Source organism: Massilia frigida (assembly GCF_011682175.1).
Taxonomy (GTDB): Bacteria; Pseudomonadota; Gammaproteobacteria; order Burkholderiales; family Burkholderiaceae_D; genus Telluria_A; species Telluria_A frigida.
In genome coordinates this window covers 57,672-109,432 of sequence record NZ_WHJG01000026.1, presented here as the reverse complement: position 1 = coordinate 109,432, position 51,761 = coordinate 57,672, and the positions used below count along the sequence as shown (strand labels likewise).

Here is a 51,761-nt window from a genome sequence, read left to right as displayed (position 1 = left end):
CTGATCGCGAAAATTGGTGGATTCCTGGCTCGCAACAGCGATGGCGAACCTGGCGTCAAGACGATCTGGAAGGGGCTCGATCAAGTGCACGCCTCGGCGGAGACCTTACGTGCATTACGCGACGGGCTGGGGTGACTGACTTATGTATAAGGGCATGCGCTCAGGGGCACCAGGCGTTTCCTGTTCCGGTCGACTGTCCATAATCCTTCCTGAGCACCCAAATAAAGGCGCTGATTGAACCAGACCGAGTCAACCGGTTGATGTCCCCATGCGATGTCGGCTTCGGCGATGCGTTTCCATTGATCGGCGCGGCCTGCCCACACACTGCCATTCAATTCCGAGATGTACACCAAACCGTCGCCGGCACAGCACACGGTCGACAAAGGCGCATTGGTCGGAAGTGAACAGTCGTGCCAGCTGGTGCCATCAAAGCGCCATACATCCCCTTTGCCCCCAACCGCGTACATGTCGTTGGCGGAAAATGCACTCATGTCCACGAAACCCAAGCTGGTAGCATAGGTTTTTCCAGTCTCGACGTCCTTGGGTACGGGCACCCCTTTACCTTCCTTGCCCAGTTCTACCCATTGGTCGACGCCGATACGCCGGTAGATTTTTCGATAGTTGCCCAATGCGTAGATCTGGCCGGCCGCACGGACCACTTTGTTGATAATCCCCACTTCACCGCGATAGGTTTTCATATCGATGACCTGATCGATATTTTTCTCGCCGCCCATGCGCAGAGGGCTTGCTGAAAATACTTGGCTGCCAATATCCACAGCCACATATTCGGGCGGATTGACGCTGCAGGCTATCGTGCAAAAATCATAATTGGGACTCTCCACCACGCCGAATCTTTTATCCAGTGGCCGATTGATCGACATGGTAATAAAACGGATTTTCGGCAATACATTTCTATCATCTTTTTCTTCGACGGCGATAAAGCCAAATCCTTCTGCTCGATTGATGGAACAATCATATATGGTGTAGCCACGAAAAATATCGTTCCAAGACTTCCTATCAAGTAATTCTTCCATAAAATAATCCGTTTCGCTGATTAAGTTTTGCGTTAGAATTCTGGCAAGTTAGGCCGAATGATCACATTCAGTCCTCTACGGCTCTCGCCAGAGTGGGGGGCTTACTTGCGCGCCTTCAAGGGGCCGCAGCTATGTTCGTCTTTCATGGATTCATCCAGTTGCGCTTTGATAGCTGGCACGCATGTCGGTGACACTGGCGGCGAGCCAGATGCGCCTCCCCGCAGGAAGGCCGATCATGCACGCAAACTTTGGACGACTGTCTTGAGCAACGAGGCATTGACGTCGCCACGCACCCGCACCATCGCGTCGGCAATCACGATCTCGATCATGCCAGCCGGGATGGTGTCCCGTCGCGCGGGCGCCGCTTTGGACCTTGCACCGGCCGGCGCCCTAGCGAGGACTACCGGCAATAAGGTGGCCGGCGCTGGCGCCGCATCTTCCAACAATCCCGCGCGCAGATCGCGCCGCCATTTGAATACCATGTTCGCATTGACCTGATGAGCAAACGCCAGCTTGGAAACAGACACGCCGGACTCGCAAGCCGCAACGGTGAGTCGGCGCTTGAACTCGAGTAAGTAATTCGGTTTGCCCTTGCGGTTGCCCGGCTTTACTTCTGTGTCCATAGTAGTTTCCATCAAAAAGTAGTGGAACTACTTTGACGGGCCAGCCTGGTTACGTCCAGACGGTGCCGGCATGACGCTTACGACGCAAGTACAAACCGCTGGCGAGCAGGTATTGCGCCAGTGCGGAATGGCTCAGCAAGATGAGGCAGGTGTTCCCGCAGATGTTCAGCCACTGGGTTATGTGGGGTATAAGGTTGGATAACGGGAGCCGTATGACGCGAGAGTGTCACGTACGGTTCTGCGAGCGGCTCAAGGTGAAATTCCTTGGGCCTACTCATCCAACCCGCGGGACGTGAGTTCGTGCGTGCAGAGTGCATGGCAGTGTCGAACACGAGCAAGACCTGGCTCCCGAACGTTCTACATGCGCACATGCTCGTATGTGCGCATGCCGTTTATTCAGGCGCCCAGTCTTGCACCAGGAGGCGTGCGCGAATGCCGGGATCCGGTGCTGCATCGTGGCTGGGATCGCGCAGAACGCCTTGGGAGCGAATCCGATGAATCAGGTCGCCCAGCGATCCCGCTTTGCCCTCTACGGGGACGCAGCCGAGTAGATTAGTCCCGTGATACGCGATCAGCATTGGGAGAGTGTCCGGTAGATAGTCGCCAATAAATTCTGAATGATCTTCCAGATCTAGCCAAAGCCAAACTTCGTCGACGCTGGCCTGCGCGGCCAGAGCATCGTACTGAGGGCGTACATGTCGGCAGGTAGCGCACCATGCTTCTGCACCAATGAGGACATGCAGCCGCGCGTTTGGAGGCGACAGACGTTGCGCCACGAGGCTGGCATCATTCCATGGATCCAAATGTTGGTTCATAGCGTCGCCCCGGAATGAAACAGATCGTCATCGAGTTGGTCCAGCGCGGCGATTTGTTGGCGGGCACCGCCTCGCATCACGACGCGCGCCACTGGATGATGAAGTTGGAGATATTGAGCTGCAATACTCCGAACTGCGTGAGGCGCCACTTCCAACAAATGCATTGCTAGTTCTGGGTCGAGCGGTTGGCCGCGTAAATGCCGCTGACCCTCTTGCAAGGGAATGCGGACGAAGTGGCGGACTTTCTCAGCATCCGGCAGCTTTAGCCCATGATCCACATCTGTGCGGGCGTCGCCGGTGGTGTCGCTAGGTGTTTGCTCTGGTTCAGCCATGGTGAGCTCGGCGCTCGCCAAGTCCACGCCGGTGATGGTTTGCCACACCCAGCCGGCATAACGCGCCGTGTCGTTATCGCTTAGCCTTGCTTGCACGTGCGGTAAGTGCGCTGGATCGCCGTGGTAGGCGATAAATCGCAGTGCCAGTCGTGGCGGCATGAACTGCAAGAGCGCATCCAATTGCGGATGCCCGATTGGCACCATTCCTGCCAGGTGTTGTACCCATCGGTTAAGCCGGCGCAACGCCTGTTTGCGATACCACCCCTTGGTGTCGGTCAGTATATTCACTTGGCTAATGACACATTGCCAGAGGGTTTCCGCCGCCAGGAGCGAATTTTGGCTTCTGTCGTTCGGCACCGGCATGGCTCTATAGCGTCGTGCCACGGAAATCGCTGCCTGTGCCCGTACGGGCATGTCGGGGTCTGCCAGGCACTTGTGCAGCGCCACCTCAATTTCGCCCTCGCCTCCGCCCAACGCAGCCACCCTGCACGCGGCCGCACGAACATGCGCATCCTCGCTGCTAAGGAAATTGATCAGGGGTTGCGATATGGCCTCTTGCGCTTCATCGCCACAGAGCGCAGCGGCGCGCAGTGCCGCGACTTGGACGAGGGGAGCATTGTTTTCCTGAGTCCATTGCGCGATGCAGGTCAGCGCGGAGGTCGTTGGAAGCCATGCGATCGCACTGATCACGCCACGGAGTAATTTCTCAGGCTGCGCGCGGACGTGCAACAGGAGTTCTGCGAGCTCAGACGGATCATTCCGACCCAAGGCGGCATAGGCGGCAACAAAGGCTTCACCAGGCTGCTTCCAACGTTCCAAGGCGCTCAAAGTAGGCTGCCACCCGGGGGAACCTGCAAGGCTGATTCCTTCCAGATGCGCGTCCAGCAAATCGCTAAATCGTGCCAGTTCGCTCAAGCTGAGGCGTGGCGAATCGATGCTCGCCTCATGTTGCGCCCAGTAGAAAGCAGCGTCCTCGATATGTCTTTTAACCAGTGCAACGATGACCTTGTGATTGTTTCCTATTTGCATATGCGTCGTCGTAGGTTCACATGAAGTCGAAAGCGTTGAATAGCCGTTTCCAGCCGGTGCCATCGTTGAGGCAAGCTCCGTGTGGACCGGCGGTAAGCAAGTATTTACCGTCCGGGCTCAGATCGAGCCGCCCGCCATTCGTCGCGTTTGGAGCGTCACGTTCGACTTCGCTTAGGGGCACCAGGCGTTTCCTGTTCCGGTCGACTGTCCATAATCCTTCCTGAGCACCCAAATAAAGGCGCTGATTGAACCAGACCGAGTCAACCGGTTGATGTCCCCATGCGATGTCGGCTTCGGCGATGCGTTTCCATTGATCGGCGCGGCCTGCCCACACACTGCCATTCAATTCCGAGATGTACACCAAGCCGTCGCCGGCACAGCATACGGTCGACAAAGGCACATTGGTCGGAAGTGAACAGTCGTGCCAGCGGGTGCCATCAAAGCGCCATACATCCCCTTTGCCACCAACCGCGTACATGTCGTTGGCGGAAAATGCACTCATGTCCACGAAACCCAAGCTGGTAGCATAGGTTTTTCCAGCCTCGACGTCCCTCGGTACGGGCACCCCTTTACCTTCCTTGCCCAGTTCTACCCATTGGTCGACGCCGATACGCCGGTAGATTTTTCGATAGTTACCCAATGCGTAGATCTGGCCGGCCGCACGGACAAGTTTATTGATGATACCTACCTCGCCGCGGTAGGTTTTCATGTCGATGACCTGGTCGATATTCTTCTCGCCGCCCATGCGCAGGGCGCTTGCGGAAAATACCTGGCTGCCAATATCCACAGCCACATATTCGGGCGGATTGACGCTGCAGGCTATCGTGCAAAAATCATAGCGAGTACCTGTCACCACGCCGAATCTTTTATCCATTGGCCGATTGAGCGACATCGTAATAAAACGGGTTTTCGGCAATTCATCTCTATCGTCTTTTTCTTCGACGAAGACAAACCCAAATCCTTCTGATCGATATATGGTGCAATCATATATTGTGTAGCCACGCAAGTAATCGTTCCAGAACTTCTTATCAAGTACTTCTTCCATAAAATAATCCGTTTCGATGATTAAGTTTTGCTTTAGAGACTTGGCAAATTGGGCAAGTCTATCACATCCGGTCCGCCCCGGCTCTCGCCAGAGTGGGGGCTTACTTGCGCGCCTTTAAGGGGGCCGCAGCTATGTTCGTCTTTCATGGATTCATCCAGTTGCGCTTTGAGGCAATTTGGATCGCAACCGTAGGCTTGCGCCAGCATAGTTGAAATCTCATCGCGCGCTGTGGTATAGGGCATATCCGTCGATGTGCGGTGCCTTTGCATGAGGGCCGCTGTACCCGCGTGCGCCATGCCGTGGCTCCCGTTAGCCGCACGATTGGTTGTACCCTCCAGGCAGATGGTCAGCGCTTTTTTCTGATTATAGTCCTTCCAGCAGTCGCGCAATCCACCTTCCACCATTTTCGGCTTCCCGTCCACGGTTTCTTGCGTGTACTTGTTGAACATCGCTTTAGGTAAAACGTGGTGGCCGGTCTGGCCGGGACAGCAGCCCTTGCCCTTGTCTGTTTCTCCACTCTGATCATAGGGTACCAGCAAGCATTTACGCGCTTTAATACACGGATTCGCAAAGGCAATGCCGGCCATGGTGCTTGCCATCACATCCTCAAGTCCACCTGGTGCGAGTATGCGCTGGTATTCCGCAGCCTTTTCCACGGCGTCGAATGCGGCTTTGGAGACAGCCTGGAATTTTGTTTCGATGTCGTTGGTCATGATCGCGCCAGCGGCATTGCCAATTACATGCCCCAACGTTTCCCACATGGATAGGCGCGAAAACGCTTTGGCGACGACCGGCGACCCTTTGACAAACGCGGCTCTTTTTGCCGCTTTTTCAGCGGCACTTTCAAGGATATCATCGGCGTGGTCCTTGAAATAGTTTTTGGCAAAATTCTCCAATTTTCCCATGGCCGCGCCTTTTGCGTCGTCCGCTAACTTGCTGAGTTCGCCAACTTTATCCTTGATCTGTTGCTTAAACCCTTCAGTGTTGTTGACTTTTTCACCCTTCGGACCATATTGCCCCCCTGGCTTATTCCACAATCCGCCGCAGTGGTTTTCCATCCATTTATTCTTGTCGTTGCGAACGTAACCACTCCTGGTTTTACCAGCACCGTCTAGTGCCGTGGCCGCCTTCTTTAATTCGCGTGACAAGCTTCTGGTTGTACCATTAACGTTTGTTGGATTGAGCTTTGCCCCCTCGGCGGCTTTTTTGGAGTCCTCTTCGGCATTTGCTTTGTCATTGCACGCATCTTTGATGCGCGCCTTATCCTTCCGGCAGGATGGATGCATCGTCCTGCTGTCAAAATAATGAAAGTCGGCCGTGTTAGCCGGCGAGTAACGTGCCGGTCTGACAACGCGAGTGCGTCTGTTATCTTGTCGCGTTTCGGCCGAGGTGGCGCGCCGTCTTTTTTCCCGGGCTGCTTTCAGCCGTTCTGCCGGTGAGTCAGCCATGATTATGTGTCATAGGGTCATTGTGTCGGCAAACGTTGAGGCCCTCGAATTTCACATTCGGTGACCAGTCGGTGAAAAACGCTTTGCCTTTAATCACCGCTGTTTTCTGGCCCTTGGCAAAAGCCAGCGTGGCGGGTTCATTCCCGACGCTATTGGCCAAATAGGAGACATCTTTCAGCGCGACTGGCGTGCCGCAAATAAACACGGTGGTGCTGCCTTGTTGCAGTTGGTTGGCAAATGCAGTATTTGGATACGGGATTAATAATGGCCCAGCAGTTGGCGCAGGCGGGCTCCAGCACGGATCCGGGAAAGCGGCACTCGATTGCCCGTCAGCGGCCTTTGAGCAAATTTCGTTATCGTTCGCAAAAACGTTGGTATCCATAGGCGTGTCTTTCTAACTGGAATGATAGTTAAGTATAACTGCGCTGCGCATGCCATGATCGTCGGCCAGATGCAGCATGCCGCATTCCCCAGGACTGGCGCGGTGGGGCATCAGGCGCGACAAGTACGCGAGCATGGCCGGTCCGGTCGCGGCCCCCACTTCACCCAGGCAGTCAGCAATGGTCAATAATGGCAATTTGTGTCCGCCAACCGGTGCGACCCGGGTAATGGCGTTAGATGCCTCGCGCGCGAAAAAAGCCTCGCCGTTCTGATCGCTCATGCGGAATTCAAGATCGGCGTATTCAAGTGTGCTGGCTCCCAAGGCCGCGCGGAAGGCCTGCGCCAAGCCCTGCGCGCGACTGGGGACACTGCCATCCGGACGGCCGGGTTCGTTGCCGGCGCCAAAGCCCACGATGTGCACGCAGGCCTGCTCAGCGGCTTCGGCAGCGCCTGCCGTCGCGTTTGGTCCAGCTTTTTGTAGCAAGATTGCGGCTGCGGCCTCACCCGGAATGAAACCGTCGGAGTTGCCCGGAGTTTGCAACCGTTCGCTGTTCAAGTAGTAGTTGATGGTCGCCGCGTTGAGATAGGTGTCGGCACCGACCAACAACACAAATGGATAGTCCGGATGGTCGAGAAACTCAGTGGCCTGCTGCAATGCCGGCGCCAGGCCGGCGCGGCCCAGCCGCAGGACCCCGGAACTTGGGTGGAACTCCTGATCCAAACTCTCGATTGCTTGGGTAAAGACGCGATTGAACCATTCACCGTCGCATCCGGTACGCTCAGGCAGCGGTGCAAGCCAAATCAGCGGTACTTTCGTGGTGTCTAGCCACGGCACCTCACCAAGGCAATCATCGATTGCCAGCGTGATCCAGCGCGCTAGCCTGGTCGGGCCCCAGGTTTCCGTATCGTCCAAGCGAGCGACCGTAATATTGTCGTGTTGGTAGGTGCGAAAATCACTTTGCTGAAAATGATCCATGTTGGCGCGTATTGCACAGGTAGCCGCCGCCAGGTTATAGCCCACGGCACAGCAAAGCCCGGCAGACCGGATGGCCAAGGAAGTTGACGAAACCGATTCCGTGGCGGGGCGGCTGAAAATATTCCAGAAACGCGATGGTGGCGTGGAGGAGACTGTCATGCGTATACTTCCTCGGTGTCGTCCGTTTGATTATTGCAACCAACGCAGCCGTCCTTTCCGGTTCTCTTGCCTTCCCACCAGGCAGGATCGACTGCGCCGACCGCGATCAGTTTAAACTCTTGGATGCGACGCTGGATCGGTACGCTCACGCGCCAGATTGCCGAGAAGCGGGCCTGCTCCGTTTCAAAAAACAGCGTATCGACCACAGGCGTCGGTGTTACCACGCTGTAGTCGTGACGCAATATGCGGACCTGCAATTGGTCGAGCTTTGGCAGATTGAAACGAATGTCTTCGCGTCCTGCCACCATGTTTCGCAATATGACCTTTTCGCCACCGGTTGGATATTGAATCTGTTGGTCTTGCGGCGCACATTGGTGATACTGTTCATCAAAATCTTCGGGCAGGAAGGGCGCGATTTCCCGCTGCCAGTGTTCGTCATAGGTGCCGACATAGCGTGTTCGTGGCTGCCAGTGGCGCGCGACTGCCGAGAAAGCAATCGGGCTGTACTTCCCGGTCGGGCTGGTGATGTTTTCATCGAGGGCTTGCAAACAAGGGGCCGCGGCGCCATCAAGATCGCCACCGGTCTTGCTACCGCCCCAGCCGAGACCGGCTGGATTGTCCAGTAATGCTTCGCTCAGGATCTGGGCTCTGGCCCCTCTACCCTGGGGGTAGGTTCGGGTACCGCCAAACGCGACACCATAGTGTAAGGGCATACTGGTGAAGTGGGCTGGTTGGCTCAGCCCGTACATGCCCAGGCGCTTTTGCCAATGCCGGGAACCGATGGCTTTCAAGCCTTTTTTCAGTGTGCCAATTTGAAATGCCACAGTGAGCTCGCGCACTGCTTCTCCCTGCGGTGCGTGTGCACACGCGTCGAAGAGGACGTCGCAGCGCGGTTTGAACCGGGCGAAGTCTGAGCCGTAACGCATGGCGCTGGCACCTGGCTCGCCAAAAAATTCGTCCACCTGCGACAGCGCAGCAGGAGGTAGCGGCCGCGGCCGCTGACCATCATTTGGAATTTGCCAGCTGGCTTTGATGACAATGACGAGGTGTTCCCGCCCATGGATATCGAGCGCCGTGGCGATCTCAGCCAAGTAATGCTTGGAACCAACCATTATCTCCATGCTCGCCCCTAGTTAACGTTGACCGAGCCGCCAAGAATGCGATGCGTCGCGCTGGCCTGGCTGGTGATATAGGTGCCACGAAGCTGGATTCGGCCGTCGGCGCTGAGGATGAGTGCGGCCTCGCCACAGCGAAGTTCTATTTCATGCTGCGCGGTGAGTGTCACCCGTTCACCGTCGAGCAACAGCTCGTCGGGAGCACGGGCCGGAGCAGCGGGTGTGGCGAGCATCACCCCGAGTACGATAGGGCGCAAGGGATCGCCCGCTTCGAATCCCAACGCGAGCGCTTGACCGATCTGGCTTGGATCGAGGGGGCTGATACTACGCGCCGGTATCCGGCTCAGCCCAAACGTGGCAATGCTGACCAGGATGCTACCGTCTTCCCCCATACCCTCGAAAATGCCTATCGCGATGCCATCGGCACGCGCTGGCCGTGGCGGGGTCTGCGTTATTACGTCGCGCAAAAGCTGTTCGGCCGATGCAAGTTCGATCGTGGGCATACTAGCGCTGTCGGGCTTACCTTGGTTCATCAATTTTCCAGGATTTTTTGACCCTTCATGGTGATGTTGCCATCCGCCTTGAAGGTTTGTTCATCACTCGTGCCCACGCTAAAGGTGTGCCCGTTAAAAATAATTGTGCCGTCGGCTTTCATGACCAGACTGGCCTTGCCAACCGTGATCGACAATTCGGTACCGGCTGTAATGGAAATCGATTCGCCCACGGTGGTCGTCTGGCTTGTGCCCACCACGGTCGACATGAACATTCCAACGTTCAGGCTGTAACCCAAGCCCACGTTTTCCATCCGTCCCAAGCCCACGTTCTGCATGTACGCCATGCCAATGGTTTCGGTCTTGAACTTGGCCACATTAATCGACCAGCTCTTCCCGATGGAATCTTTTTCGTTCTTGGCGACCGACTTGGTACGATTGCCGCCGATATCAATCGTCTCGTTCTTCCCCACATCCTCGGTGCGGTTATCCCCAATGCTGATCTTCTCATCGTGATCCACCCGCTCGGTGCGGTTGTTGTGAATCGTGATCGTTTCGTTGTTGTCGACCGTCTCGGTACGGTCGTGATGCACCGTAATCGTTTCGTCACGGTCGACCGTCTCGGTGCGGTCGCGCTTGATGTGGTTGGTTTCGTCGCGGTCGATTGTTTTCCTGCGGTCGTTGCCGACCCATTTATCCTCATCGTGCTCGACTTCGGTCAGCTGGTCCTTTTCCGCATGCAGCCAGAGCTGTTCCTTGCCTTTCTTATCCTCGAAGCGGATCGCATTTGCATTGTCGTAACTGCCGCCCGGCGTGGAGCGCGACAAGATACCGCTCTGCGTCTTGTTCTCCGGCAGCGTCCACGGCGGCATCGTGTCGGTATTGGGCACCATGCCGGTGATGATCGGCCGGTCCGGATTGCCGTCCAGGAATTGCACAATGACTTCGGTCCCGATGCGCGGAATCGACGTCATGCCGAAATTCGCGCCCGCCCATGGCGTGGCCACCCGAATCCAGGCCGAACTCTTCTCGTCGCTGGCGCCGACCCGGTCCCAATGGAACTGCACGCGCACCCGGCCATACTTATCGGTATGAATTTCCTCGCCCGCCGGCCCGACCACGGTCGCGGTCTGGATGCCGTGAATCTTCGTCTCGACGCTGTTCAAGGCACGCGGCGCGCGCCACGGAATGATCCGGCGGATCGCCGTCAGCGTGTTCTCGTAGCGCGACGGCTCGGTCACCTTGACGTGATAGTTGTTGGTGGCGTGGTGCGTGACTTCGATGATGAGAAATTCGCGCGCCTGTGCATCGTCCCCGCGCGGATCGGCGTCGAAGTGCCCGATCAGGCGGAACCAGCGCCCCGGCATCACATAGCGGTTGTTGCCCGCGCCATCGAAGCGCTTGCCTCCCGCCTCGACCGATTCCATCTGGCGCTGCGCCACGTCGCGCGCGTCGCCGCTGTCCTTGAAGCCGAAGGCGCCCGAGTATTCGTACGATTCGATATTCGGCACGTCGCCTTGCTTCTGCACCGTCGGCAGCGAGGTTTGCGCCGGGCGGCCGGTCTTGAAGTCGTACGACGCCAGCGACACCGTGCCCTGCACGATCTGACGCCCCGGCGACCATTCGCCGATGCCATCCTCTTCATGCGCGCCGCCATGGCGCTGGAACGGCATCTCGGGCCGGCCGTCAATCGGATCGGCGGCGGTGGAGTCGTCCGACAGCACCAGTTTGTGGCCCGCTTCGGTATGCTCGAACCAGTAGAAGATGCCAGCCCGGGCCCAGCGCCGCTCCAGATAGTTGCTGTCGCTCTCGTCGAACTGGCAGGCGTCGGTCATTGCGCCAGTGGCGCCCTGGACGCGCCAGTCCCACTCGGCCAGGCTGCCATAGTCGCCGAAGATGCTCGACGTTTGCTGGTACAAAGTGGTGTTGTGGAACAGGTAGTTATCCTTGCGCATGCTCAGATACTGATACCACGGCCCCAGCTTCGCCTCGTAGTAAGACACGCCGCCGTCGACCGTCTTCAGGCCGAAGCTGAACACGCGTCCGGTGAAGTAGCGCATCGTGCCATCCCTGCGCACCAGCTGGACGCACATCATCTTGCCCTGCAAGTCCTTGAGCGCCACATTGGGGTCGTTGGACAGCAATTCGACAGTGAATTCGAATGGACGCGACAAGGCTTCAAACGCGTCCAGGCGGTTAACCAAAAGTTGCGAGGCGGGGCCGTCGCTGTTCGGAAAGGACAAGCGCAAAATGCGATCATGCTGCCGATCGCTGATCAGGTCCTGAAGACTAAAAGACGATTCGCTCATGCGATGTTCCTGTTCATTCAAAGTCAGTCAATTCGGGAGAATTGAGGCGGCAAGCTCGGTCACCCGACTGCCTGAGCGAGGGGTAAAACGCGACATCCGGGGTGGGGCAAGTGCAGGGAAACGGGGCCTGATGTTATTGATTGCACTCGTCTTTGCGACATTTGTTCATGATATTTTACCATTATTTTTGATGCAAAAGTGCAATTTTTGTTACCGCCGGTAGTGCGGAAACAACAGGCGGCGGGACCCGTGGCAGCCGTCGTCGGGCTGCAAAATGGGCGGGCCTGGGCACGTGGGAAGAAGGGAGGTTGATGCCTGGAAGCGGCATCATGCGGGGTGCGGGGGCGTCGATGGATTTGCCTGCCGGGCTCACTGTTAACACGGCGGGCGAGGCGGCGTGGGCAGGGCGCCCACGCGCTGCGGCACTACGCTGGCTGCTTGCCTACCACTTGAAAACCCGGGCGATTGCCAGGAACCAGGTGATGAAAGTATCGATAAATCCGGTCAACACCGGTACCACCTGAATCATCATATCGTCCATGCTTGTTCTCCACAGTGCGTTGATGCGGCCCGGACGGACCACCCAGCGAGTGTAGGGGTGTTGGCATTTCGTTATCTTGTGCGTGCCCAAGAAAGCAGGCGGCGTAAAAAAACCCGGGCGGACCCGGGTTCTGGATGAGGCAATACCTGCTTAGTGAAAATGCTCGTTGCCCGCGGGCGCGTCTTCCGGCATTTCCGCATGCACCAGTTCGCCAGTCGGATCGGCAAACAGGGGCGCGTCGCAATCGTCGCAATACTCGGTCACGAAACGCTCGTTGTGGCGCTTGATGTGGGTGACGCCCGCTTCGTTCAGGTGTCCGATGATCTCGTCGAGCGGCGCCTTCGGCTCGGCCATGCCGCCCAGCGCGGCGGCCGACAAGCCTTCCACCGGCGTGCCGTCTTCATCTTCCTGCCCGTACAGCGGCCACACGATACCGTAGATCACATCGGCGGTCTGGCGCATGGTGAAGCCGACCCGGTACTCGTCGATCTGGCCTTCGGCCGATTCATCGCCGAAGCCGGCAATAACGGCGCGCAGGTCGGACGCTTCCACGCCCAGGGTATTGGTCAGGTAATGCACGGCGGCACGCACCGATACCGGACGGATCAGCTTATCCGCTTCGCGGCACGCCACGTAATACGCTTCGGGCAGCAGCAGTTCGACGCCGCAGCCCGGCAGCAGGCGGGTGATGGTCGGGCCGGCCTGCGCGCGCCACTGTTCGAGCGCATTCGCGCGTTCGACCATGAAGCTCGACTGGAACTGCGGCTCCTGCCAGCGGAACAGCGGCGCGCCCAGCGGCGCCACGATGGCCACCATCAGGTAGCGCGTGTCGGCCAGGAACGGCGCGGTCTCGGCCGGCTTGGCGATCGGCTTGACCGCCGTGCCCTTGTGCGCGGCCTGGGCCAGCTTGTGCGTGGTGGTATAGGTTTCGGCGTGGGTGCGCGGCAGCTGGTCGATCGAGAACAGGGTCGGCGCCATGGCCATCTGCACGCCATCGGCCAGCAGGTGGGCCGAGAAGTGGGCGGACAGGGTCTGCAGCAGCTCGGCCGGAATGCTGCCGGAAGCGATCGAAAAACGCGTCCACGCCAGGATCGGCGCCGCCACCAGCAATGCCTGGAAGGTCTTTTCGGCGCCATCGTGCTGCTCGACCATGATCGACGATTCGCTGACCGCTTCGACGCCCTCCATCAGGGTGTCGTAGGCGTTCAGGTCTTCCTTGAACAGCACGTTGAGGGTGGTGTCGACGGTATCCTGGTGGCCGGTCTTGAGCAGGCGCTGGAGGTGGGTGTCGAGCTGGCGCTCCCAGGCCCGTTCTTCAATGCGGCTGGACGCCTGGACGATCGCCTGGCTGATGCTGACCAGGCGTTGGCTCTCGGCCGACAACTTATGGGATGTATCTTTGGTTGGACGACGCATGGCGTATAAGAGTCTTTGTAAGTGAATGAACGGATCAATAATGTCGTAACAATGATAAACCCTTATCAGCCGTATTGTAGTTCATTCGTCCCTTCCCCATGAAGACGGCGCAAGAAGTGTGAAGAAAAGTCGAGCGGGAGGGGGGATGGTGGGCGCTTGCCCGGCCTTGCCGCAACGCTGCGGGACGAAAAAAAACGCCGGACGAATCCGGCGTTTTTTTGATCCAGCCCCGCGCGGGCGCAGGGCGTCGGGAATTACGCGGCCAGCAGCTGGCGCAGCACGAATGGCAGGATACCGCCGTGCTTGTAGTAATCGACTTCGATCGGGGTATCGATACGCAGCAGCACCTTGACTTCCTGTACGTCGCCATTGGCGCGCGTGATGACCAGGGTCGCCAGTTGCTGCGGCTTGATCTCGCCTTCCAGGCCCTTCAGGTCGAACACTTCGTTACCCGTGATGTTCAGGGTCTGCACGCTGTCGTCGCCGATGAATTGCAGCGGCAGCACGCCCATGCCCACCAGGTTCGAGCGGTGAATACGCTCGAACGAGCGGGTGATGACCGCTTTCACGCCCAGCAGCTGGGTGCCCTTGGCCGCCCAGTCGCGCGAGGAACCCGTGCCGTACTCTTCGCCGCCGAACACCATGGTCGGCACGCCGTCGGCCACGTACTTCATGGCTGCGTCGTAGATCGACATCTGGGCGCCGCTCGGCTGGTGAATCGTGATGCCGCCTTCAACCGCGGAACCGTCGGCCTTGGCAGGAATCATGCGGTTCTTGATACGCACGTTGGCAAAGGTGCCGCGCATCATGATCTCGTGATTGCCGCGGCGCGAACCGTAGGAGTTGAAGTCCGCCTTCTGCACGCCATTGGCCAGCAGCCATTTGCCCGCGGGGCCGCTTTCCTGGATCGAACCGGCCGGCGAAATGTGGTCGGTGGTGATCGAGTCGCCGAACACGCCCAGTGCGCGCGCGCCGGTGATGCCGGTCGCTGCCGCTTTCGGAATCATCTCGAAGCCGTCGAAGAATGGCGGCTCGGCGATGTAGGTCGACTTCGGCCAGTCGTAGACCTGGCCGGTGGTGGTGGTGACGTTTTCCCACAGCTTGCCCGGTGCGCCCTTGACGTCGGCGTAGTTGGCCTTGAAGACCTTGGAGTTCATCGCGAACTTCATCAGCTTGCCGATTTCTTTCGAGGTCGGCCAGATGTCGCCCAGGTAGACGTCCTTGCCGTTGGTGCCCTTGCCGACTGGCTCGGTCATCAGGTCGCGCGTCATGTTGCCGGCGATGGCATAGGCCACCACCAGCGGCGGCGAGGCCAGGAAGTTGGAACGGATGTTCGGGTGGATCCGTGCTTCGAAGTTACGGTTGCCCGACAACACAGCCGAGGCCACGATATCGTTTTCGGCGATGGCCGCGTTCAGTTCCGGAGTCAGGTCGCCGGCATTGCCGATGCAGGTGGTGCAGCCGTAGGCGGTCACGCCGAAGCCGAGCTGCTCCAGGTACGGCAGCAGGCCGGCGGCGGTCAGGTACTCGGTGACCACGCGCGAGCCGGGGGCCAGCGAGGTCTTGATGTGGGGAGCGACCGTCAGGCCGGCTTCAACCGCCTTCTTGGCCAGCAGGCCCGCGGCCAGCAGCACGCTCGGGTTCGAGGTGTTGGTGCACGAGGTGATCGCCGCGATCAGCACGTCGCCGTTCTTGACGTGCACGCCGTTGGTGGTTTCGTAGTGGTTGGTCAGGTCGGCCGGGTTCTTGTTGAAACCATTTTCGGTGGTCGGCTTGGAGAACAGTTCGATGAAGTTGTTCTTGACGTTGCCGATTTCGATACGGTCCTGCGGACGCTTCGGGCCGGCCAGCGACGGGGTCACCGTGGCCAGGTCGAGCGAGACCACGCGGGTGTAGTCGATGTCGCCTTCTTGCGGCACGCCGTACAGGTTCTGCGCCTTGAAGTAGTTCTTGAACGCGGTGATTTCCTCGGTGGTGCGGCCGGTGCCTTCGAAGTATTCGATGGTGGCGTCGTCAACCGGGAAGAATCCCATCGTCGCGCCGTATTCCGGTGCCATGTTGGCGATCGTGGCGCGGTCGGTCAGCGACAGCGTTTCGGTGCCGGCGCCGAAGAATTCGACGAACTTGCCGACGACTTTTTCCTTGCGCAGCATTTCGGTGATGGTCAGCACCAGGTCGGTCGCGGTGCAGCCTTCGCGCAGGGCGCCGGTCAGGTTCACGCCGATCACGTCCGGGGTCAGGAAGTAGACCGGCTGGCCCAGCATGCCCGCTTCGGCTTCGATGCCGCCCACGCCCCAGCCGACCACGCCGATGCCGTTGATCATGGTGGTGTGCGAGTCGGTGCCGACCAGGGTGTCAGGGTAGTAGGTGTTGCCAGCCTTGTGCACGCCGCGCGCCAGGTACTCCAGGTTGACCTGGTGCACGATGCCGAAGCCCGGTGGGACCACGCCGAAGGTGTCGAAGGCTTGCATGCCCCACTTCATGAACTGGTAGCGCTCGTTGTTGCGCGAGAATTCCAGCTTCATGTTCAGGTCGAGCGCGCCCTTTTCGCGGTAGTGGTCGATGGTGACCGAGTGATCGACCACCAGGTCGACCGGTACCAGCGGCTCGATGTTTTTCGGGTTCATGCCCATCTTGTTGGCGACGTTGCGCATCGCGGCCAGGTCGGCCAGCAATGGCACGCCGGTGAAGTCTTGCAGCACGACGCGGGCCACGACGAAAGGAATCTCGTCGGTGCGTTCGCCGTTTGGCGCCCAGTTCGCCAATTGCTTGACGTGTTCTTCCGTGACCTTCTTGCCGTCGCAGTTACGCAGCACGGATTCGAGGACCAGGCGGATCGACACCGGCAGGCGCGAGACATTCACCCCAAGGCTTTTCTCGAGCGCCGGCAGCGAGTAGAACTTGCCTTTCTGGCCGGCCGACAGTTTGAAATCCTTGAGCGTGTTCAGAGTGTTGCGGGACATGACCTCTCCTTCAGTGGGGTATTTTATTAGGGACCCTCGACCAACCTACTGCGTGGCGCAATTTTCGTCCTGCGATGCTCACCGTACCTTCGTACGGCTGCGCTTCTCAAACGACACTTGCGCCGCTCGCTACGGCGGTTCGAGGCCCCTTGTTTCAGTTCGTTTTTTTTGCTTCAGGGGCGTCAAGCGCCGCCGGCGCTGCCACAGGCGGCACCGCTGGTACTGCAAGTTCGCCCGATGCCGGGGTTGCCGCCGGCATGGGCGCCGGGGCCGCGACGGGCGCCACCGGGGTCTCGACAACCGGCTTCATCTGCTCGGCGTTCTTGCATTCGTTGGCCAACTGGCGGTTCAGGCGCGAATCGAGCAGCATGCCCTTGGCCGGAATGCCGATCCAGACCAGGCCGAAGGTCGGGTTTTCGAAGCGCTTCGCGCCCGTGGTGGTACCCACGCGGGTGAGACGGTGCAGGCGTTTTTTCCAGCGCAGCGCGATATGGCCGTCGTCGCTGTCGTTGTGGTAGGTCGTGACCTTGTTGCCCAGTTCGCAGTCGAAGTCGGTGGTGGTGGTGCCGCTGATGTCCGGTTCCGGCTCGCTGCCGACCACGTCGACCGCCTTCGGATGGCTCTTCGACTTGGCCGAAGCCTTGGCCTTGACAGTCTTTTTCGGTTCGGCCGCGTGGGCCGACGGGGCCGCGCACAGCGTGGCCGCTGCCATCGCCAGCGAGCAGGCGAGCAGGGTGTTCTTGATCAGGGTGGGCATCGGGATGGATCCGTTCAGGTAGCGGGTTGTGGGTCGTTGACGAGCGCGGCGGCGGCGTCGGGCAGGGCCAGGCCCGCCAGCTTCGCGCGCTGCAGCACCGTCCAATAATAGCGATAGCTGGCGCGGTCGTGCAAGCGCCCGTTCTGGGAAATCGGGCCCCAGTTGGCGTTCTTGCCTTCGGTGAGGATGTTGGTCGCCTCGTTCACTTCCGACAGGCGCGGCGTGAAGGCCTTGAGGATCGGCTTGATCTGGTCGGGGTGGATGCTCCACATGCGCGTAAAGCCGAATTCGGCGGCGGCGCGCTGGGCATCGTTGGCCACCACGGCGCTGTCCTTGATGTCGGTGGTCACGTTATGCGAGGGCACCTTGCCGTGCGCGTGGCAGGCGGCCGCCATTTCGAGCTTGGCGCGCACCACCAGCGGGTGCGTGAACTGGCCCGGGGTGCGCATGGCCGCGCCGGGAATGGCGCCGTAGTGGCTCGACACAAAATCCATGATGCCGAACGACAGGCACTCGACCTGGGGCAGGGCGGCGATGGCATCGGCTTCGCGCAGGCCGCCATGGGTTTCGATCAGCACGTGCACCGGCAGCGGGGTGCTGCGGCCGGCCTTGGTGGCATGCTGGTTGATGGTCTTGATGGCGCGCGCGACTTCGGCCGCGCTGTGGATCTTGGGCAGCACGATGTAAGCGAGGCGCTGGGCGGCGCCGCCCACGATCAGCGACAGGTCGGCGTCGAAAAACGGGCTGGCCACGTCGTGCACGCGCACGCCGATGCGGTTGTGGCGGTTGCCGTCGTCATTGAGCAGGCGCACGATCATTTGGGCGTGTTCGGGCTCGGAGCCGGCGGTGGCGCCGTCCTCGCAGTCGAACGTGATGTCGAACAGGGGGCCAAGCTCTTGTTGCAGGGCCATCGACTTGAGCATCAGCTTTTCGGAGCCTGCATAGTGGTCGCAGGCGGGGAGCAGCAAAGGCTGGCGTTTGCCCTGGAATAAAACCTCGGAGGGATGCATGTTCATTTTCTCAGGTACAGCAGCGCTCGTGCCGCTCGGGGCGGCACGGCGCGTGCGGCGAATCGGTGGGGTTACGGGATCCACGAATCCGGCCGCGTTGAAACTCAGGCCAGCAGGTGGGCAACGCCTTCACGCTCTTCGGTCAGTTCCTTGAGCGTGAGGTTGATGCGTTCTTGCGAGAACTCGTCGATCGGCAAACCTTGCACGATCGTGTATTCGCCATTCTCGGTCGTGACCGGGAAGCCGAACATGGTGCCTTCAGGGATGCCGTACGAACCGTCCGACGGAATACCCATGGTGGTCCACTTGCCGTTGGTGCCGAGGTACCAGTCGTGCATGTGGTCGATGGCGGCGTTGGCGGCCGACGCTGCCGACGACAGGCCGCGCGCTTCGATGATCGCCGCGCCGCGCTTGCCGACGGTTGGCAGGAAGGTGTCGCGGTTCCAGGCGTCGTCGTTGATGGTTTCCTTGACCGATGCGCCATCGATCTGGGCGAAACGATAGTCGGCGTACATGGTTGGCGAGTGGTTGCCCCACACGCACAGTTTTTCGATCGAGGCGACCGGCTTGCCGGTTTTCGACGCGATTTGCGACAGGGCGCGGTTGTGGTCCAGGCGCAGCATGGCGGTGAAGTTCTTGGCCGGCAGCGACGGCGCCGATTTCATCGCGATGTAGGCGTTGGTGTTGGCAGGGTTGCCGACCACCAGCACTTTGACGTTGCGCGACGCGACGGCGTCGAGCGCCTTGCCTTGCACCGTGAAGATCTGGGCATTGGCTTCGAGCAGGTCTTTACGCTCCATGCCAGGACCGCGCGGACGGGCGCCGACCAGCAGGGCGAAATCGGCATCCTTGAAGGCGGTCATCGGGTCGGCGTGGGCGGTCATGCCGGCCAGCAGCGGGAAGGCGCAGTCGTCGATTTCCATCATGACGCCCTTGAGCGCTTTCTGGGCTTTCTCGTCGGCGATTTCCAGCAATTGCAGGATGACTGGCTGGTCTTTGCCGAGCATGTCACCGTTCGCGATGCGGAACAGCAGGGAATAGCCGATCTGGCCGGCAGCGCCGGTGACAGCAACGCGCAGTGGGGTTTTAGCCATGATGAATCTCCAAAGTGGGAAAGAAAACGGTCGAAGCTGAGGATACGCTTGTTCGGGAAAACCGTAATGATACCAAAATCGGATACCGACATCGGACACCACAGCCGGAACTTCCCGCCCCCGTCGCAAAACCGTGGGGCGATACGCGCGTATGCCGGATCGACCGCGAGTGTAGGCGCGTGACAGCGATCTGTCAATTCGTATCATATATCTTATATAAGACACCTTATATAAAACACCTGCCACCGGCGATTGCACTGGACTGGCGCGCCCGTTTGTGGTGAAATCCCGGTCTATGAATCCAGTCCCGACCCCTCCGATCTTGCATGGTACAACGGCCAGCGGGACCGGCGCTTCCGCCGGCGCGTCGGGCAATTCGCCGACCTTCAGCCCCCTTTACCAGCAAATCAAGGCGCTCATCACGCAGGGCTTGCAGGCGGGCGAGTGGAAACCCGGCGAAATGATCCCCAGCGAAGTCGAGCTGGCCGGCCGCTTCAAGGTCAGCCAGGGCACGGTGCGCAAGGCGATCGATGAACTGGCCGCCGAAAACCTGGTGCTGCGGCGCCAGGGCAAGGGCACCTTTGTCGCCACCCACCACGAGGCGCGCGCGCATTTCCGCTTCCTGCGCCTGATGCCCGATGAAGGCGTACCCCACCATCCCGACAACAAGATCATCGAAGTCAAGCGCATGCGCGCGCCGGCCGAAGTGGCGCGCCTGCTGGACTTGAAATCGGGCGACTCCGTAGTGTATATCAAGCGCGTGATGTCGTTCGACGGCACGCCGACAATTCTTGAAGAAATGTGGCTTCCCGGCCTCCTGTTCAAGGGCCTGACCGCGGAACGCCTGGTCGAGTACAAGGGTCCCATGTACGGGCTGTTCGAGTCCGAGTTCGGTACCCGCATGATCCGTGCCAGCGAGAAAATCCGCGCGCTCGGGGCCGACGCCGGCGCCGCCCAGTTCCTCGGAGTGCAGGAAGGCGCGCCGCTGCTGTGCGCCGAGCGCGTCTCGTTCACTTACGGCGACAAGGCGGTCGAGCTGCGCCGCGGGCTGTACCTGACCGCGCACCACCATTACCAGAATGACTTGTCGTAGTTTCAAGATAAGTGTTGCCGAACCGCGATTGAGCCTCGATTCACGGTGGCGCACTGCGACGGTGCGGTGCACAAAATGCCCGTTCCGTTTAAAATGCATTGATCATAAGAAAGTGGCGAGCATCTGCCCATATTGTTGCTGAACGTGCCAATCCCAAGAGGAATATTGGTGCATTTGGGCAAAATGGGCGAAAATTGCGGGTTCATTACAATTTAGTTAGTCTAAGGGGAGGTACTGCCATGTCCGAAGCCGTGAAGGAAGTTCCAAAAAAAGAACGGCCCGAGATCCGTAACATCCATATTACGGATCTGAAGAATTACAATATGACGCCTGGCGCCTACGTGTCGATCCTGCACCGCATCAGCGGCGCGGCGATCTTCCTGATGCTGCCGTTCCTGCTGTATCTGTTCCAGAACAGCGTCCAGTCCGAAATATCGTTCGCGTATTTCCAAGGCATCCTCTCGCATCCGCTGTGCAAACTGGTCTTGCTGGGCTTGATCTGGGCGTATATGCACCACTTCTGCGCCGGTTTCCGTCATCTGTTCATGGACATGCACATGGGCATCGAGAAGGATTCCTCGCGCCAGAGCGCTGTCAGCGTGCTCGTTGTCAGCCTGATCCTGACCGCACTGGCTGGTCTCAAACTGTTTGGAGTGTTTTGATGGCAAAGAATAATGTCGGACGTAACCGCCTAGTCGTCGGTGCCCACTACGGCCTGAAGGATTGGATGGCCCAGCGCCTCACCGCGGTCGTGATGGCCGTGTACACCTTCACCCTGCTGATCTCCTTCCTGACCGGCGACAACTTCTCTTACGAAGGCTGGGCCCAGCTGTTCTCGCAACAGTGGTTCAAGCTGTTCAGCCTGGTGACCTTCGCCGGCTTGTACTACCACGCCTGGGTCGGCATGCGCGACGTCTGGATGGATTACATCAAACCGGTCGGCGTGCGCCTGGCCCTGCAAGCGGTCACCATCCTGTGGCTGATTGGCTGCGCCGCATGGACTGTACAAATTCTCTGGAGCGTTTAATCGTGGCAGCAATCAAAAAAGCACTTCCTACCCGCCGTTTCGACGCGGTCATCATCGGCGCCGGCGGCTCGGGCATGCGCGCATCCCTGCAACTGGCTGAAGCCGGCCTGAACGTGGCCGTGCTGTCCAAAGTCTTCCCGACCCGTTCGCACACGGTCGCGGCCCAGGGCGGCATCGGCGCGTCCCTCGGCAATATGTCGGAAGATGACTGGTACTGGCATATGTTCGACACCGTCAAGGGTGGCGACTATCTGGGCGACCAGGATGCGATCGAATTCATGTGCCGCGAAGCACCGAAAGTCGTGTACGAGCTGGAACACTTCGGCATGCCCTTCGACCGCAATCCGGATGGCACGATTTACCAGCGTCCGTTCGGCGGGCACACCGCCAACTTCGGCGAAAAGCCGGTCCAGCGCGCCTGCGCGGCGGCCGACCGTACCGGCCACGCGCTGCTGCACACGCTGTACCAGCGTAATGTGCGCGCGCGCACCCACTTTTTTGTCGAGTGGATGGCGATCGATATCATCCGCGACGCCGATGGCGATTGCGTGGGCGTCGTGGCGCTCGAAATGGAAACCGGCGAATGCATGATCCTGGAAGCGAAGACCACCATCTTCGCCACCGGCGGGGCAGGGCGCATCTTCGCCGCTTCGACCAACGCCTTCATTAACACCGGCGACGGCATGGGCATGGCGGCGCGTGCCGGCCTGCCGCTGCAAGACATGGAATTCTGGCAGTTCCACCCGACCGGCGTGTCCGGCGCGGGCGTCCTGATTACCGAAGGGGTGCGCGGCGAAGGCGGCATCCTGATCAACAGCAATGGCGAACGCTTCATGGAGCGCTATGCGCCGACCCTGAAAGACCTGGCGCCGCGCGACTTCGTGTCGCGGTCGATGGACCAGGAAATCAAGGAAGGCCGCGGCTGCGGTCCGAACAAGGACCACGTGCTGCTGGACCTGCGCCACATCGGTGCCGACACCATCGCCAAGCGCCTGCCGTCGATTCTCGAAATCGGCCACAAGTTCGCCAACGTCGACGCCACCAAGGAACCGATCCCGGTGGTGCCGACGATTCACTACCAGATGGGCGGCATCCCGACCAACATCCACGGCCAGGTCGTCGCGCCAAAAGATGGCAATCCGGTCGCCGTGGTGAACGGCCTGTACGCGATCGGCGAATGCGCCTGCGTCTCGGTGCACGGCGCCAACCGCCTCGGCACCAACTCGCTGCTCGACCTGCTGGTGTTCGGCCGCGCGGCCGGCAACCACGTGGTGGCATCGAACCTGAAGCAAAAGGAAAACAAGCCTTTGCCGAAGGATGCGGCCGACTTTGCGCTGGATCGCATGAACCGCCTGGAAACCTCGACCGGTTCCGAAAAAGTGCAGGGCGTGGCCAACGATATCCGTTCCACGATGCAGAAATACTGCGGCGTGTTCCGCACCGACGAGCTGCTCAACCAGGGCTACAAAGAGATCATGGTGCTCGACGAGCGCCGCAAGCACGTCTCGTTCAAGGACAAGTCGATGGTGTTCAACACCGCGCGCGTCGAAGCGCTGGAACTGGATAATCTCATTGAAACGGCGAAAGCGACCATCACATCGGCAGTGGCACGCAAGGAATCGCGCGGCGCGCACGCGCACAGCGACTTCCCGAACCGCGACGACGAAGTCTGGATGAAGCACACCTTGTTCTACTCGGAGAACAACCGCCTCGAGTACAAGCCTGTGATCACCAAGCCGCTGACGGTCGATACCTTCAAGCCGAAACCACGTACTTTCTAAGGTCAGAACATGACACGCACCGTAAAACTGAAAATCTACCGCTACGATCCCGACCAGGATGCCAAGCCGTACATGCAAGACGTGACCGTCGAGCTGCAGGACACCGACAAGATGCTGCTCGACGCCCTGCAGCGCATCAAGTCGGACGTGGACGATACCCTGAGCCTGCGCCGCTCCTGCCGTGAAGGCGTGTGCGGTTCGGACGCGATGAATATCAACGGCAAGAACGGCCTGGCCTGCACCACCAACCTGAACGAGCTGACCCAGCCGATCGTCCTGCGTCCGCTGGCCGGCCTGCCGGTGATCCGCGACCTGATCGTCGACATGACGCAGTTTTTCAAGCAGTACGATTCGATCAAGCCATACCTGGTGAACGATTCGATCCCGCCTGAAAAAGAGCGCCTGCAGACCCCGACCGAGCGCGAAGAGCTCGACGGCCTGTACGAGTGCATCCTGTGCGCTTGCTGCTCGACGTCGTGCCCATCGTTCTGGTGGAATCCGGACAAGTTCGTCGGTCCTGCTGGCCTCTTGCAAGCCTACCGCTTCATCGCCGACAGCCGCGACGAAGATACCGGCGCGCGCCTGGACAACCTGGAAGACCCGTACCGCCTGTTCCGCTGCCACTCGATCATGAATTGCGTCGACGTTTGTCCGAAGGGGCTGAACCCGAACAAGGCGATCGGCAAGATCAAGGAATTGATGGTTCGCCGCGCCGTCTAAGGCTGCATGGCAAGCCGCCATGGCGGGCGCGACGCGGACACGCTTGTCCGCGTCGCGCCCGCTTGCCATCCGGGGCGGATTTGCATGCCGTCCGGTATGGTCGATTGTGGTGAATTGTTGCAAGCAATACAGTAAAAGTACCGTACTGCCGAAATCCGGCAGGCGGAGTATAGTGTTGACCCAACGACGGACTCTAGAGTGAATACGCACCAATCCGACCCGGCCAACCGCTCGCGACTGCGCTGGCGCAGCCGCCGGGGTTTGCTCGAAAACGACCTGATCCTCACGCGCTTCCTTGACGCGCATGAGGAAGGGATGACCGATGACGAAGTCGACGCGCTGACCCGGCTGCTCGATCTGGCGGACAATCCGCTGATGGACCTGCTGCTGGCGCGCAAAGAGCCCGAAGGTGAAGTCGACTTGCCGCATGTGCGCGCCTTGCTGTCGCGCCTGCGGCAAGCGTGAACGTGGCAATAGCCCGACGAGTTTCGTAATTTTTATTTTGTAGACCTCACCTCCCAAGAAGGAAGTGCCATGAACATCTCTGATACCAAAGCCACCCTGTCGTTTTCCGATGGCAGCACGCCCATCGACATGCCGATTTACAAGGGCACCGTTGGCCCGGACGTCATCGACATCCGCAAGCTGTACGCCCAGACCGGCAAATTCACGTACGACCCGGGCTTCATGTCGACCGCCGCCTGCAACTCGAGCATCACCTACATCGATGGCGACAAGGGCGAACTGCTGTACCGCGGTTACCCGATCGAGCAACTGGCCGTCAATTGCGACTTCCTGGAAACCTGCTACCTGCTGCTGAACGGCGAACTGCCGAACAAAGAAGAAAACCTGAAGTTCAGCGATACCGTCACCAAGCACACCATGGTGCACGAGCAGATGCAATTCTTCTTCCGCGGCTTCCGCCGTGACGCGCACCCGATGTCGGTGCTGGTTGGCACGGTCGGCGCGCTGGCCTCGTTCTACCACGACTCGCTCGACATCAACGACCCGCATCACCGCGAAGTGTCGGCCATCCGCCTGATCGCCAAGATGCCGACCCTGGTCGCGATGTCGTACAAATACTCGATCGGCCAGCCGTTCGTGTACCCGCGCAACGACCTGTCGTACAGCGCCAACTTCATGCGCATGATGTTCGGCAATCCGTGCGAAGAATACGTTGTCAACGAAGTGCTGGTGCGCGCACTCGACCGCATCCTGATCCTGCACGCGGACCACGAGCAAAACGCGTCGACCTCGACCGTTCGCCTGGCTGGTTCCTCGGGCGCCAACCCGTTCGCCTGTATCGCTGCCGGCATCGCCTGCCTGTGGGGCCCGGCGCACGGTGGTGCGAACGAAGCGGCACTGAACATGCTGAAAGAAATCGGCACCGTCGAGAATATTCCTGCTTTCATTGAAAAAGTGAAAGACAAGAATTCCGGCGTCAAGCTGATGGGCTTCGGTCACCGCGTGTACAAGAACTTCGACCCGCGCGCCAAGCTGATGCGCGAAACCTGCTACGAAGTGCTGGAAGAGCTGGGCCTGCAGGACGACCCGCTGTTCAAGCTGGCCATGGCGCTGGAAAAAATCGCGCTGGAAGACGACTACTTCGTGTCGCGCAAGCTGTACCCGAACGTCGACTTCTACTCGGGCATCGTGCAATCGGCGCTGGGTATTCCGGTATCGCTGTTCACCGGTATCTTCGCGATGGCGCGCACCATCGGCTGGATCGCGCAATGGAACGAAATGATTTCCGATCCGGAGCAAAAAATCGGCCGTCCACGCCAGCTGTTCGTCGGCTCGCCGACGCGCGACGTGAAGCCGATCGACAAACGCTGATCGGTTTGCGTTGTCATTGAAAAAAGCGAGCCTTGGGCTCGCTTTTTTATTGCCCTGCCGGCGTGATTACTCGCCTGCCGACAGCTCGACCAGGCGCGCTTTCAGGCTCGCCGGTCCGCCCACCGGTTTCTTGGCGGTGAAGAAGGCAGTGGCTTTATCGGGCCAGACCACCGTCTCGCTCTGGCCATTGCCCAGTTGCGCGGTCGTGGTTTTGACGGTGCCTACCTGCATCGTCATGCTCATGGTGGTGCCACCGGTCGACTCGACCGACAGCTTGTAGCGCTTGGGCGCGCTTGGGTACTTGTTCGCGACCCGGCCCAGGCCCCAGTTCGAGTAGTTGATCTGGGTCATAGGCCGCGTGGTGGTCGTGCCCCACACCACGGACTGGCTGAAGGTGTCGTACACGCCTTGCGCGCCGACGCCATCGATCAGGAGCCAGGCGCCACGCAGCGAGAGCAGGTTGACGTGCGTCTCGGGCACGCGCGGCTTGCCGTTGCCGTCGATGTGGCCAGTCTGGCCGAGCACCCGGCGCAGGCTCTTGCGCACCAGGTTGAGCTGGTCGGGCGGCGAAGCACCCCACGGCGCGCCGATTTCCACGTAGATCGCGAACGGCGTATTGTAGTTGCGGTCGACGACGTAGGCGCCGTACTTCATCAACGTCCTGGCGACCTTCAGCAGGCGCGCATCGGTAATTTTGCTCAGGTCGAAATTGGGCGGCAGCATGACGCGCGCGCCTTCGGGAATCCGGCCGGTATTCGGCTTGTTCGGTATGGGGGTGTCGGCCGCTGTCGCCGGATAGGTATAGCGGTCGGGCCCGGCGAGCAATCCCGTGAAATCGAGCGACATGGACAGGGCGTGCTCGAACAGGGGTTTGGTATCGCCGGCTTCGGCAATGCGGATCATGCCGCCCGTCGGCGCCGGACCGGCCGCGCGCGCACCTTGATAGTAATGGGCCGGGTCGCCCCAGCCGGTGCCGTTCAAGGGCGTCCACGACACCCTGGTCGCGGTCCACTTGCCTTCGGTATTTTTCTTCAGGTTGGAAAACGAATAGATCCGGTTCAGGCTCGCATCGATGATATCGGCATGGCCATCTTCGCCCGTCGCGGGGAGGGTGTTCGCCGGCCAATGGGGGATCGTATAGGTCGGGGCCGACATCTCGGTGTCGGTATCGACCACGCCGGTCTTGCCGGCGACCGGGTAAATCAGCATCTTCGGGTCCGACGCTTTCGCCTCGAAAATGCCGGACGAGTAAGCGCCGGCCTGAATCGCCGGATTCCATGTGGTGGCCGGGATTTCCCAGGTGTCGAATGCCGGATTGACCGGATAGGAATTCCAGAGCGAATCGGCGGCAAAGGGTTTTTGGTAAGTGCCAAAAGTCACCGTGGGAACGGTTTGTGCATACGCCTGCGTCACGGACGCCAGCGCCAGTGTTCCAACAGCTACAAGTAATTTCATCTGCAAAGTCCTCGGAATGGATATGCCCCTGGGTGCGGGCGGCATGTGGGAGCGTTGATAATGCAAAAAGGAAGATCGTCTGTTTCGGCTGATTTTCATATCAGCTGATTTAACGATACCACATTATTTCCGCGATGAAATCGATTGCGGCGTTCATTTTGGCGATAAAAAATGAGTATCGGGGAATTTATCCGCTGTTCATATGCCGGTAATAATCGGGCGTTTGTTTTAGCCAGAGTAAAAACATATACGATGATGCTGGTGGTGGAATATTAGATTGCCTGCGTTAATAAAAGATAATATCCATGCATGCTCGCGCCCGCTGTGCCGGCGGCGCCGGCGCCACGCCGGTGCGTGTACAATCGCGTCTCGTCCCGCTCATTGCCCCTGGAAAGTCAGAATGAAGAAAACACTGCTGGCCTGCATCCTGTTCATGTTCAGCCTGGGTGCGTTCGCACAAGCGTCCGACCCCGCTGCGCCCTATACCAAACAGATCAATGCCTTTATCGATGAATGGCACGATGACGCCGCGCATGCCCGTCCGGCCTATTTCGACAAGATGGCAGCGAACGGCGTGTATATCGGCACCGACAAGACCGAGCTGTGGAACCGGGACCAGTTCAAGGCCTGGGCCAAGCGCTTCTTCGACAAGGGCAAGGCATGGTCTTTCAAATCCACGAAACGGAATGTGTATATGTCGGCGGACAAGAACTTCATCTGGTTCGATGAACTGCTCGATACCCAGATGGGCGTGTGCCAGGCCAGCGGCGTGCTGCGCAAGACCGACAAGGGATTCGAGATCGAGCATTATCAGCTCTCGATCGCCGTTCCCAATCCGGTGGCGGACAAGGTGACTAAAACGATCAAGGATTTTGAGGCGGCTCCGTCCGTGAAATAAGGCCCAGCGCAAAGCCAGCACGTGCAAAACCGAACTCACTATATTGGCCGCTTCGCGCCATCGCCCAGCGGTCCGCTGCACCAGGGATCGCTGGTGGCGGCCATGGCGAGCTACCTGGACGCCAAAGCCCATCATGGCCAGTGGCTGGTGCGGATCGAAGACGTGGATGAAGGCCGCAGCGTGCCGGGCGCAGGCGAAGCCATGCTGGCCTTGCTGCGCACCTTGCGCATGGACTGGGATGGCGATGTGGTCTGGCAGAGCCAGCGCAAACTGCTATACCAGGAAGCCGCCGGCAAACTTGGCGCGCATGTCTATCCCTGCGGCTGCAACCGCCGCGAAATCGCCGATTCCCGCCTCGGCACCGCACCCGATGGCTCGGCCATCTATCCCGGAACCTGCCGTCATGGCCTGGCGCCAGGCAAGACCATGCGCAGCCTGCGCGTACGGGTGCCCGACATGCGGGTGCCCGATGCGGCCGGCTGCACTGCTAGTCCCGCCACCACGGCAAATACCGACCTGATCACGTTTACCGACCGCGCCGCCGGACGGGTGGCGCAGCATCTGGCGACTGAGTCGGGCGACTTCGTGCTCAAGCGCGCCGATGGCTTCTGGGCCTACCAGCTTGCCGTGGTGGTCGATGACGCGCAGCAGGGCGTTACCGACATCGTGCGCGGCGCTGACCTGATCGATTCGACGCCGCGCCAGATCTATCTGCAGCAACTGCTGGGCGTGCCTACCCCGCGTTATCTGCACGTGCCGGTCGTGCGCAATGCGGATGGCGAAAAGCTGTCCAAGCAAACCGGCGCGCTGGCGGTCGCTCCCGACAGTGAAGCGCAAGCCCTGGGCGCACTACAAGCGGCGGCCGCCTTCCTGCAACTGCCGCTTGCGCCGCCAGGCTCGATCAGCGCGTTCTGGCAAGCGGCAATCCCCGCATGGGCGAAGCGCTTCACATAGTCTTCCGCCGCGGCACGACGGCCCCGGCGGCAACAGTGCTATTTCTTCTGGATGGTGATTTGTCCATCGGCTTCAAGAAACGCGCAGCGCATGTCCTTGATGTCGCAATCAGCGCAGCGCAGGGCCTGGTCGACCTCTTCGCGGGAAATGCGGCAGCGTTTCATGACCTTGTCGTACAGTTCGCCATCGCGTCCCAGCAGCACGGCGCTGCCGTCGAGAATGTCGGACATTTGCTTGCTGTGCGATGAGAGGAACGACATCGTCATGTTCAGCCCCACCAGCACCGCCGCCACGATGAAGCCGCCAATGAGCGATTGATCGCCGCCGGTCAGGGAGTTGGACACGGCCTCGCTCAGCAGCATCACCACCAGCAGGTCGAAGGGCGTGAACTGGCCCACCGTGCGGCGGCCGGACACGCGCACCATGACCAGCAGGATCAGATACACGGCCGCGCCGCGCACGACGAATTCCCACCAGGGATGGTCCATCTCGAACATGTGCAATTCCTTTCAGTGTTCAGCGTGCTGCGCTGTGGATTTTTATCATATTGTAAAGAAACGCAAGGACACGTGGATTTCCGTACGGTGCGTTGTGGGCTCGCGCGGCAACAACAAAGTTGTACATACAAGCTGCTTTATGTTAATTTCGCGTTGCAGGAAAATTATGAAAATAACTATAAGGAGACAGGAATGAAGTTGTTGTCAGTATTGTTGGGACTGGTTCTGATTGCGGATGCGCGCGCCGATGCATCCTTGCTGGGAGATACGGTCGACGCCGGCATGTACCGGACCATCGACACCGGTAAAGGTGTCGGCCGGATCACGGGATTCGGCCTGGACAGCCCGTTTGTCGTCGAGAACGGCGCGGCAGATCAGAAAAGCTACAGCGTCGCCTATACGCTCGATGTCGATGCCGACCGCTTCACCATGGATTACCGCAATCCTTTCGCCTGGGGCAACGGGATTGTGTTTCGCCTGACCGATCTCGACTTCAGCAATGGCGCATCCTTGCAATCGTTGATCGTCGACACCAATCTGGTCGGTTACGGCTTGACGGTCGGCGCCGATTACGTCGAAATCAATCTGAGCGGCGTGCACGGTACGCGCGATGCCTACTTCAGTGGCCAGTTCATCACCACGGCCGTGCCGGAACCGGCCACGTACGCGATGCTCTCGCTGGGCCTGGCGGTGGTGGGCTTCGGCGCCCGTCGCGCCCGCAAGGCCCGCCAGGGCTGAGACGAGCGGCGTCGCTGCCGACGCTGACCGTGTGGCCGCTCGCGCAAGGCGCTCCGGCCTGCACTGGCGCCGGCTTTAGCGCTGGCGCATAATGCGGCATGTTCAAACTGACCTTTCTCGGCACGTCCTCGGGCGTGCCAACCAAAAACCGCAACGTCACCGCGCTGGCGCTGCAGACCTCCCTGAACCGCGACTGGTGGCTGATCGACTGCGGCGAGGGCACCCAGCATCGCCTGCAGCACATTCCCCTCACAGTGCATGACCTGGCCGGCATTTGCATCACCCACATTCATGGCGACCACAGTTACGGCTTGCCCGGCTTTCTGGCCAGCGCGGCCATGGGCGGACGCAAGCGCCCGCTGATCCTGGTCGCGCCGCTGGGCGTTAAAGCGTGGCTGGAAGCGACCATGCTGCATACCGAACTGTTCCTGCCGTTTGCGCTGATCCATGTGGATGTCGCCGGCGAGCAGCAGGTTCATCAGGAGCCGGGCCTGACGATCGAGCGCCATCACTTGTCGCACCGGGCGCCGAGCGTCGGTTTTCGCTTCGCCGTGGAGACCTGCAAATGGAGGCTCGACAGCGCGGCCTTGCGCGCGCGCGGCGTGCCATCCGGTCCGCTGTGGGGGCAATTGCAGGCCGGTCACGATGTGACGCTGGACGACGGGACGAACTTGGCGGCCGCCGATGTCCGCGTGGCCGATGTGCAGCGCGCGGTGGCGGTGATCGGCGGCGACAACGATACCCCGGCGCTGCTCGGCGAGGCCTGTGCCGATGCCCAGGTGCTGGTGCACGAGGCGACTTATACCGAAGCGATCCTGCAAAAGGTTGGCCCCGGGCCGACCCACAGTTCCGTGCAGCGTGTGGCGCAGTTCGCCACCGAATGCGGCTTGCCGAACCTGATCCTGACCCATTTCAGTGCGCGTTACGACAATCCGGAAGGCATGGCGGAACTGGAAGCGGAGGCGCGCCAGCATTACGCGGGCAAGCTGTTCCTGGCGCAGGATTTTGCCAGCTATGAACTGGACAGTGTGGGAATTGTACGGAAAGTGCCAGCGCCCGCTTAAGCCGGTCTACTCAACTAAATCTGATGGCAATTCCGTATTGACAATCGTTTTCTTGAGGGCGTTTTGGCTGCGCGATGCGTAACTCTCACCGGTCCGATAGAGGAGAACTTTTGGCCGCGCAATTTCACGTCCAGAAACTGAGCGGACAACACTTGCTGCTGGCTGCGTTGCCTGAGTTTTTCCAACGCCAGCGGGAGCGCTATTCCGCAGTGTCACACGTTCTTCGCTGAGCATCTTGGAAGCGCCGGCCGGTGACCCGCTGTTCTGTTCTTTTTTTTGCGGCTTCAGACGCGCAATGTGGAAAGGTTTCGTCATTTCACACCTCGAATTTCAAATAGCTGGACAATGCAGGAAGCGATTTTCCGCCAGGATCCAGGTTGAACGTCATATCCCACCCATCACCCACGGTCTTCCAGAATTCTGCCCCAGACTTGCCTAAGGCTAGCACCTCGGAGACATACACGCAAGCGGCCAGCTTAGGTGGTTCATACTTGAAAAATGGATACATTGACGTGGTTAGTTGATGTACCGGCATGTCAAAACCATACTTTGGCCACGCGGCGTATCCATACCAGCGGCCGCCCTCCGTCCGGTCATTCCATGAGCGGCCGCCCGCAGCCTGCAAACGAATTTCAAGGATGTCTGGGTTAGGCCGGGCAGCCCGTGCGATCGCCGCAACCATGTACCCGCCAATCCCCGTAAAACTTTTCTTGTCAGCAGCTTTCGGTAAGAAATCCACAAGCTTGATGTAGATACCAACGGCAATGCGATCATTGTCAGCCTCAATGGGGTAGAGAATGACTTGATTGTATGTTCCGATGTAGTCGGGATTCAGGACTTTTAAGTACAGGCCCGGCGGCACCTCTTCAACCTTGTTGCCGTCATTAATTTTACTGGCATCGATTGCTGGTTCGGGCTCGAAATAGGCCGTCACAACAGACCCAGTCGGCGCACCGCTCAGCCCGATAATTTCCTCATCAGTGAGAGTGAAGCCAATCGCGTCGATATCGCAAGTGGGCGTGACTCTGCAAACTGTCCCCGAAGAGAGATTGAAATGAACATGCAGCGCAGTTTCAGCAGTATTTGGCGAGACGTTAGTCATTTCGGAGGATGTTTTCGCTGTGGATATCGACATTGTCCGCGCCAACAAATGTCCACTAAGACATACAGCGGCGCGACGTTAGCGTACATCCTACCGGAAAATCGCCGGAGACTACCTAAGGAACTCATGCAATCATGAGGCCTTCTTCGTCCATCCCAGAATACATTGACGCAAGCACCCTGAACCTGAATTTTCCCGATTACACGGCAGAGCGATGGAGCGCACCAGATCGTGCTCAGGCTTTTCCGGCGGGAGGCTTTTCCTGATCCAGAATCGCCTGGATCTCCGCCCGTTCGCGCGCGCTCACATGCCCGCGCAGCGCCGCCAGCACCAGTTCCTTGCCTGAACCCGAAAACGCCTTGTGAATCAATTCCCTGATCAGGCTGGTCTGCAGCGAATCCTGCGGCTGGGCCGGCGCGTACACATGCGCGCGCGCGCTTTCGTCGCGCGTGAGCAAGCCCTTGGTGTGCATCAGCTGGAGCAGGCGCAGCACGGTCGCGTACGCCATGTCGGGCCGGCTGGCGATGGCCGCCTGGTGCACCTGTTTGGCGCTGGCCGGACCGAGTTGCCACAGCAGGCGCAGCATCTCCAGTTCCGATGCGGTGGGCTTGGGCGTGGCGGACGGCTCGGACATGGGGAAAGAGACTGGTGGGAATGCATCTAGAATAAATTATCTAGATGCGAAAGTCCAGTTCAGATCTCCGACCACATCCGCAGCAGGTTGTGATAATGCCCGGTCAGGCCGACCGTTTCCTCGGTATCGCCAAGGCGTGCGCGCAGGCGCTGGATGGTCTGGTCGAGTTCGAGCAGCATGGCGCGGCGGCCATCGTCGCGCACCATGCTTTGCACCCAGAAAAAGGAGCAGACGCGGCTGCCGCGCGTGACCGGCTCGACCTTGTGCACACTGGACGAGGGGTAGACGATCATGTCGCCCGCCGGCAGCTTGACTTCATGCACGCCGTAGGTATCGTTGATGATCAGTTCGCCGCCATCGTAGTCCTCCGGTTCGCACAGGAACAGGGTGCACGACAGGTCGGTACGCAGCGGCAAGGCGCTGCCGGCCACATTGCGTACGGCACCGTCCACGTGGGCGCCGTAGTGTTCGCCGCCGGTGTAGCGGTTGAACAGCGGCGGCACCGTGCGCAGGGGCAGGGCGGCGGCGAAATAGAGGGGATTGGCGGCCAGGGCGGCCAGGATGATGCGGCCCAGTTCGGCGGCGAGGGGCTCTTCGGCGGGCAGTTGCTGGTTGTGCTTGACCTGTGCGCCTTGTGCGCCGACCGTGGCGCGGCCGTCGGTCCAGTCGGCGCTGTCGAGCGCGCGCCGCATGGCGGCAAGCTGGTCGGGACTGAGCACGTGGGGAATATGGAGCATCATGGCAATGAAATGGTGGCGAAGGAAGTGGAAAGCCAAACACCGTCATGCCTGCCAGTGGCGGACATGACGGTGTCTGGCGATGCCGGTAAGGCGTTTAGAAGCGGAAGTTGGCCATCAGGCTGGCCGAGCGTGGCGCGCCCGGGGTGTAGCGGTAACCGCTCTTGTTAATCTGCGCAATGTACTGCTTGTCCGCCAGGTTGTACACGTTCAGCTGCACATCCAGGTTCTTGCTCACGGTGTACGACGCCATCGCGTCGACCACCCAGTAGGCATCGGCAAACGCCGGCGTGCCCACCGCGCCATCGGTGCCGCGCAGCAGCTTGCCGACATAGCGCGCGCCGCCGCCCACTTTCAGGCCCATCGGCAGGGTGTACGAGGTCCACGAGGTGAATGCATCTTTCGGCGTGTAGTTCAGGTTATTGATCCCGCTGGCGGTCACGACCTTGCCGTTGCTCACTTCGGTATCCATGCGGGCATAGCCGGCGCTCACCAGCCAGTTGCGCGCCACTTCACCCGTCACGCCCAGCTCGATGCCTTTGACCTGCTTGCGGCCGGTCTGGTAGTACACCAGGTCCACCGGATCCTGCTCCAGCTCGTTCTTGACCGTGGTGCGGTACAGCGCCGCCGTGATCGACAGCTTTTGCTTGAGGAAATCCCACTTGGTGCCGATTTCGGTCGTGGTCGATTGCTGCGGATTGTATTTCGGGTTGGACGCGCTATTGGCCGACGCCGACAGCGCCAGGTTGGTCCCCGGCGGCTGCTTGGACGTTGCCACCAGCGCATACACGCTGCTGTCGGCGGTCGGCTTGTACAGCGCCGATACCTTGCCGTTGCCCACCGTATCGCTCAGCTTGAGCGTGGTCGGCAGCAGGGTACCGACCGGCAGCGCCGGATTGGCGGCGGCGGTCGACAGGCTGGTCGCGTTGTAGTTCACGTTGAAGTGGTCCATGCGCCCGCCCACGTTGAAGATCCACTTCTCGCCCAGCTTGATGGTGTCGAACAGGTACAGGCTCTGGGTATCGACCTTGGAATTGGTGCTCACGCCATTGCGCACCAGGTTCAGGCCGGTGATCGGCGAGGATGGATTCGGCGCGTACAGCGAATCGACCGCCATCGTGCCGGCGCCAAGGTAGCCGAAGGTGGTCTGCTCTTCGCTGGTCAGTTCCAGTCCGCCCACGAAGGTGTGCTTCATGCCGCCCAGGTCCATGCCTACCGTCGCCACGCTCTGGTTGGTGAGGATCGAGTTGCTCTGGTCCTTGACCGTGCGGTTGCCGCGCGTGATGGTCCAGCTGGCCGGGTCGTTGGGGTTCGGCGTTTTCAGGTTGGCGCTATTGCCCATGAACGCGGTCAGCAGGTAATCCTGCGACGTCTTGCCGTAGCGCGTGGTGTTTTGCAGCTTCACGTTCGGTGCAAAGTCATGCTCGACCTTGACCGTGAACATGTCGGCCTTGACGTTGTCGTAGTCGGTCACGGAACCGTAGAAGTTGCGCGGATCGACGCGCGGCGCGCTGGTCAGGAAGGCGCGCGCGTCCGGGCTCGTATAGCCCGGCAAGCCGACGGTCGGCACGCCGCCGTTGGGCACGTTGTCCTGGTTGAGGTGCAGGTAGTTCAGGTAGATGCGGGTCGGGCCGTTCAGGCCGAAGGCGAGCGAGGGCGCCAGCGCCCAGCGTTTGTCCTTGACGATATCGCGTCCGGGAACGCCGCTATCCTGGGCCAGCGCGTTCAGGCGCAGGGCGATGCCTTTTTCGGCGCTCAGCACCTGGGCGTAGTCGACCGTGGCGCGCTTTTGCTTGCCGCTGCCGGCAATCAGCGAGCCGGTCGTGCCGGATTCCATCACGGCTTGCTTGCTCACCATGTTGACCGAACCGGTCGGCGAGGAGCGCCCGGTGTCGGTGCCGGCCGGTCCCTTGAGCACGTCGAGCTGCTCGACGTTGAACACATCGCGCGAGATCGAGCCGATGTCGCGCACGCCATCGACAAAAATGCTGGTCGACGAATCGAAGCCGCGCATGTAGATGCTGTCGCCGGTGGTGGTGTTGCCGTTTTCGCCGAGGAAGAAGGTGCCCACGCCGGGCGTGTTGCGCAGCGCTTCAGTCAGGGTGACCGCGCCTTGCTGCTGGATCAGTTCTTTCTTGATGACGGTGATCGTTTGCGCGGTGTTGATCAGCAGTTCCGTGTATTTCGGCGACGCGGCGCGCTCGGCCTTGAAGTCGTTGACGGTTTCTTCACCGGTCTTGCTCACCACCTGGACTTCCGGCAGGGTGCGGGTCTGAGGTGCCTCGGCGGCATGGGCGGCCACCGGCACCAGCAGCGCGGCCAGCGCGACGCTCATGTGTTGATTGAAACGGGATTGCGCGTGCTTGCGGCTTTTGATCGGTGCCATCTGCTTCTCTTCTTTGACGGTGGGTGGGCGCCGGCGGGCCTGGAAACGCGCGCCGGATGGCATAAATTGCCAACAACTTAGTCATTGTAGGAGAAACGTAAATTTCTGTAAATGATAATCGTTATCAATGCGATTTAGATTCGCATCTGGTAAAATTGCCCGAACTATGCTTTATGCATATTTTTCGGCATGAAAAATGGCCTCATCAGTACACGTCGCGCCGGTAGCGGCCAGTCTCGTCCAGCAGCGCCAGGGCATCGCTGCCGAGCACCCTGGCCAGGGTGTCGTGCACCGCGCCGGCCATGCCTTGCAGGCTGCCGCAGACATAGATGGCCGCGCCCGCGTCGACCCAGGCGCGCAGTTGCGCGGCCTGCGCATCGAGCGCGTGCTGGACGTAGCGCACGCTGCCGCCATCGCGCGAAAAGGTCAGGCTGAGCGTATCGAGCATGCCGGCCTGGCGCCACCCGGCGATGTCGCCGGCGCAGAAGTGGTCATGCGCTTCATTGCGCTCGCCGAACACCAGCCAGTTGCGCGCCTCGCCGGCGTCGGCGCGGCTTTTCAGGTGCGCGCGCAGGCCGGCGATGCCGGTACCGTTGCCGATCAAGACCAGCGGCCGCCCGGCGTTGTCACCGATCCGGAAGCGGCTGTGCTGGCGCACGCGCAGCAGCACCGGATCGCCTTCGCGCGCCTCGCGGCACAGCCAGCCGGACGCCATGCCAACGCCGCCGTCGTCGCGCAGGTGCAAGCGCACCAGCAGCGACAGGCAGCCTTCGCCCATGGTCGAGGCAATCGAATACTCGCGCGGATAATCCGGCTCGCCCGGCGCGCTTACCTGCACCAGGTCGCCCGCCTCCCAGCCGGGCAAATCCCCGGTGGCCGGCAGCAGGTCGATGCGGTACACCGGCGCGCCCGCGCTGCCCGGATTGAGCAGGCGGCGCGCGCCGATGCGCCAGTCGCCGTAGCTTGGTGCGCTCCAGTCGGGCGCATCGCTGGTGCCGGCCAGATGGCTCAGGCGATGCTGCCAGGTGTCGATGGCGGCGGCGCGCCCGCGGTCCACGTCGACCCGCTCGAACAGCGCCTGCGCCCCGCGTGCCTGCAAGGCGGCATCGAGACGGCGCCCGAAGCCGCAGTAATTGGCGTAGCTGCTGTCGCCCAGGGCCAGCACCGCGTAATGCAGCTGGCCGAGCGCCAGATCCGGCTGGTCGAGCAGGCGCGCCAGGCGCACCGCGCTGTCGGGCGCGTCGCCCTCGCCGTAGGTGCTGGCGATGAACAGGATGCGCGCGGCGCCGCGCAGGGTGGCGTCATCCAAGTGCTCGACGCTGACCGCGCGCGCCGACAGGCCGCCGGTGCGCAGGGTCGCCACGGTGTGTTCGGCCAGCGCTTCGCCGGTGCCGGTCTGGCTGGCGTAGGCCACCAGCCAGTCGGCATTGTCAGCGCCGCCATCCTTGCGCAGGCTGCTGCGCGCGCGCAGCAGCGCCAGGCACATGCCCGCGTAGGCTGCCACGGCGGCAGCGGCGCCGCCCCAGCGCACCGGATCGACACTGATCATCATTGCAGCAGTTCCTGGTAAGCGCTGGAGACGACTTCGCGCAGGCCGCCGCCCTCGCGCAGCAGGAAGCGCGCGGCCAGGTGGTGGCGTTCGGCGAAGGCCAGGCCATCGTCCGGGCCGAGCACCGACAGCGCGGTCGACAGCGCATCGGCCGCCATGCATTCGGCATGCAGCACCGTGACCGAGGCCACGTCGTTGCGGATCGGCGCGCCGGTGCGCGGGTCGAGCGTGTGCGAGGCGCGCCGGCCGCCATGCTCGAAGTAGCGCCGGTAGTCGCCCGAGGTGGCAATGGCCAGCCCGTGCAGCGCCACCGTGGTCTGGCCCGCGCCGCCGCCGGCATCGGGCACGCCTTCCAGCGCGACCCACCACGGCTGGCCGTCGGCCTTGGTGCCGGCGCCGCGCAGTTCGCCGCCGATTTCAACCAGGTAGTGATGCAGGCCTTGCGCTTCCAGGCAGCGCGCCAGCAGGTCGACCGCGTAGCCCTTGGCTACCGACGACAGGTCGATCTGCACGCCGCCTGCTTGCAGCGCGCGCCGGCTGCCCGCATCGAGGCGCAGGCGCCGGCGGTCGGCGCGCGCCACGATGGCCGCGCTGGCGCCCGGCAAGGGCGCGTAAAAATTGGCTTCGTTATAGCGCTGGCGCGCGCCGAAGCCCCAGGCGTTGACCAGCGCGCCGGCGCACGGATCGTACGCGCCGCCGCTGGCCTCGGCCACTTCCAGCGCGTAGCTCAGTACCGTGAAAAATTCATCCGGCAGGCGATGCCAGTTGCCCGCCGGGGCACTGTTAAAGCGGCTCAGGTTCGAGTCGCGTTCCCAGTGGCTCATTTGCGCCACCACCAGGTCGAGCTGGCGCTGCAAGCCCTCCAGCAGGGCCGGTCCGGCATCGCTTGGTGCCATCACGCGCGCCGACCAGCTGGTGCCCATGGTGCTGCCACCGAGGTCGTGCAGCATGCTTGCGCGCGGCGGCAAGGCCGGCGCGATCGCGAGGGGGACGAGAACGCGGCGCTCCATATTTACTCTGGCAGCACTTCGAGCGTGGCGGCGTAGCTGTAGCGGCGCGTGACTGCCGGTGCGTCGGCCGGGGCCGGGCCTTTCGGCTGGGCTTGCGGGAAGCCGGCGTTGAGCCAGTACATGCCGGGCGCCGGCAAGGTCACCGCCACTTCGCCCTTGGCATCGGTTTCCAGGCGCACTTCACCGAGCACGCCGCGATAGCGCACGCCGCCCGGAATCAGGCTGAAGGCGAATTTCGGCAGCGGCTTGCCATCGAGCTGGAAGCGCCACCTGGCCGTTTCGCCCGCGCGCAGGTCGGTCGGATTGGTCAGCGGGATCATCTCCAGCCCCACGCCGCTCGCTTTCAAGGCGCCGTCGCTGGTCTTGTTCGCGCTCACGAACGTCTCCAGGCGCTGGTGGGCGTAGGTGGTTTTCAGTTCCGCTGCTTCGGCCGGCACTTCCTTGGCGAAGGCTTCCTCGCTGCCGCGGAAGCGCTTGGTTTCGCCAGCCTTGTCTTTATAACTGGCCATGACGTTGCGGCTGACGATGCTGATCTTGTAGGTGCCGTTCTTGGTCATCTTCAGGTCGAAGGTGCTGCGCTGCTTGCCCATGTGGCCGGCCGGCGCAGGCGTAGCAACGCCATCCGGGTCGGTGACGGTGGCGCCATCGAGCTTGAGGGCGACATGGTCGACGTCGAACAAGCCTTCCGAAATGGCGCCGTCGATGGTCACCCACGGCTCCTTCGATTCGACCATCGTCGACTGCGGGTATAGCCAGCCACGGTGCGCCGAGGCGCTCAGGGAAACGGCGGCCAGGGCCAGCGCGAGCAGGGTTTTTTTCATCGTCGTGTTGTTCATGGTCGCTTCAATCAAGGGGTGATCTGGAGGGAAACCGCGCCAAGTTCTTCCTTGCCGCGCGCACTGTAGGTTTGCTTGCCCTTGAGCGGCAAGGTGAAAGGAACGCGTACCAGTTCGCGTCCGCCCGATTCACGCGCCGCTTCGATCACCAGCTTGTAGTCGCCGGCCGGGAGCTTGTCGATGCCGGTACGGGCCGGGCCGAAGCTGATGGTCTGTTCGCCGGCCGAGCGGGTGGCGCCGCTCACGCCATCCATCGGCAGTTCCACGTCGCGTCCGGCCTTGCGCCACCACGTGCGCAAGTCCTTGACCCACTTGGTGCCGGCGTTGTCCTTCTTCTTGACGTCGTACAGCACCGACAGGTTGGCGGCCACGCTCTGGTCGGCGCGCTCCAGCCACATCGCCACGTAAGGACGGTGGTATTCGGCCACGTTCAGTTGCGGGATCTCGAACTTGACGGCCAGGTCGGCGCCGACGGCCCAGCTGCTCAGCATGGGGAGGGTAAGGGCAAGCGTGTGCTGTAGTTTCATAGGTGGTGGACTTAGTGGGTAAACAAAAGGGCGAGCAGCAGCGGCAGCAGGATGCCGGCGCCGATCACCGGCCAGGTGGACGGACGGTTGGCCGCGTGCAGTTTCATGATCAGGAAACCGGTGAGCGAAAACACCACGCACGCGAGCGCGAAAATATCGATGAACCAGCCCCACACGGGACCGGCGTTGCGGCCCTTGTGCAGGTCGTTGAGCCAGGAAACCATGCCACGGTCGGTTTTCTCGAATTCGGCGCCGCCGTCGACGGCGATGCGCAGCCAGGCGTCGCCGCCGGGCCGGGGCAGGGCGACGTACGCGTCTTCCTCGGTCCATTCGGCATCGATGGCGCCCAGGTCCAGGCCGAACTCGCGGTCGGCCCAGCTGGCCACGCGCGGCGGCAGCGGCGCGCGGGCGTCGGCATGCTTGGTGGCGAACTGCTCCAGGTCGCGCCGCAGCGGCGCCGGCAAGCTGGCCTTGCGCTTGGTGACGGCCGGCTTGGCTTCGATCTGGGTGGCGTGGTTGAGCGTGATGCCGGTGATGCTGAATAAAAGCATGCCCATCAGGCACAAAGCCGAGCTGATCCAGTGCCAGCGGTGCAAATTCTTGAGCCAGGCGGCGCGGCTGGCGCTGGGGAGCGTGGCAGGGGAGGGCATCGGGTGCTTCCGTGAATGAACCAAACGCAAATGATAACTATTATCATTTGTGCGGTCAATGGAGGGGGCCGGGATTTACAATACGCAACAATCGCTTGTTTCAGGTCACTACGGCCACATATGCGCCTTGAGATAGCACAAGAAAATCTCATGATATCTAACTATAAACTTGTTCGATGTCAATTTCTTTGCGGCCAAGCCGTGGTTTTGTAATCGCCCAATACAAAAAGATGATCGGCAACTTTTTTCGTAAGATGGAATGTTACGCTACAATACGCGTGCTATTCTTCCGACCTCGTTAGAATGCTGCGAGCTTTACAAGTCCTTCCCCACAACTTGATGTGCAATCCGCTAACCGGTCAGGCCGTGTCGCGGAAGGTTAGATTAACCCGCCAAACTCGCGAAGCGCGAAGAAAGGTGAGCAAGATGATGCAAGAACAAACCGCGAACTCCTATTTGTTCGGTGGTAACGCGCCGTACGTTGAAGAGCTGTATGAGGCCTACCTCGACAATCCAGGCTCGGTGCCAGACAACTGGCGCGCCTATTTCGACTCCATGCAGAACGTCCCTGCAGTCGACGGCTCCAACAAACCCGACGTAGCCCACGCTTCCGTCATCGCCTCGTTCGCCGAGCGCGCCAAGGCCGGTCCGATCCGTGTCGTGACCGCCTCGCACGATCCTGAAATGGGCCGCAAGCGCGTCGCCGTCACCCAGCTGATCGCCGCTTACCGCTATCTGGGCTCCCAGTGGGCCAACCTGGACCCGTTGCAGCGCCAGGAACGTCCGATGATCCCGGAACTCGATCCGGCGTTCTACGGCTTTACCGATGCCGACATGGACATCGTGTTCAACATCAGCAATACCTACTTCGGCCCTGAAACCGCATCCCTGCGCGACCTGCTGAACTTCCTGCGCGATACCTACTGCCGTTCGATCGGCGCCGAATTCATGTACATCGGCGATCCGGCGGAAAAGCGCTGGCTGCAGGAAAAGCTCGAAGCGATCCGCTCGACCCCGAGTTTCACGGCCGAGAAAAAAGCCCACATCCTCGAACGCCTCACGGCCGCCGAAGGCCTGGAGCGCTATCTGCACACCAAGTACGTCGGCGCCAAGCGCTTCTCGCTGGAAGGCTCCGAGTCCTTCATCGCATCGATCGACGAAACCATCCAGCGCGCCGGTGAAAAAGGCGTGCAGGAGATCGTTATCGGCATGGCCCACCGCGGCCGCCTGAACGTGCTGGTCAACACCCTGGGCAAGTCGCCCCAGGAACTGTTCGAAGAATTCGAAGGCAAGCATGGCGACGACCTGCCATCGGGCGACGTCAAGTACCACCAGGGCTTTTCGAGCGATATCTCGACCGCCGGCGGTCCGGTGCATCTGTCGCTGGCCTTCAACCCGTCCCACCTCGAAATCGTCAACCCGGTCGTCGAAGGCTCGGTCAAGGCGCGCATGGAGCGTCGCGGCGACAAGGATGGCGCGCAAGTGCTGCCGATCCTGGTGCACGGCGATGCCGCTTTCGCCGGCCAGGGCGTGGTCATGGAAACGCTGAACCTCGCGCAAACGCGCGGCTACGGCACCGGCGGCACGATGCACATCGTGATCAACAACCAGATCGGCTTCACCACGTCCGACCCGCGCGACGCGCGTTCGACCCTGTACTGCTCGGACGTCGTCAAGATGATCGAAGCACCGGTGCTGCACGTGAACGGCGACGATCCTGAAGCGGTCGTGCTGGCGACGCAAATCGCGCTCGACTACCGCGTCCAGTTCAAGAAAGACGTCGTGGTCGACATCATCTGCTACCGCAAGCTTGGCCACAATGAGCAGGACACGCCAGCGCTGACCCAGCCGCTGATGTACAAGAAAATCGGCCAGCATCCGGGCACCCGCAAGCTGTACGCGGACAAGCTGATCGCCCAGGGTTCCCTGGCGGCCGACGGCGGCGACAAGATGGTCTCGGCCTACCGCGACGCCATGGACGCCGGCAAGCACACGATCGATCCGGTCATCTCGAACTTCAAGAACAAGTATGCGGTCGACTGGCTGCCGTTCCTGAACCGCAAATGGACCGACAGTGCCGACACCGCCGTGCCGATGACGGAACTGAAACGCCTGGCCACCCGCATCACCACCTTGCCGGAAAACTTCAAGGTCCACTCGCTGGTCGAAAAAGTGCTGGCCGACCGCGCCACCATGGGCCGCGGTGAACTGAACCTGGACTGGGGCATGGGCGAGCATCTCGCCTACGCCTCGCTGGTGTCGTCCGGCTACGCGATCCGCCTGTCGGGCCAGGATGCCGGCCGCGGTACCTTCACCCACCGCCACGCCGTGCTGCACGACCAGAACCGCGAGCGCTGGGATGCGGGCACCTATGTCCCGCTGTGCAATGTGTCGGAAAGCCAGGCGCCGTTCGTCGTGATCGACTCGGTGCTGTCGGAAGAAGCGGTACTCGCCTTCGAATACGGTTACTCGACCGCCGAACCGAACACCCTGACCATCTGGGAAGCCCAGTTCGGCGACTTCGCCAACGGCGCCCAGGTCGTGATCGACCAGTTTATCGCCTCCGGCGAAGTCAAATGGGGCCGCGCGTCGGGTCTCGTCATGATGCTGCCGCACGGTTACGAAGGCCAGGGTCCGGAGCACTCGTCGGCGCGTCCTGAACGCTTCCTGCAGCTGTGCGCGGACAACAATATGCAAGTGGTGCAGCCAACCACCGGCGCCCAGATTTTCCACCTGCTGCGCCGCCAGATGGTGCGCCAGTTCCGCAAGCCGCTGGTGATCCTGACGCCGAAGTCGCTGCTGCGTAACAAGGATGCCAGCTCGCCGCTGACCGATTTGGCCAAGGGCGCCTTCCACACCGTCATCGGTGAAGTCGACGAGAAAATCGACGCCAAGAAGGTCAAGCGCGTGATCGCCTGCTCGGGCAAGGTGTACTACGACCTGGTGAACGCCCGCAAAACACGCGGCCAGAGCGACACCGCCATCATCCGTGTCGAACAGCTGTATCCGTTCCCGCACAAGTCGTTCGCGGCTGAACTGAAAAAGTTCCCGAACGCGACCGAAGTGGTGTGGACCCAGGATGAGCCGCAGAATCAGGGACCATGGTTCCAGATCCAGCACAACATCTTTGAAAGCCTCGAATCGGGCCAGCGCCTGGCGTATGCGGGCCGTCCGGCTTCGGCCTCGCCTGCGGTCGGTTACGCCGACAAGCATAACGCGCAGCAGAAGGAATTGCTGGAAACGGCGTTCGCGAAGCTCAAGGGTTTCATCCTGACCAAATAATGACGGTGCGCCCCGGCTGCTGAGGGGCGCCGCAACAAACAATACACGGAGTTTTACATGGCACAAATTGAAGTCAAAGTCCCAGTTCTGTCGGAATCGGTAGCGGAAGCGACCCTGCTGTCGTGGCACAAGAAAGTCGGCGAGCCAGTCGCGCGCGACGAAAACATGATCGATATCGAAACCGACAAGGTCGTGCTCGAACTGCCTGCGCCGAACGCCGGCATCATCACCCAGATCCTCAAGGGTGACGGCAGCACCGTCGTCGCCGGCGAAGTCATCGCCATCATCGATACCGAAGCGTCGGCCCAAGTGAGCCCGCTGCAAGTGTCGTCCGCGCCGGTGCAGACCGCGCCGGCGGCCGCCGATCCGGTCGCCGCCGCCATCAGCGCGATCGCCTCGAAAGCGAATGTCGCCATGCCCGCCGCCGCCAAGCTGCTGGCCGATAACAACCTGACCACGTCGGACGTTGCCGGCAGCGGCCGCGATGGCCGTGTCACCAAGGGCGACGTGCTCGGCGCGGTTGCCGGCGGCGTCAAGCCTGCGGGCCAGGCGCATGCGCCTGGCGCACCCGTGGCGCCCGCCGCGCCAGCCAAGGCCCCGCTGCAGCACGTGGCCGCACCCGCCGCCGCCAACCTGGGCGACCGTCCGGAAGAGCGCGTGCCGATGAGCCGCCTGCGCGCCCGTATCGCCGAGCGCCTGGTGATGTCGCAGTCGACCAACGCCATCCTGACCACGTTCAATGAAGTGAACATGCAGCCGGTAATCGACCTGCGCAACAAGTACAAGGACAAGTTCGAGAAAGAGCACGGCGTCAAGCTGGGCTTCATGTCCTTCTTCGTCAAGGCCGCTGTCGCCGCGCTGAAAAAATACCCGATCATCAACGCCTCGGTCGACGGTAACGATATCGTCTACCACGGCTACTTCGACATCGGCATCGCGGTCGGTTCGCCGCGCGGCCTGGTGGTGCCTATCCTGCGCAACGCCGACCAGATGACGATCGCCGAAATCGAGAAGAAGATTGGTGAATTCGGCCAGAAAGCCAAGGAAGGCAAGCTGACCCTGGACGACCTGACCGGCGGTACCTTCTCGATCTCGAACGGCGGCACCTTCGGCTCGATGCTGTCGACCCCGATCATCAACCCGCCGCAGTCGGCCATCCTGGGCGTGCACGCGACCAAGGACCGCGCCGTCGTCGAAAACGGGCTCGTCGTGGTGCGTCCGATGAACTACCTGGCGATGTCGTACGATCACCGCATCATCGATGGCCGCGAAGCCGTCCTGGGCCTGGTCACGATGAAGGAAACGCTGGAAGATCCTGCGCGCCTGCTGCTGGACCTGTAAGCACGCAGCGCGCCTCGCCGCCGCATGCTCCCCAGCGTGCGGCGGCCGGTGTGGATATTCGTACCAGTAGAATAAGACAAGGGAATCAATAATGAGTGATGCAAAACAATTTGACGTGGTCGTCATCGGCGCTGGCCCTGGCGGCTACATCGCCGCCATCCGCGCGGCGCAACTGGGTTTCAAGGTTGCCTGTATCGATGAATGGGCCAACGCCAAGGGCGGTCCCGCTCCCGGCGGCACCTGCACCAACGTCGGCTGCATTCCATCGAAAGCGCTGCTGCAGTCGTCCGAGCACTACGAGCACGCCGGCCATGCGTTCGCCGAGCACGGCATCGATTTCGCCGGCCTGTCGCTGAACCTGCCGCAGATGTTGAAGCGCAAGGAAACCGTCGTCAAACAAAACAATGACGGCATCCTGTTCCTGTTAAAGAAAAACAAGATTGCCTTCTTCCACGGACGGGGTGCGTTTTCCGGCGCCGCCGGAGGTGCTTACCAGGTCAGCGTCACCGGCGCCAATGCCGAGACGCTCGCCGCCAAGCACGTCATCATCGCGACCGGTTCCAACGCGCGTGAACTGCCGGGCGCACCGTTCGACGAAAAACTGATCCTGTCGAACACCGGCGCACTGGCGATCGGCTCCGTGCCGGCCACCCTGGGCGTGATCGGCGCCGGCGTGATCGGCCTGGAAATGGGCAGCGTCTGGCGCCGCCTGGGTGCCAAGGTGACGGTGCTGGAAGGCTTGCCGACTTTCCTGGGCGCGGTCGACGAGCAGATCGCCAAGGAAGCGCACAAGCTGTTCACCAAGCAGGGCCTGGAGATCAACCTTGGCGTGAAGATCAGCAAAGTGACGGCGGGCGAGAACAACGTCACGGTCGATTACGCCAACGCCGCCGGCGAAGCGCAGAGCGCCGTGTTCGACAAATTGATCATCTCGATCGGGCGCGTGCCGAACACCATCGGCCTGGGTGGCGAGACGGTTGGCCTGAAGCTCGACGAGCGCGGCTTCATCGCCGTCGACGACGACTGCAAGACCAACCTGCCGAACGTATGGGCGGTTGGTGACGTGGTGCGCGGCCCGATGCTGGCGCACAAGGCCGAGGAAGAGGGCGTGGCGGTTGCCGAGCGTATCGCCGGCCAGCATGGCCACACCAACTTCAACACGATTCCGTGGGTGATCTACACCTCGCCGGAAATCGCGTGGGTCGGCCAGAACGAGCAGCAGTTGAAAGCGGCCGGCGTGGCCTACAAGGCAGGCACCTTCCCGTTCATGGCCAATGGCCGTGCGCGCGCGCTGGGCGACACGTCCGGCATGGTCAAGTTCCTGGCCGATGCGACCACCGATGAAATCCTGGGTGTCCACATCGTCGGCCCGATGGCGTCCGAACTGATTTCGGAAGCGGTCGTCGCGATGGAATTCCGCGCCTCGTCGGAAGACATCGCACGCATTTGCCACGCCCACCCATCGCTGTCCGAAGCGACCAAGGAAGCCGCGCTCGCCGTCGACAAGCGGTCGCTGAACTTCTAAATCCGTACCCCGCCGGGCGTGCCAGTGGTTCTGGCCCGCCCGGCTTTCTGCATTGCCTCCCCTGATGAATGTCCAAGAGTTCTACCAGCACGCCTTATCCCAACGCGGCTTTACCTCGGACGCGCAACAGCAGCGCGCGGTCGACCGCCTGCAGCGCGCCTATGAAGAATGGGTGGATTTTCGCGCGCAGCGCTCGTCCACCTTCAAGCGCCTGATCAACCGCCCGGACGTGCCGCGCGGGGTCTACCTGTGGGGCGGGGTAGGGCGCGGCAAGTCGTTTTTGATGGACAGTTTTTACTCGGTGGTGCCGGTGGTGCGCAAGACGCGCCTGCACTTCCACGAATTCATGCGCGGCGTGCACCGCGAGCTCGATGAGCTCAAGGGCGTGGCCGATCCGCTCGACGACGTGGCGCGCCGCATCGCCAAGAAATACCGCCTGATCTGCTTCGATGAATTCCACGTGTCGGATATCGCCGACGCCATGATTTTGTATAATTTGCTCACTGCCCTGTTCAACAACGGGGTGTCGTTCATCATGACCTCGAACTACGATCCCGACCTGCTGTATCCGGACGGCCTGCACCGCGACCGCATGCTGCCGACCATCGCCCTGCTCAAGGACAAGCTCGACGTGCTCAACGTCGATGCCGGCATCGATTACCGCAAGCGCGCGCTGGAACAGGTCGAGAGCTATTACACGCCACTCAATGCCGCTTCCGACCAGGCGCTGCGCACGGCATACGCGCGCATCGCCGAGACGGCCGACGAAGACCCGCGCATCCGCATCGAGGAGCGCGAAATCCGCGCGCTGCGCCACGCGGGCGGCATCATCTGGTTCGATTTCGCCACCCTGTGCGGCGGGCCGCGTTCGCAGAACGATTACCTGGAGATCGCCAGCCGCTTCCACACCGTGGTGCTGTCGGGGATTGCGGCCATGTCGGCGGCGCAGTCGTCCGAGGCGCGCCGGTTTACGTGGCTGATTGACGTCTTCTACGACCACAAGGTTAAACTGCTGATGTCGGCCGCCGTGCCGCCGGAAGAGCTGTACACGCAAGGGACGCTGTCGAACGAGTTTCACCGCACCGTCTCGCGTATTATTGAAATGCAGTCGCGCGAATATATGGATGCGGAGCGCCGCGGCGTCGCCGACTCCCTCTCGTGACCAGCCACAGGACAAAGACCATGAAAAAACTCGCACACCCCCTGATCCGCGCTTGCGCGCTGGCGCTGCTGGCGGCCGGCCTGGGGGCCTGTTCCAACAGCTTGCTGCCGACCTCCGTGGTGCCGGTGGTGCCGGCCACGGTGTCGGTGGAGCAGGCCGAACTCAAACTGGAGCAGGTGCGCAGCCAGCGCGCCGCCGCCGAAGCGCGCTATGCCAACAGCGAGGTCACCTGCTATGAGCGTTTCTTCGTCAACGACTGCCTGGACGAAGCGCGCGAATACCGGCGCGTGACGCTGTCCTACCTGAACGCGGTCGAGGACGAGGCCAAGCATTTCCAGCGCAAGGCATCGGCCGATGCGCGCGACGTGGCGGTGGCCGAATCGGTGCGCGCGGCGGAAGCGGAAGAAGCGCGCCTGGCGGCCAATCCGACGCCGCTGCCGGTGGCGGCGCCGCCCAAGGTGAAGGGGCCGTCGACCAAGCCGACGCTGGAAGCGCGCAAGGCGGCGCAGGCGGCCAAGCTGGCGCGCATTGCGCAGGAAGAGAAGGCGGCCGTGCCGGAGCGCGCGGCCAATGCCGAAGCGTTCGCGCAGAAGCGCATCGATTCGGAGAAGCGCCAGCGCAAGGTCGAAGAGAAGAAAGCGGCCAGCGCGAAGAAGGCGGAGAAGGCGGCGAAAGATGCCGCGGCGGCGGCGCAGCCGAAGGAAGTCAAGATCTCGAAATAAGCCCTCAGCGGCGTTTTACCCACTACCACACGTCGTTCCCGCCTGCGCGGGAAGTCGTTTCTGCCAATGGCAGGAACGACGAGCTAGCGGGAACGACGTAGCAGCCTCAGACCGCCCGGCGCATCCGTTCCACCGTGTAGTTCGGCACTTCCTTGGGCGGCTTGACCAGTTTCACGATCGCCATGGTGCAATTGCCGCCCTTGCCGTGGGCCCGTTCCACCGCCTTGTTGATCAGCAGTTCGGACGCCTGGCGCGGGGTGTTCTTGTTCGTCACGGCGCCCAGTTCGTTGTCCGTGAAGAAGTGCCACAGCCCGTCCGAGGCCAGCAAAAAGGTGTCGCCCGCCGCCAGGTTATCGTGGTGGCCCACCGCCACGAACGGCTCCTTGCGGCCGTTGCCCAGCACATTGACCAGCAGCTTGGAATGGCGGTGATTCTTGGCCGCTTCCAGCGGCAGCTTGTCGGTGCCGACCAGATGCTCGATGTAGGGCAGGTCGCTGGTGCGCACCGCGCACTCGGCCCGGGTGAAGCGGTACAGGCGCGAGTCGCCCACGTGCGCCCACACCGCCGTGCCCTTGGGCGTGATCACCAGCCCGACGAAGGTGGTATGCGGCTCGGTCTTGCTGGTCAGCGCATTGAGCTTGAGAACTGTGTGGGTTTCGAGCACGATGTCGCGCAGCAATCCCTGCAAGCGCTCGATGCTGGGATCGTCGCCCGGCTTGAAATTGTCGAACTGCTGCTTGGCCGTCAGCAGCACCTGGTCGGACGCGATGGCGCCGCCGGACACGCCGTCGGCCAGCACCGCCATCATGTAACCGGGCGCGCGCGCTCCGGTGAACAAGGCGGTCCGGTTGGTTTGTTCCGGCCGATTACCGATGTGCTGCGCGGTTCCGGCCTCGATCTTGTATACATTCATAAGCTTGGGGTAAAGTCCTGGCTGCGTTACCATACGGCTGTCTTGGCTGTCGTATGCGATAGTGTTGGCTGCAACGGCGCCGTAGATTAAACTATGCACTGAGTTGCCTCCTTGTTGCAAGCGGAGACAATTTTCTGTGCGACAAAAATTGTTTCCGATTGTATGCGTTTTTGGGCAGCAGTTGATGAAATTTTTGAAATGAACTTGTCTGGAATGCCACACATGAACGATGTCCAAACCATCCAGCGCCGCCTGATCGAACTCGATGTGGAACATCGCGACCTGGATGCGGTCATAGATATGTTGACCCTGGACGGGCACCACGACCAGTTGCAATTGCGCCGGCTCAAAAAGCGTAAATTGCAATTGAAAGACCACATTACCCTGCTGAAAATGCAATTAGTGCCTGATGTCCCGGCCTGATCCGTCTTCGCTTCACTGAAATGCCACTTTGACCGACCCTCTCCTTGCGCCCGGGGCGCTACACGACGCTGGCGACGGCGCCGACACCCTGCCGGCCGGCAAACACGATGCCGAAGTCGACCGCCTGTTCAGCGCGGGCGGCCCGCTCGCGCCCTCGGTCGGCAGTTTCAGCCCGCGCCGCTCGCAAACCGAGATGGCCAAGTCGATCGCCCAGGCCATCGCCGACCAGAGCACCCTGATCGCCGAGGCCGGCACCGGCACCGGTAAAACCTTTGCCTACCTGGTCCCGGCGCTGCTGTGGGGCGGCAAGACCATCATCTCGACCGGCACCAAAAACTTGCAGGATCAGTTGTTCCTGCGCGACATCCCGACCGTGCGCGCCGCGCTCAAGGCGCCGGTTTCGGTGGCGCTGCTCAAGGGCCGCTCGAACTACGTCTGCCACTACCACCTGGAACGCACCTTGCAGAACGGGCGCATGACCTCGCGCGACGATGTCGGCAACCTGCGCGAAATCTCGCGCTTCATCAAGATGACGACCTCCGGTGACAAGGCCGAACTGGCCAAGGTGCCCGAAAACGCCCTGATCTGGAACCTGGTCACCTCCACGCGCGACACCTGCATGGGCGCCGAGTGCCAGTATTACCAGGATTGCTTCGTGATGAAGGCGCGCCGCGAAGCCCAGCAGGCCGACGTGGTGGTGGTCAACCACCACCTGTTCTTCGCCGACGTGGCGCTGAAAGATACCGGCGTGGCCGAGCTGCTGCCATCGGCCAACACCATCATCTTCGATGAGGCGCACCAGTTGCCGGACACCGCCACCTTGTTTTTCGGCCAGACCGTGTCGACCTCGCAAATCCTGGAACTGTGCCGCGACGTGCTGGCCGAGGGGCTGGCGCACGCGCGCGGCGGCCCCGACTGGGCCAAGGTGGTGACCGTGGTCGAAAAGGCCGCGCGCGACCTGCGCCTGACCTTCCCGCAAGACATCATGCGCCTGTCGCTGGCGCAGATCATGCCATCCTCCGACTTTTTTCCGGCCCTGAACACGCTCAAGGAAAAGCTGGCCGCGATGATCGATGTGCTGGAAGACCAGGCGGCGCGCGCCGAAACCATCGAGCAGGTGCGCGTGCGCGCGGTCGAATTGGCCGCCGCGCTGGACGCCTGGAAGCAGGATGGCAAGGGGAAAGTGGTCGAAGGCGACCAGGCGGTGCTGTGGGTCGAGGCGTTTTCCTCCTCCTTGCAACTGCACAAGACCCCGCTGTCGATCGCGCCGATCTTCAACAACCAGCGTGAAGGCACGCCGCGCAGCTGGATCTTTACCTCGGCCACCTTGGCGGTGAAGAATGACTTCAAGCATTTCTCGA

48 protein-coding genes (1 of these 48 only partly in view) are annotated in these 51,761 nt (G+C 61.3%); 19 read left to right on the top strand and 29 right to left on the bottom strand.

Going from position 1 to position 51,761, the window contains the following annotated elements; all coding sequences use genetic code 11:
- A partial coding sequence (locus F2P44_RS36175) for an IS4 family transposase (RefSeq protein WP_167089529.1) occupies positions 1 to 135 on the top strand: 135 nt, incomplete at its 5' end.
- A 5-nt stretch (positions 136 to 140) separates the two neighbouring features.
- Here F2P44_RS36175 and F2P44_RS22485 read toward each other — a convergent pair.
- The 16 genes from F2P44_RS22485 to F2P44_RS22410 form a co-directional block, all read right to left on the bottom strand.
- Positions 141 to 1,034, bottom strand: coding sequence for a hypothetical protein (locus F2P44_RS22485; protein ID WP_167089527.1), 894 nt, complete (start codon positions 1,032 to 1,034; stop codon positions 141 to 143).
- A gap of 233 nt (positions 1,035 to 1,267) precedes the next feature.
- Positions 1,268 to 1,657 (bottom strand): IS66-like element accessory protein TnpA, encoded by a 390-nt coding sequence (gene tnpA, locus F2P44_RS22480; RefSeq protein WP_229423690.1) that lies wholly within the window; start codon positions 1,655 to 1,657, stop codon positions 1,268 to 1,270.
- A gap of 392 nt (positions 1,658 to 2,049) precedes the next feature.
- Positions 2,050 to 2,472 carry a thioredoxin domain-containing protein gene (locus tag F2P44_RS22475; protein ID WP_167089522.1) on the bottom strand — a complete coding sequence of 141 codons (423 nt, stop codon included), beginning with the start codon at positions 2,470 to 2,472 and terminating at the stop codon, positions 2,050 to 2,052.
- Positions 2,469 to 3,833 (bottom strand): hypothetical protein, encoded by a 1,365-nt coding sequence (locus F2P44_RS22470; protein ID WP_167089521.1) that lies wholly within the window; start codon positions 3,831 to 3,833, stop codon positions 2,469 to 2,471. Before F2P44_RS22470 ends, F2P44_RS22475 begins: the two co-directional genes overlap by 4 nt.
- 16 nt (positions 3,834 to 3,849) lie before the next feature.
- Entirely contained in the window at positions 3,850 to 4,878 is a 1,029-nt protein-coding gene (locus tag F2P44_RS22465) for a hypothetical protein (protein WP_167089519.1), read from the bottom strand.
- A gap of 32 nt (positions 4,879 to 4,910) precedes the next feature.
- Entirely contained in the window at positions 4,911 to 6,326 is a 1,416-nt protein-coding gene (locus F2P44_RS22460) for an HNH/endonuclease VII fold toxin-2 domain-containing protein (protein ID WP_167089517.1), read from the bottom strand.
- A complete protein-coding gene (locus F2P44_RS22455) occupies positions 6,319 to 6,708 on the bottom strand; it encodes a DUF4150 domain-containing protein (protein WP_167089515.1) in 390 nt (129 codons plus the stop codon). Before F2P44_RS22455 ends, F2P44_RS22460 begins: the two co-directional genes overlap by 8 nt.
- Before the next feature lie 12 nt (positions 6,709 to 6,720).
- Complete coding sequence (locus tag F2P44_RS22450) at positions 6,721 to 7,842, bottom strand: hypothetical protein (protein ID WP_167089513.1); 1,122 nt, start codon at positions 7,840 to 7,842, stop codon at positions 6,721 to 6,723.
- On the bottom strand, positions 7,839 to 8,963 hold the full coding sequence (locus F2P44_RS22445; protein WP_167089511.1) for a DUF2169 family type VI secretion system accessory protein: 1,125 nt from the start codon (positions 8,961 to 8,963) through the stop codon (positions 7,839 to 7,841). Before F2P44_RS22445 ends, F2P44_RS22450 begins: the two co-directional genes overlap by 4 nt.
- 8 nt (positions 8,964 to 8,971) lie before the next feature.
- Positions 8,972 to 9,490: a DUF6484 domain-containing protein gene (locus tag F2P44_RS22440; protein ID WP_167089509.1), complete on the bottom strand. Its 519-nt coding sequence runs from the start codon at positions 9,488 to 9,490 to the stop codon at positions 8,972 to 8,974.
- Positions 9,490 to 11,757: a type VI secretion system Vgr family protein gene (locus F2P44_RS22435; RefSeq protein WP_167089507.1), complete on the bottom strand. Its 2,268-nt coding sequence runs from the start codon at positions 11,755 to 11,757 to the stop codon at positions 9,490 to 9,492. Before F2P44_RS22435 ends, F2P44_RS22440 begins: the two co-directional genes overlap by 1 nt.
- Positions 11,758 to 12,448: 691 nt before the next feature.
- Positions 12,449 to 13,714: a DUF2863 family protein gene (locus tag F2P44_RS22430; RefSeq protein ID WP_167089505.1), complete on the bottom strand. Its 1,266-nt coding sequence runs from the start codon at positions 13,712 to 13,714 to the stop codon at positions 12,449 to 12,451.
- 254 nt (positions 13,715 to 13,968) lie between these two features.
- Positions 13,969 to 16,677 carry an aconitate hydratase AcnA gene (gene acnA / locus F2P44_RS22425; RefSeq protein WP_167089503.1) on the bottom strand — a complete coding sequence of 903 codons (2,709 nt, stop codon included), beginning with the start codon at positions 16,675 to 16,677 and terminating at the stop codon, positions 13,969 to 13,971.
- A 154-nt stretch (positions 16,678 to 16,831) separates the two neighbouring features.
- Positions 16,832 to 17,434: a hypothetical protein gene (locus tag F2P44_RS22420; protein ID WP_308610298.1), complete on the bottom strand. Its 603-nt coding sequence runs from the start codon at positions 17,432 to 17,434 to the stop codon at positions 16,832 to 16,834.
- Positions 17,435 to 17,448: 14 nt separating this feature from the next.
- Positions 17,449 to 18,444, bottom strand: coding sequence for an HpcH/HpaI aldolase/citrate lyase family protein (locus F2P44_RS22415; RefSeq protein ID WP_167089501.1), 996 nt, complete (start codon positions 18,442 to 18,444; stop codon positions 17,449 to 17,451).
- A gap of 104 nt (positions 18,445 to 18,548) precedes the next feature.
- A complete protein-coding gene (locus F2P44_RS22410; protein WP_099876294.1) occupies positions 18,549 to 19,538 on the bottom strand; it encodes a malate dehydrogenase in 990 nt (329 codons plus the stop codon).
- Positions 19,539 to 19,833: 295 nt separating this feature from the next.
- On the opposite strand from F2P44_RS22410, the gene F2P44_RS22405 reads away from it, so the two are divergent.
- The 7 genes from F2P44_RS22405 to F2P44_RS22375 all read left to right on the top strand — a co-directional run bounded on the left by F2P44_RS22405 (position 19,834) and on the right by F2P44_RS22375 (position 25,995).
- A complete protein-coding gene (locus F2P44_RS22405) occupies positions 19,834 to 20,631 on the top strand; it encodes a GntR family transcriptional regulator (protein ID WP_167089499.1) in 798 nt (265 codons plus the stop codon).
- A gap of 239 nt (positions 20,632 to 20,870) precedes the next feature.
- Positions 20,871 to 21,293, top strand: a complete 423-nt coding sequence (sdhC, locus tag F2P44_RS22400; protein ID WP_167089497.1) for a succinate dehydrogenase, cytochrome b556 subunit — start codon at positions 20,871 to 20,873, stop codon at positions 21,291 to 21,293.
- Positions 21,293 to 21,658 (top strand): succinate dehydrogenase, hydrophobic membrane anchor protein, encoded by a 366-nt coding sequence (sdhD, locus tag F2P44_RS22395; RefSeq protein WP_167089495.1) that lies wholly within the window; start codon positions 21,293 to 21,295, stop codon positions 21,656 to 21,658. The genes sdhC and sdhD overlap by 1 nt, the downstream gene beginning before the upstream one ends.
- Positions 21,659 to 21,660: 2 nt before the next feature.
- The gene (gene sdhA, locus F2P44_RS22390) at positions 21,661 to 23,439 is read left to right on the top strand and encodes a succinate dehydrogenase flavoprotein subunit (protein WP_167089493.1); all 1,779 of its coding nucleotides are present in this window, start codon (positions 21,661 to 21,663) and stop codon (positions 23,437 to 23,439) included.
- A gap of 9 nt (positions 23,440 to 23,448) precedes the next feature.
- Positions 23,449 to 24,159 (top strand): succinate dehydrogenase iron-sulfur subunit, encoded by a 711-nt coding sequence (locus tag F2P44_RS22385; protein WP_054263811.1) that lies wholly within the window; start codon positions 23,449 to 23,451, stop codon positions 24,157 to 24,159.
- A 198-nt stretch (positions 24,160 to 24,357) separates the two neighbouring features.
- On the top strand, positions 24,358 to 24,624 hold the full coding sequence (locus F2P44_RS22380) for an FAD assembly factor SdhE (protein ID WP_167089491.1): 267 nt from the start codon (positions 24,358 to 24,360) through the stop codon (positions 24,622 to 24,624).
- Between the two features lie 69 nt (positions 24,625 to 24,693).
- Positions 24,694 to 25,995 carry a citrate synthase gene (locus F2P44_RS22375; RefSeq protein WP_167089489.1) on the top strand — a complete coding sequence of 434 codons (1,302 nt, stop codon included), beginning with the start codon at positions 24,694 to 24,696 and terminating at the stop codon, positions 25,993 to 25,995.
- A gap of 66 nt (positions 25,996 to 26,061) precedes the next feature.
- On the opposite strand, the gene F2P44_RS22370 is transcribed toward F2P44_RS22375, so the two are convergent.
- On the bottom strand, positions 26,062 to 27,450 hold the full coding sequence (locus F2P44_RS22370) for an Atrophin-1 multi-domain protein (RefSeq protein ID WP_167089487.1): 1,389 nt from the start codon (positions 27,448 to 27,450) through the stop codon (positions 26,062 to 26,064).
- Positions 27,451 to 27,850: 400 nt separating this feature from the next.
- On the opposite strand from F2P44_RS22370, the gene F2P44_RS22365 reads away from it, so the two are divergent.
- Positions 27,851 to 28,348 carry a nuclear transport factor 2 family protein gene (locus F2P44_RS22365; protein WP_167089485.1) on the top strand — a complete coding sequence of 166 codons (498 nt, stop codon included), beginning with the start codon at positions 27,851 to 27,853 and terminating at the stop codon, positions 28,346 to 28,348.
- 21 nt (positions 28,349 to 28,369) lie between these two features.
- The gene (gene gluQRS / locus F2P44_RS22360; RefSeq protein ID WP_167089483.1) at positions 28,370 to 29,302 is read left to right on the top strand and encodes a tRNA glutamyl-Q(34) synthetase GluQRS; all 933 of its coding nucleotides are present in this window, start codon (positions 28,370 to 28,372) and stop codon (positions 29,300 to 29,302) included.
- 38 nt (positions 29,303 to 29,340) lie between these two features.
- Here gluQRS and F2P44_RS22355 read toward each other — a convergent pair whose 3' ends face one another.
- Complete coding sequence (locus F2P44_RS22355) at positions 29,341 to 29,799, bottom strand: DUF421 domain-containing protein (RefSeq protein WP_167089481.1); 459 nt, start codon at positions 29,797 to 29,799, stop codon at positions 29,341 to 29,343.
- Positions 29,800 to 29,991: 192 nt separating this feature from the next.
- On the opposite strand from F2P44_RS22355, the gene F2P44_RS22350 reads away from it, so the two are divergent.
- Both F2P44_RS22350 and F2P44_RS22345 read left to right on the top strand, forming a co-directional pair.
- Positions 29,992 to 30,537 (top strand): PEP-CTERM sorting domain-containing protein, encoded by a 546-nt coding sequence (locus tag F2P44_RS22350; protein WP_167089479.1) that lies wholly within the window; start codon positions 29,992 to 29,994, stop codon positions 30,535 to 30,537.
- A 98-nt stretch (positions 30,538 to 30,635) separates the two neighbouring features.
- Complete coding sequence (locus tag F2P44_RS22345) at positions 30,636 to 31,601, top strand: ribonuclease Z (protein WP_167089477.1); 966 nt, start codon at positions 30,636 to 30,638, stop codon at positions 31,599 to 31,601.
- Positions 31,602 to 31,607: 6 nt separating this feature from the next.
- Here the strand turns inward: F2P44_RS22345 and F2P44_RS22340 are convergent, their stop codons facing one another.
- The 10 genes from F2P44_RS22340 to F2P44_RS22295 all read right to left on the bottom strand — a co-directional run bounded on the left by F2P44_RS22340 (position 31,608) and on the right by F2P44_RS22295 (position 41,032).
- On the bottom strand, positions 31,608 to 31,916 hold the full coding sequence (locus tag F2P44_RS22340) for a hypothetical protein (RefSeq protein ID WP_167089475.1): 309 nt from the start codon (positions 31,914 to 31,916) through the stop codon (positions 31,608 to 31,610).
- 1 nt (position 31,917) lies between these two features.
- Complete coding sequence (locus F2P44_RS22335) at positions 31,918 to 32,736, bottom strand: hypothetical protein (RefSeq protein WP_167089473.1); 819 nt, start codon at positions 32,734 to 32,736, stop codon at positions 31,918 to 31,920.
- A 202-nt stretch (positions 32,737 to 32,938) separates the two neighbouring features.
- Positions 32,939 to 33,337 carry a BlaI/MecI/CopY family transcriptional regulator gene (locus tag F2P44_RS22330; RefSeq protein WP_167089471.1) on the bottom strand — a complete coding sequence of 133 codons (399 nt, stop codon included), beginning with the start codon at positions 33,335 to 33,337 and terminating at the stop codon, positions 32,939 to 32,941.
- A gap of 59 nt (positions 33,338 to 33,396) precedes the next feature.
- Positions 33,397 to 34,077 (bottom strand): Fe2+-dependent dioxygenase, encoded by a 681-nt coding sequence (locus F2P44_RS22325; protein ID WP_167089469.1) that lies wholly within the window; start codon positions 34,075 to 34,077, stop codon positions 33,397 to 33,399.
- Positions 34,078 to 34,171: 94 nt separating this feature from the next.
- On the bottom strand, positions 34,172 to 36,460 hold the full coding sequence (locus tag F2P44_RS22320; protein ID WP_167089467.1) for a catecholate siderophore receptor Fiu: 2,289 nt from the start codon (positions 36,458 to 36,460) through the stop codon (positions 34,172 to 34,174).
- 205 nt (positions 36,461 to 36,665) lie between these two features.
- Positions 36,666 to 38,012, bottom strand: a complete 1,347-nt coding sequence (locus F2P44_RS22315; protein ID WP_167089465.1) for a sulfite reductase subunit alpha — start codon at positions 38,010 to 38,012, stop codon at positions 36,666 to 36,668.
- The gene (locus F2P44_RS22310) at positions 38,009 to 39,019 is read right to left on the bottom strand and encodes an FAD:protein FMN transferase (protein WP_167089463.1); all 1,011 of its coding nucleotides are present in this window, start codon (positions 39,017 to 39,019) and stop codon (positions 38,009 to 38,011) included. The genes F2P44_RS22315 and F2P44_RS22310 overlap by 4 nt, the downstream gene beginning before the upstream one ends.
- Before the next feature lie 2 nt (positions 39,020 to 39,021).
- Entirely contained in the window at positions 39,022 to 39,855 is an 834-nt protein-coding gene (locus tag F2P44_RS22305) for a DUF4198 domain-containing protein (RefSeq protein WP_229423689.1), read from the bottom strand.
- Between the two features lie 11 nt (positions 39,856 to 39,866).
- On the bottom strand, positions 39,867 to 40,382 hold the full coding sequence (locus tag F2P44_RS22300) for a DUF2271 domain-containing protein (protein WP_167089461.1): 516 nt from the start codon (positions 40,380 to 40,382) through the stop codon (positions 39,867 to 39,869).
- An 11-nt stretch (positions 40,383 to 40,393) separates the two neighbouring features.
- Positions 40,394 to 41,032 (bottom strand): PepSY-associated TM helix domain-containing protein, encoded by a 639-nt coding sequence (locus tag F2P44_RS22295; RefSeq protein WP_167089459.1) that lies wholly within the window; start codon positions 41,030 to 41,032, stop codon positions 40,394 to 40,396.
- Between the two features lie 426 nt (positions 41,033 to 41,458).
- On the opposite strand from F2P44_RS22295, the gene F2P44_RS22290 reads away from it, so the two are divergent.
- The 5 genes from F2P44_RS22290 to F2P44_RS22270 all read left to right on the top strand — a co-directional run bounded on the left by F2P44_RS22290 (position 41,459) and on the right by F2P44_RS22270 (position 49,064).
- The gene (locus F2P44_RS22290; RefSeq protein ID WP_167089457.1) at positions 41,459 to 44,314 is read left to right on the top strand and encodes a 2-oxoglutarate dehydrogenase E1 component; all 2,856 of its coding nucleotides are present in this window, start codon (positions 41,459 to 41,461) and stop codon (positions 44,312 to 44,314) included.
- Positions 44,315 to 44,371: 57 nt separating this feature from the next.
- On the top strand, positions 44,372 to 45,655 hold the full coding sequence (odhB, locus tag F2P44_RS22285) for a 2-oxoglutarate dehydrogenase complex dihydrolipoyllysine-residue succinyltransferase (RefSeq protein WP_167089455.1): 1,284 nt from the start codon (positions 44,372 to 44,374) through the stop codon (positions 45,653 to 45,655).
- Positions 45,656 to 45,746: 91 nt separating this feature from the next.
- On the top strand, positions 45,747 to 47,180 hold the full coding sequence (gene lpdA / locus F2P44_RS22280; protein WP_167089453.1) for a dihydrolipoyl dehydrogenase: 1,434 nt from the start codon (positions 45,747 to 45,749) through the stop codon (positions 47,178 to 47,180).
- A 64-nt stretch (positions 47,181 to 47,244) separates the two neighbouring features.
- Positions 47,245 to 48,342: a cell division protein ZapE gene (gene zapE, locus F2P44_RS22275; protein ID WP_167089451.1), complete on the top strand. Its 1,098-nt coding sequence runs from the start codon at positions 47,245 to 47,247 to the stop codon at positions 48,340 to 48,342.
- A gap of 20 nt (positions 48,343 to 48,362) precedes the next feature.
- Positions 48,363 to 49,064, top strand: coding sequence for a hypothetical protein (locus tag F2P44_RS22270; protein ID WP_167089449.1), 702 nt, complete (start codon positions 48,363 to 48,365; stop codon positions 49,062 to 49,064).
- Positions 49,065 to 49,170: 106 nt separating this feature from the next.
- Here F2P44_RS22270 and F2P44_RS22265 read toward each other — a convergent pair whose 3' ends face one another.
- A complete protein-coding gene (locus F2P44_RS22265; protein ID WP_167089447.1) occupies positions 49,171 to 49,977 on the bottom strand; it encodes a PP2C family protein-serine/threonine phosphatase in 807 nt (268 codons plus the stop codon).
- A 222-nt stretch (positions 49,978 to 50,199) separates the two neighbouring features.
- On the opposite strand from F2P44_RS22265, the gene F2P44_RS22260 reads away from it, so the two are divergent.
- Positions 50,200 to 50,400 carry a YdcH family protein gene (locus tag F2P44_RS22260; RefSeq protein ID WP_167089445.1) on the top strand — a complete coding sequence of 67 codons (201 nt, stop codon included), beginning with the start codon at positions 50,200 to 50,202 and terminating at the stop codon, positions 50,398 to 50,400.
- A 28-nt stretch (positions 50,401 to 50,428) separates the two neighbouring features.
- Positions 50,429 to 51,761, top strand: partial view of a DNA repair helicase YoaA gene (yoaA, locus tag F2P44_RS22255; protein ID WP_167089443.1) — the 5' portion only. It continues 704 nt past the right edge of the window; only the first 1,333 of its 2,037 coding nucleotides appear in the window; it begins with the start codon at positions 50,429 to 50,431; the stop codon falls past the right edge of the window.

What these genes read in the sequence shown, in the direction of transcription:
- F2P44_RS22485 (WP_167089527.1), bottom strand. Translation starts at nt 1,034, where the DNA reads ATGGAAGAATTACTTGATAGGAAGTCTTGGAACGATATTTTTCGTGGC.
- tnpA (WP_229423690.1), bottom strand. Translation starts at nt 1,657, where the DNA reads ATGGACACAGAAGTAAAGCCGGGCAACCGCAAGGGCAAACCGAATTAC.
- F2P44_RS22475 (WP_167089522.1), bottom strand. Translation starts at nt 2,472, where the DNA reads ATGAACCAACATTTGGATCCATGGAATGATGCCAGCCTCGTGGCGCAA.
- F2P44_RS22470 (WP_167089521.1), bottom strand. Translation starts at nt 3,833, where the DNA reads ATGCAAATAGGAAACAATCACAAGGTCATCGTTGCACTGGTTAAAAGA.
- F2P44_RS22465 (WP_167089519.1), bottom strand. Translation starts at nt 4,878, where the DNA reads ATGGAAGAAGTACTTGATAAGAAGTTCTGGAACGATTACTTGCGTGGC.
- F2P44_RS22460 (WP_167089517.1), bottom strand. Translation starts at nt 6,326, where the DNA reads ATGGCTGACTCACCGGCAGAACGGCTGAAAGCAGCCCGGGAAAAAAGA.
- F2P44_RS22455 (WP_167089515.1), bottom strand. Translation starts at nt 6,708, where the DNA reads ATGGATACCAACGTTTTTGCGAACGATAACGAAATTTGCTCAAAGGCC.
- F2P44_RS22450 (WP_167089513.1), bottom strand. Translation starts at nt 7,842, where the DNA reads ATGACAGTCTCCTCCACGCCACCATCGCGTTTCTGGAATATTTTCAGC.
- F2P44_RS22445 (WP_167089511.1), bottom strand. Translation starts at nt 8,963, where the DNA reads ATGGAGATAATGGTTGGTTCCAAGCATTACTTGGCTGAGATCGCCACG.
- F2P44_RS22440 (WP_167089509.1), bottom strand. Translation starts at nt 9,490, where the DNA reads ATGAACCAAGGTAAGCCCGACAGCGCTAGTATGCCCACGATCGAACTT.
- F2P44_RS22435 (WP_167089507.1), bottom strand. Translation starts at nt 11,757, where the DNA reads ATGAGCGAATCGTCTTTTAGTCTTCAGGACCTGATCAGCGATCGGCAG.
- F2P44_RS22430 (WP_167089505.1), bottom strand. Translation starts at nt 13,714, where the DNA reads ATGCGTCGTCCAACCAAAGATACATCCCATAAGTTGTCGGCCGAGAGC.
- acnA (WP_167089503.1), bottom strand. Translation starts at nt 16,677, where the DNA reads ATGTCCCGCAACACTCTGAACACGCTCAAGGATTTCAAACTGTCGGCC.
- F2P44_RS22420 (WP_308610298.1), bottom strand. Translation starts at nt 17,434, where the DNA reads ATGCCCACCCTGATCAAGAACACCCTGCTCGCCTGCTCGCTGGCGATG.
- F2P44_RS22415 (WP_167089501.1), bottom strand. Translation starts at nt 18,444, where the DNA reads ATGCATCCCTCCGAGGTTTTATTCCAGGGCAAACGCCAGCCTTTGCTG.
- F2P44_RS22410 (WP_099876294.1), bottom strand. Translation starts at nt 19,538, where the DNA reads ATGGCTAAAACCCCACTGCGCGTTGCTGTCACCGGCGCTGCCGGCCAG.
- F2P44_RS22405 (WP_167089499.1), top strand. Translation starts at nt 19,834, where the DNA reads ATGAATCCAGTCCCGACCCCTCCGATCTTGCATGGTACAACGGCCAGC.
- sdhC (WP_167089497.1), top strand. Translation starts at nt 20,871, where the DNA reads ATGTCCGAAGCCGTGAAGGAAGTTCCAAAAAAAGAACGGCCCGAGATC.
- sdhD (WP_167089495.1), top strand. Translation starts at nt 21,293, where the DNA reads ATGGCAAAGAATAATGTCGGACGTAACCGCCTAGTCGTCGGTGCCCAC.
- F2P44_RS22385 (WP_054263811.1), top strand. Translation starts at nt 23,449, where the DNA reads ATGACACGCACCGTAAAACTGAAAATCTACCGCTACGATCCCGACCAG.
- F2P44_RS22375 (WP_167089489.1), top strand. Translation starts at nt 24,694, where the DNA reads ATGAACATCTCTGATACCAAAGCCACCCTGTCGTTTTCCGATGGCAGC.
- F2P44_RS22370 (WP_167089487.1), bottom strand. Translation starts at nt 27,450, where the DNA reads ATGAAATTACTTGTAGCTGTTGGAACACTGGCGCTGGCGTCCGTGACG.
- F2P44_RS22365 (WP_167089485.1), top strand. Translation starts at nt 27,851, where the DNA reads ATGAAGAAAACACTGCTGGCCTGCATCCTGTTCATGTTCAGCCTGGGT.
- F2P44_RS22355 (WP_167089481.1), bottom strand. Translation starts at nt 29,799, where the DNA reads ATGTTCGAGATGGACCATCCCTGGTGGGAATTCGTCGTGCGCGGCGCG.
- F2P44_RS22350 (WP_167089479.1), top strand. Translation starts at nt 29,992, where the DNA reads ATGAAGTTGTTGTCAGTATTGTTGGGACTGGTTCTGATTGCGGATGCG.
- F2P44_RS22345 (WP_167089477.1), top strand. Translation starts at nt 30,636, where the DNA reads ATGTTCAAACTGACCTTTCTCGGCACGTCCTCGGGCGTGCCAACCAAA.
- F2P44_RS22340 (WP_167089475.1), bottom strand. Translation starts at nt 31,916, where the DNA reads ATGACGAAACCTTTCCACATTGCGCGTCTGAAGCCGCAAAAAAAAGAA.
- F2P44_RS22335 (WP_167089473.1), bottom strand. Translation starts at nt 32,736, where the DNA reads ATGTCGATATCCACAGCGAAAACATCCTCCGAAATGACTAACGTCTCG.
- F2P44_RS22330 (WP_167089471.1), bottom strand. Translation starts at nt 33,337, where the DNA reads ATGTCCGAGCCGTCCGCCACGCCCAAGCCCACCGCATCGGAACTGGAG.
- F2P44_RS22325 (WP_167089469.1), bottom strand. Translation starts at nt 34,077, where the DNA reads ATGATGCTCCATATTCCCCACGTGCTCAGTCCCGACCAGCTTGCCGCC.
- F2P44_RS22320 (WP_167089467.1), bottom strand. Translation starts at nt 36,460, where the DNA reads ATGGCACCGATCAAAAGCCGCAAGCACGCGCAATCCCGTTTCAATCAA.
- F2P44_RS22315 (WP_167089465.1), bottom strand. Translation starts at nt 38,012, where the DNA reads ATGATGATCAGTGTCGATCCGGTGCGCTGGGGCGGCGCCGCTGCCGCC.
- F2P44_RS22310 (WP_167089463.1), bottom strand. Translation starts at nt 39,019, where the DNA reads ATGGAGCGCCGCGTTCTCGTCCCCCTCGCGATCGCGCCGGCCTTGCCG.
- F2P44_RS22305 (WP_229423689.1), bottom strand. Translation starts at nt 39,855, where the DNA reads ATGAACAACACGACGATGAAAAAAACCCTGCTCGCGCTGGCCCTGGCC.
- F2P44_RS22300 (WP_167089461.1), bottom strand. Translation starts at nt 40,382, where the DNA reads ATGAAACTACAGCACACGCTTGCCCTTACCCTCCCCATGCTGAGCAGC.
- F2P44_RS22295 (WP_167089459.1), bottom strand. Translation starts at nt 41,032, where the DNA reads ATGCCCTCCCCTGCCACGCTCCCCAGCGCCAGCCGCGCCGCCTGGCTC.
- F2P44_RS22290 (WP_167089457.1), top strand. Translation starts at nt 41,459, where the DNA reads ATGATGCAAGAACAAACCGCGAACTCCTATTTGTTCGGTGGTAACGCG.
- odhB (WP_167089455.1), top strand. Translation starts at nt 44,372, where the DNA reads ATGGCACAAATTGAAGTCAAAGTCCCAGTTCTGTCGGAATCGGTAGCG.
- lpdA (WP_167089453.1), top strand. Translation starts at nt 45,747, where the DNA reads ATGAGTGATGCAAAACAATTTGACGTGGTCGTCATCGGCGCTGGCCCT.
- zapE (WP_167089451.1), top strand. Translation starts at nt 47,245, where the DNA reads ATGAATGTCCAAGAGTTCTACCAGCACGCCTTATCCCAACGCGGCTTT.
- F2P44_RS22270 (WP_167089449.1), top strand. Translation starts at nt 48,363, where the DNA reads ATGAAAAAACTCGCACACCCCCTGATCCGCGCTTGCGCGCTGGCGCTG.
- F2P44_RS22265 (WP_167089447.1), bottom strand. Translation starts at nt 49,977, where the DNA reads ATGAATGTATACAAGATCGAGGCCGGAACCGCGCAGCACATCGGTAAT.
- F2P44_RS22260 (WP_167089445.1), top strand. Translation starts at nt 50,200, where the DNA reads ATGAACGATGTCCAAACCATCCAGCGCCGCCTGATCGAACTCGATGTG.